The organism is Kangsaoukella pontilimi, assembly GCF_009830125.1.
Lineage (GTDB): Bacteria > Pseudomonadota > Alphaproteobacteria > Rhodobacterales > Rhodobacteraceae > Kangsaoukella > Kangsaoukella pontilimi.
The window spans coordinates 443885-497589 of record NZ_WUPT01000002.1 but is presented as its reverse complement, the minus strand read 5'-3'; the positions used below and the strand labels follow the sequence as shown (position 1 = coordinate 497589).

61 protein-coding genes and 1 tRNA gene (2 of these 62 running past the window's edge) are annotated in these 53705 nt (G+C 63.8%); 24 read left to right on the top strand and 38 right to left on the bottom strand.

Going from position 1 to position 53705, the window contains the following annotated elements; all coding sequences use genetic code 11:
- Positions 1 to 330, top strand: partial view of an acyl-CoA dehydrogenase family protein gene (locus GQ651_RS11905; protein ID WP_160764468.1) — the end only. The gene continues 1353 nt to the left of window position 1, outside the view; the window shows 330 of its 1683 coding nt (coding positions 1354–1683); its start codon lies beyond the left edge, outside the window; it ends in the stop codon at positions 328 to 330.
- 8 nt (positions 331 to 338) lie between these two features.
- Here the strand turns inward: GQ651_RS11905 and recO are convergent, their stop codons facing one another.
- From recO to era, 3 genes are all read right to left on the bottom strand, one after another.
- A complete protein-coding gene (recO, locus tag GQ651_RS11900) occupies positions 339 to 1058 on the bottom strand; it encodes a DNA repair protein RecO (RefSeq protein ID WP_160764467.1) in 720 nt (239 codons plus the stop codon).
- A gap of 69 nt (positions 1059 to 1127) precedes the next feature.
- Entirely contained in the window at positions 1128 to 1460 is a 333-nt protein-coding gene (locus GQ651_RS11895; RefSeq protein WP_160764466.1) for a DUF1491 family protein, read from the bottom strand.
- A 36-nt stretch (positions 1461 to 1496) separates the two neighbouring features.
- Entirely contained in the window at positions 1497 to 2417 is a 921-nt protein-coding gene (era, locus tag GQ651_RS11890; protein ID WP_160764465.1) for a GTPase Era, read from the bottom strand.
- 381 nt (positions 2418 to 2798) lie between these two features.
- On the opposite strand from era, the gene GQ651_RS19045 reads away from it, so the two are divergent.
- Positions 2799 to 3188, top strand: a complete 390-nt coding sequence (locus GQ651_RS19045; RefSeq protein WP_319637418.1) for a thermonuclease family protein — start codon at positions 2799 to 2801, stop codon at positions 3186 to 3188.
- On the opposite strand, the gene rnc is transcribed toward GQ651_RS19045, so the two are convergent.
- Genes rnc through acpS form a run of 3 tightly spaced genes read right to left on the bottom strand, consistent with a single transcriptional unit; the run spans position 3176 to position 5140 of the window.
- Complete coding sequence (rnc, locus tag GQ651_RS11880) at positions 3176 to 3862, bottom strand: ribonuclease III (RefSeq protein ID WP_160764463.1); 687 nt, start codon at positions 3860 to 3862, stop codon at positions 3176 to 3178. The two genes, GQ651_RS19045 and rnc, sit on opposite strands and share 13 nt — an antisense overlap.
- Positions 3862 to 4647, bottom strand: a complete 786-nt coding sequence (gene lepB / locus GQ651_RS11875; RefSeq protein ID WP_227258153.1) for a signal peptidase I — start codon at positions 4645 to 4647, stop codon at positions 3862 to 3864. Before lepB ends, rnc begins: the two co-directional genes overlap by 1 nt.
- 58 nt (positions 4648 to 4705) lie before the next feature.
- Entirely contained in the window at positions 4706 to 5140 is a 435-nt protein-coding gene (gene acpS, locus GQ651_RS11870) for a holo-ACP synthase (RefSeq protein WP_160764462.1), read from the bottom strand.
- A gap of 78 nt (positions 5141 to 5218) precedes the next feature.
- On the opposite strand from acpS, the gene GQ651_RS11865 reads away from it, so the two are divergent.
- A complete protein-coding gene (locus tag GQ651_RS11865; RefSeq protein ID WP_160764461.1) occupies positions 5219 to 5821 on the top strand; it encodes a hypothetical protein in 603 nt (200 codons plus the stop codon).
- Here GQ651_RS11865 and GQ651_RS11860 read toward each other — a convergent pair.
- The 3 genes from GQ651_RS11860 to GQ651_RS11850 all read right to left on the bottom strand — a co-directional run bounded on the left by GQ651_RS11860 (position 5799) and on the right by GQ651_RS11850 (position 7323).
- Positions 5799 to 6548: a pyridoxine 5'-phosphate synthase gene (locus GQ651_RS11860; RefSeq protein WP_160764460.1), complete on the bottom strand. Its 750-nt coding sequence runs from the start codon at positions 6546 to 6548 to the stop codon at positions 5799 to 5801. The genes GQ651_RS11865 and GQ651_RS11860 overlap by 23 nt on opposite strands.
- 121 nt (positions 6549 to 6669) lie before the next feature.
- Positions 6670 to 6897, bottom strand: a complete 228-nt coding sequence (locus GQ651_RS11855; protein ID WP_160764459.1) for a DUF1150 family protein — start codon at positions 6895 to 6897, stop codon at positions 6670 to 6672.
- Between the two features lie 15 nt (positions 6898 to 6912).
- Entirely contained in the window at positions 6913 to 7323 is a 411-nt protein-coding gene (locus GQ651_RS11850; protein ID WP_160764458.1) for an Hsp20 family protein, read from the bottom strand.
- Positions 7324 to 7455: 132 nt separating this feature from the next.
- Here GQ651_RS11850 and GQ651_RS11845 point away from each other — a divergent pair, with 132 nt between their 5' ends.
- The 4 genes from GQ651_RS11845 to GQ651_RS11830 are packed head-to-tail and all read left to right on the top strand — an operon-like array spanning position 7456 to position 9795.
- Entirely contained in the window at positions 7456 to 7716 is a 261-nt protein-coding gene (locus tag GQ651_RS11845) for a YdcH family protein (protein ID WP_227258152.1), read from the top strand.
- A 60-nt stretch (positions 7717 to 7776) separates the two neighbouring features.
- Positions 7777 to 8262 (top strand): 5-(carboxyamino)imidazole ribonucleotide mutase, encoded by a 486-nt coding sequence (gene purE / locus GQ651_RS11840; protein ID WP_160764457.1) that lies wholly within the window; start codon positions 7777 to 7779, stop codon positions 8260 to 8262.
- Positions 8255 to 9340: a 5-(carboxyamino)imidazole ribonucleotide synthase gene (locus GQ651_RS11835; RefSeq protein ID WP_160764456.1), complete on the top strand. Its 1086-nt coding sequence runs from the start codon at positions 8255 to 8257 to the stop codon at positions 9338 to 9340. Before purE ends, GQ651_RS11835 begins: the two co-directional genes overlap by 8 nt.
- Positions 9341 to 9345: 5 nt before the next feature.
- Positions 9346 to 9795 carry an NUDIX domain-containing protein gene (locus tag GQ651_RS11830; RefSeq protein WP_160764455.1) on the top strand — a complete coding sequence of 150 codons (450 nt, stop codon included), beginning with the start codon at positions 9346 to 9348 and terminating at the stop codon, positions 9793 to 9795.
- Here the strand turns inward: GQ651_RS11830 and GQ651_RS11825 are convergent.
- Both GQ651_RS11825 and hemE read right to left on the bottom strand, forming a co-directional pair.
- Positions 9765 to 10622, bottom strand: coding sequence for a DMT family transporter (locus GQ651_RS11825; RefSeq protein WP_160764454.1), 858 nt, complete (start codon positions 10620 to 10622; stop codon positions 9765 to 9767). The genes GQ651_RS11830 and GQ651_RS11825 overlap by 31 nt on opposite strands.
- A 31-nt stretch (positions 10623 to 10653) precedes the next feature.
- The gene (gene hemE / locus GQ651_RS11820; protein WP_160764453.1) at positions 10654 to 11694 is read right to left on the bottom strand and encodes a uroporphyrinogen decarboxylase; all 1041 of its coding nucleotides are present in this window, start codon (positions 11692 to 11694) and stop codon (positions 10654 to 10656) included.
- Between the two features lie 103 nt (positions 11695 to 11797).
- Between hemE and hemC the strand changes: the two genes are divergently transcribed.
- Entirely contained in the window at positions 11798 to 12739 is a 942-nt protein-coding gene (gene hemC, locus GQ651_RS11815; protein WP_160764452.1) for a hydroxymethylbilane synthase, read from the top strand.
- Positions 12740 to 12742: 3 nt separating this feature from the next.
- Here hemC and hemN read toward each other — a convergent pair whose 3' ends face one another.
- A complete protein-coding gene (gene hemN / locus GQ651_RS11810) occupies positions 12743 to 14098 on the bottom strand; it encodes an oxygen-independent coproporphyrinogen III oxidase (protein ID WP_160764451.1) in 1356 nt (451 codons plus the stop codon).
- A gap of 65 nt (positions 14099 to 14163) precedes the next feature.
- On the opposite strand from hemN, the gene fnrL reads away from it, so the two are divergent.
- Positions 14164 to 14910, top strand: a complete 747-nt coding sequence (fnrL, locus tag GQ651_RS11805; RefSeq protein ID WP_160764450.1) for a transcriptional regulator FnrL — start codon at positions 14164 to 14166, stop codon at positions 14908 to 14910.
- A 92-nt stretch (positions 14911 to 15002) separates the two neighbouring features.
- Here fnrL and GQ651_RS11800 read toward each other — a convergent pair whose 3' ends face one another.
- A complete protein-coding gene (locus GQ651_RS11800; RefSeq protein WP_160764449.1) occupies positions 15003 to 15608 on the bottom strand; it encodes a pyridoxamine 5'-phosphate oxidase family protein in 606 nt (201 codons plus the stop codon).
- A gap of 122 nt (positions 15609 to 15730) precedes the next feature.
- On the bottom strand, positions 15731 to 16081 hold the full coding sequence (locus tag GQ651_RS11795; RefSeq protein WP_160764448.1) for a hypothetical protein: 351 nt from the start codon (positions 16079 to 16081) through the stop codon (positions 15731 to 15733).
- 254 nt (positions 16082 to 16335) lie between these two features.
- On the opposite strand from GQ651_RS11795, the gene GQ651_RS11790 reads away from it, so the two are divergent.
- A complete protein-coding gene (locus GQ651_RS11790; protein WP_160764447.1) occupies positions 16336 to 17325 on the top strand; it encodes a glutathione S-transferase family protein in 990 nt (329 codons plus the stop codon).
- Positions 17326 to 17350: 25 nt separating this feature from the next.
- Here the strand turns inward: GQ651_RS11790 and GQ651_RS11785 are convergent, their stop codons facing one another.
- Positions 17351 to 17710, bottom strand: coding sequence for a response regulator (locus GQ651_RS11785; protein WP_160764446.1), 360 nt, complete (start codon positions 17708 to 17710; stop codon positions 17351 to 17353).
- Positions 17711 to 17900: 190 nt separating this feature from the next.
- Between GQ651_RS11785 and GQ651_RS11780 the strand changes: the two genes are divergently transcribed.
- On the top strand, positions 17901 to 19085 hold the full coding sequence (locus tag GQ651_RS11780) for a lytic murein transglycosylase (protein ID WP_160764445.1): 1185 nt from the start codon (positions 17901 to 17903) through the stop codon (positions 19083 to 19085).
- A 289-nt stretch (positions 19086 to 19374) separates the two neighbouring features.
- Here the strand turns inward: GQ651_RS11780 and GQ651_RS11775 are convergent, their stop codons facing one another.
- Positions 19375 to 19746 (bottom strand): hypothetical protein, encoded by a 372-nt coding sequence (locus GQ651_RS11775; RefSeq protein ID WP_160764444.1) that lies wholly within the window; start codon positions 19744 to 19746, stop codon positions 19375 to 19377.
- Between the two features lie 59 nt (positions 19747 to 19805).
- Positions 19806 to 20660 carry an N-formylglutamate amidohydrolase gene (locus tag GQ651_RS11770; RefSeq protein WP_160764443.1) on the bottom strand — a complete coding sequence of 285 codons (855 nt, stop codon included), beginning with the start codon at positions 20658 to 20660 and terminating at the stop codon, positions 19806 to 19808.
- Positions 20661 to 20819: 159 nt separating this feature from the next.
- On the opposite strand from GQ651_RS11770, the gene GQ651_RS11765 reads away from it, so the two are divergent.
- A tRNA-Val gene (locus GQ651_RS11765) sits at positions 20820 to 20894 on the top strand.
- A gap of 88 nt (positions 20895 to 20982) precedes the next feature.
- On the top strand, positions 20983 to 21108 hold the full coding sequence (ykgO, locus tag GQ651_RS11760; RefSeq protein ID WP_028287243.1) for a type B 50S ribosomal protein L36: 126 nt from the start codon (positions 20983 to 20985) through the stop codon (positions 21106 to 21108).
- A gap of 244 nt (positions 21109 to 21352) precedes the next feature.
- Here the strand turns inward: ykgO and GQ651_RS11755 are convergent, their stop codons facing one another.
- Complete coding sequence (locus GQ651_RS11755; protein ID WP_160764442.1) at positions 21353 to 22102, bottom strand: YkgJ family cysteine cluster protein; 750 nt, start codon at positions 22100 to 22102, stop codon at positions 21353 to 21355.
- A gap of 193 nt (positions 22103 to 22295) precedes the next feature.
- Here GQ651_RS11755 and GQ651_RS11750 point away from each other — a divergent pair, with 193 nt between their 5' ends.
- Both GQ651_RS11750 and GQ651_RS11745 read left to right on the top strand, forming a co-directional pair.
- Positions 22296 to 23225 (top strand): VOC family protein, encoded by a 930-nt coding sequence (locus GQ651_RS11750; protein ID WP_160764441.1) that lies wholly within the window; start codon positions 22296 to 22298, stop codon positions 23223 to 23225.
- Positions 23222 to 23815 (top strand): alpha/beta hydrolase, encoded by a 594-nt coding sequence (locus GQ651_RS11745; protein WP_160764440.1) that lies wholly within the window; start codon positions 23222 to 23224, stop codon positions 23813 to 23815. Before GQ651_RS11750 ends, GQ651_RS11745 begins: the two co-directional genes overlap by 4 nt.
- Before the next feature lie 257 nt (positions 23816 to 24072).
- Here the strand turns inward: GQ651_RS11745 and GQ651_RS11740 are convergent, their stop codons facing one another.
- Genes GQ651_RS11740 through GQ651_RS11730 form a run of 3 tightly spaced genes read right to left on the bottom strand, consistent with a single transcriptional unit; the run spans position 24073 to position 25558 of the window.
- Positions 24073 to 24720 (bottom strand): RluA family pseudouridine synthase, encoded by a 648-nt coding sequence (locus GQ651_RS11740; protein WP_160764439.1) that lies wholly within the window; start codon positions 24718 to 24720, stop codon positions 24073 to 24075.
- Positions 24721 to 24725: 5 nt separating this feature from the next.
- Positions 24726 to 25088: a GFA family protein gene (locus GQ651_RS11735; RefSeq protein ID WP_160764438.1), complete on the bottom strand. Its 363-nt coding sequence runs from the start codon at positions 25086 to 25088 to the stop codon at positions 24726 to 24728.
- On the bottom strand, positions 25079 to 25558 hold the full coding sequence (locus tag GQ651_RS11730) for a GAF domain-containing protein (RefSeq protein WP_160764437.1): 480 nt from the start codon (positions 25556 to 25558) through the stop codon (positions 25079 to 25081). The genes GQ651_RS11735 and GQ651_RS11730 overlap by 10 nt, the downstream gene beginning before the upstream one ends.
- Before the next feature lie 474 nt (positions 25559 to 26032).
- Here GQ651_RS11730 and GQ651_RS11725 point away from each other — a divergent pair, with 474 nt between their 5' ends.
- The 3 genes from GQ651_RS11725 to GQ651_RS11715 all read left to right on the top strand — a co-directional run bounded on the left by GQ651_RS11725 (position 26033) and on the right by GQ651_RS11715 (position 28726).
- On the top strand, positions 26033 to 26377 hold the full coding sequence (locus tag GQ651_RS11725; RefSeq protein ID WP_160764436.1) for an STAS domain-containing protein: 345 nt from the start codon (positions 26033 to 26035) through the stop codon (positions 26375 to 26377).
- The gene (locus tag GQ651_RS11720) at positions 26355 to 26855 is read left to right on the top strand and encodes an ATP-binding protein (RefSeq protein WP_406565462.1); all 501 of its coding nucleotides are present in this window, start codon (positions 26355 to 26357) and stop codon (positions 26853 to 26855) included. Before GQ651_RS11725 ends, GQ651_RS11720 begins: the two co-directional genes overlap by 23 nt.
- Positions 26856 to 27139: 284 nt before the next feature.
- Entirely contained in the window at positions 27140 to 28726 is a 1587-nt protein-coding gene (locus GQ651_RS11715; protein ID WP_160764435.1) for a gamma-glutamyltransferase family protein, read from the top strand.
- A 72-nt stretch (positions 28727 to 28798) separates the two neighbouring features.
- Here GQ651_RS11715 and hspQ read toward each other — a convergent pair whose 3' ends face one another.
- A complete protein-coding gene (gene hspQ, locus GQ651_RS11710) occupies positions 28799 to 29125 on the bottom strand; it encodes a heat shock protein HspQ (protein WP_160764434.1) in 327 nt (108 codons plus the stop codon).
- Between the two features lie 80 nt (positions 29126 to 29205).
- On the opposite strand from hspQ, the gene GQ651_RS11705 reads away from it, so the two are divergent.
- Positions 29206 to 30087 (top strand): AEC family transporter, encoded by an 882-nt coding sequence (locus GQ651_RS11705; RefSeq protein ID WP_160764433.1) that lies wholly within the window; start codon positions 29206 to 29208, stop codon positions 30085 to 30087.
- A 79-nt stretch (positions 30088 to 30166) separates the two neighbouring features.
- A complete protein-coding gene (locus GQ651_RS11700) occupies positions 30167 to 30751 on the top strand; it encodes a transglycosylase SLT domain-containing protein (RefSeq protein WP_160764432.1) in 585 nt (194 codons plus the stop codon).
- Between the two features lie 20 nt (positions 30752 to 30771).
- On the opposite strand, the gene GQ651_RS11695 is transcribed toward GQ651_RS11700, so the two are convergent.
- The 4 genes from GQ651_RS11695 to GQ651_RS11680 all read right to left on the bottom strand — a co-directional run bounded on the left by GQ651_RS11695 (position 30772) and on the right by GQ651_RS11680 (position 37054).
- Entirely contained in the window at positions 30772 to 31356 is a 585-nt protein-coding gene (locus tag GQ651_RS11695; protein ID WP_227258151.1) for a LolA family protein, read from the bottom strand.
- 240 nt (positions 31357 to 31596) lie between these two features.
- Positions 31597 to 34368 carry a DNA translocase FtsK gene (locus GQ651_RS11690; protein ID WP_160764430.1) on the bottom strand — a complete coding sequence of 924 codons (2772 nt, stop codon included), beginning with the start codon at positions 34366 to 34368 and terminating at the stop codon, positions 31597 to 31599.
- 12 nt (positions 34369 to 34380) lie between these two features.
- The gene (locus GQ651_RS11685; protein ID WP_160765144.1) at positions 34381 to 35559 is read right to left on the bottom strand and encodes an aminotransferase class I/II-fold pyridoxal phosphate-dependent enzyme; all 1179 of its coding nucleotides are present in this window, start codon (positions 35557 to 35559) and stop codon (positions 34381 to 34383) included.
- 172 nt (positions 35560 to 35731) lie between these two features.
- Positions 35732 to 37054 (bottom strand): amidase, encoded by a 1323-nt coding sequence (locus tag GQ651_RS11680; RefSeq protein ID WP_406565461.1) that lies wholly within the window; start codon positions 37052 to 37054, stop codon positions 35732 to 35734.
- A gap of 48 nt (positions 37055 to 37102) precedes the next feature.
- On the opposite strand from GQ651_RS11680, the gene GQ651_RS11675 reads away from it, so the two are divergent.
- Complete coding sequence (locus GQ651_RS11675) at positions 37103 to 38362, top strand: FAD-dependent monooxygenase (RefSeq protein ID WP_406565460.1); 1260 nt, start codon at positions 37103 to 37105, stop codon at positions 38360 to 38362.
- A 187-nt stretch (positions 38363 to 38549) separates the two neighbouring features.
- Here GQ651_RS11675 and GQ651_RS11670 read toward each other — a convergent pair whose 3' ends face one another.
- The 5 genes from GQ651_RS11670 to GQ651_RS11650 all read right to left on the bottom strand — a co-directional run bounded on the left by GQ651_RS11670 (position 38550) and on the right by GQ651_RS11650 (position 42113).
- Complete coding sequence (locus tag GQ651_RS11670) at positions 38550 to 38729, bottom strand: Trm112 family protein (RefSeq protein ID WP_160764428.1); 180 nt, start codon at positions 38727 to 38729, stop codon at positions 38550 to 38552.
- Positions 38726 to 39370: an LON peptidase substrate-binding domain-containing protein gene (locus GQ651_RS11665; RefSeq protein ID WP_160764427.1), complete on the bottom strand. Its 645-nt coding sequence runs from the start codon at positions 39368 to 39370 to the stop codon at positions 38726 to 38728. Before GQ651_RS11665 ends, GQ651_RS11670 begins: the two co-directional genes overlap by 4 nt.
- Positions 39371 to 39397: 27 nt before the next feature.
- Positions 39398 to 40318 (bottom strand): thioredoxin, encoded by a 921-nt coding sequence (gene trxA / locus GQ651_RS11660; protein ID WP_160764426.1) that lies wholly within the window; start codon positions 40316 to 40318, stop codon positions 39398 to 39400.
- A 75-nt stretch (positions 40319 to 40393) separates the two neighbouring features.
- A complete protein-coding gene (locus GQ651_RS11655) occupies positions 40394 to 41182 on the bottom strand; it encodes an exodeoxyribonuclease III (RefSeq protein ID WP_160764425.1) in 789 nt (262 codons plus the stop codon).
- A gap of 91 nt (positions 41183 to 41273) precedes the next feature.
- Complete coding sequence (locus GQ651_RS11650; RefSeq protein WP_160764424.1) at positions 41274 to 42113, bottom strand: DUF1206 domain-containing protein; 840 nt, start codon at positions 42111 to 42113, stop codon at positions 41274 to 41276.
- A 153-nt stretch (positions 42114 to 42266) separates the two neighbouring features.
- On the opposite strand from GQ651_RS11650, the gene GQ651_RS11645 reads away from it, so the two are divergent.
- Positions 42267 to 42734: a hypothetical protein gene (locus tag GQ651_RS11645; protein ID WP_160764423.1), complete on the top strand. Its 468-nt coding sequence runs from the start codon at positions 42267 to 42269 to the stop codon at positions 42732 to 42734.
- Between the two features lie 74 nt (positions 42735 to 42808).
- Here GQ651_RS11645 and GQ651_RS11640 read toward each other — a convergent pair whose 3' ends face one another.
- The 6 genes from GQ651_RS11640 to GQ651_RS11615 all read right to left on the bottom strand — a co-directional run bounded on the left by GQ651_RS11640 (position 42809) and on the right by GQ651_RS11615 (position 48676).
- The gene (locus GQ651_RS11640; RefSeq protein WP_160764422.1) at positions 42809 to 43234 is read right to left on the bottom strand and encodes a F0F1 ATP synthase subunit epsilon; all 426 of its coding nucleotides are present in this window, start codon (positions 43232 to 43234) and stop codon (positions 42809 to 42811) included.
- Between the two features lie 9 nt (positions 43235 to 43243).
- The gene (gene atpD / locus GQ651_RS11635; protein ID WP_160764421.1) at positions 43244 to 44668 is read right to left on the bottom strand and encodes a F0F1 ATP synthase subunit beta; all 1425 of its coding nucleotides are present in this window, start codon (positions 44666 to 44668) and stop codon (positions 43244 to 43246) included.
- Between the two features lie 18 nt (positions 44669 to 44686).
- Positions 44687 to 45568, bottom strand: a complete 882-nt coding sequence (locus GQ651_RS11630) for a F0F1 ATP synthase subunit gamma (RefSeq protein WP_160764420.1) — start codon at positions 45566 to 45568, stop codon at positions 44687 to 44689.
- A gap of 25 nt (positions 45569 to 45593) precedes the next feature.
- Positions 45594 to 47132: a F0F1 ATP synthase subunit alpha gene (gene atpA, locus GQ651_RS11625; RefSeq protein WP_160764419.1), complete on the bottom strand. Its 1539-nt coding sequence runs from the start codon at positions 47130 to 47132 to the stop codon at positions 45594 to 45596.
- Positions 47132 to 47692, bottom strand: a complete 561-nt coding sequence (locus GQ651_RS11620) for a F0F1 ATP synthase subunit delta (RefSeq protein WP_160764418.1) — start codon at positions 47690 to 47692, stop codon at positions 47132 to 47134. The genes atpA and GQ651_RS11620 overlap by 1 nt, the downstream gene beginning before the upstream one ends.
- Before the next feature lie 237 nt (positions 47693 to 47929).
- Positions 47930 to 48676: a class I SAM-dependent methyltransferase gene (locus tag GQ651_RS11615; protein ID WP_160764417.1), complete on the bottom strand. Its 747-nt coding sequence runs from the start codon at positions 48674 to 48676 to the stop codon at positions 47930 to 47932.
- 65 nt (positions 48677 to 48741) lie between these two features.
- On the opposite strand from GQ651_RS11615, the gene gloB reads away from it, so the two are divergent.
- Positions 48742 to 49503 (top strand): hydroxyacylglutathione hydrolase, encoded by a 762-nt coding sequence (gene gloB, locus GQ651_RS11610; protein WP_160764416.1) that lies wholly within the window; start codon positions 48742 to 48744, stop codon positions 49501 to 49503.
- Positions 49504 to 49683: 180 nt separating this feature from the next.
- The gene (gene clpA / locus GQ651_RS11605) at positions 49684 to 52011 is read left to right on the top strand and encodes an ATP-dependent Clp protease ATP-binding subunit ClpA (protein WP_160764415.1); all 2328 of its coding nucleotides are present in this window, start codon (positions 49684 to 49686) and stop codon (positions 52009 to 52011) included.
- 249 nt (positions 52012 to 52260) lie between these two features.
- Here clpA and GQ651_RS11600 read toward each other — a convergent pair whose 3' ends face one another.
- Positions 52261 to 53705 carry the 3' portion of a peptidoglycan -binding protein gene (locus GQ651_RS11600; protein ID WP_160764414.1) on the bottom strand. It continues 700 nt past the right edge of the window, so only the last 1445 of its 2145 coding nucleotides appear in the window; its start codon lies off the right edge, out of view; the stop codon is at positions 52261 to 52263.

Below are 53705 nucleotides of genomic sequence, written 5' to 3'. Positions count from 1 at the left end.
TTCGGCAAGCCGCTGATCGCCTTCCCCCGCGTGGCGTCCAAACTCGCAATGATGGCGGTCGAGATCATGGTGGCGCGCCAGCTCACATATTTCTCGGCCCGCGAGAAAGACGCCGACCGCCGCTGCGACCTCGAGGCCGGCATGGCCAAGCTCCTCGGCGCCCGCGTGGCGTGGGCCGCGGCGGATAACGGGCTGCAGATCCATGGCGGCAACGGCTTCGCGCTGGAATACGCGATCAGCCGCATCCTCTGCGACGCGCGCATCCTGAACATCTTCGAAGGTGCCGCCGAGATCCAGGCCCAGGTCATCGCCCGCCGCCTCTTGGCCTGAAGGAGCGGCTAGGCCCGCCCCAAAAGGTCCACCAGCCGCGCCCGCGCCTCGGGCAACGGCCGGTCGCCCATAGCGGGCTGAAGACTGGCCGAAAGAAAATGCCCCGTGACGGCGAGACCCGCGACGATCTCGTCCCCCGACCCTGTTCCCTGCCCCAGAAGCGCCGGAGACAGCGGCAGTAGCCGCTCGGCCCACTCCCCCGCTCCGGCCTCGGACACCGCCCGGCCCGACCGGGGCGAGACATAGACCAACCCCTCCGTTGACCCGGTGACGGCGCAGGCCGACAGGTCCAGCCCGAAACCCAGCGCCTCCAATAGCGCCACCTCCCACCGGACATAGGCAATCGGCCAGAACGGGCTGTCACCCATCATGTCCAGAAGCGCCGCCGTCCGTTCGTGCAGCCCCTCATGCACCTCCCGCTCGGGAAGCGCGAAGCGCAACAGACCCGTCACCGCGTTCAGCCCGGCTAGCGCCCGGCGATCCGACAACAGAACGGCCCGGCTTTTCAGAGGCTCCACCGTGAAAGCGCCCAGATGCTCCTCCAGCCGCGCCCGCCAGGTCAGGTCAAGATCGGCGCCCGGCTGCAGAAGGGGCGCAATCTTGCGGCTAACCCCGCCACGCACCACACCGGCGTGGCGGCCATGGGAGGCGGTCAGCACATCGAGAATGACCGAGGTTTCCCCATGCGGCCTGATCCCCAACACGATTCCCTCGTCCCGCCAGTCCACCCGCTGCCCTTCTTCTGTTCGAAAATACTCCCGCGCGGAGCGCACCGCGACGGCGAAGCCGGCGCAATCCTACTCCAGCCCCGGCTGGTCGAGCAAATGGCGTCCCGCGCGATCCTCGACCTCGATCACCCAGAGGTCCGGGTCCGTGCCCCGCTGCCGGGTGACCGAGGCATCGACGTCGGCCTCATTTCCCTCGACCAGCACGACCCAGCGCCGCTCTCCGGTCATCAGGTCGAAGGATCGTTGAAAAGCAACGGCGCGCCCGTCGAGCGTATTCAGCTTGACCAGAACAGCACCCGCCGTGTGATCGCCCCGCGCGACGACAAAGGCCGGGATATCCGCCAACCGGCAGCGCGTCAGATAAGCCGCCACCCAGACCTCCGACGTCAGGCGCGCGTTCACCACCGGGCCCGCATTCTTTCAAAGAATGCGCCCCGCTCACGCCCCATCGGAAAAATCCAGACCCATCTCGGAATAGCGTTCCGCCTCGTCCAGCCAGTTGGGCCGGACCTTGACGGTCAGGAACAGGTGCACCTTGCGGCCAAGAAACGCCTCGATCTCTTCCCGCGCGGCCTGCCCGACCGCCTTGATCGTCTCGCCCTTCTTGCCAAGAACGATCCCCTTGTGCCCGTCGCGGGCGACATAGACGATCTGGTCGATCCGGGCCGAGCCATCTTCGCGCTCTTCCCAGTTCTCGGTCTCGACAGTCAGTTGATAGGGCAGCTCCTGATGCAGCCTCAGGGTCAGCTTCTCCCGCGTCATCTCGGCGGCGATCATCCGCATCGGCAGGTCCGCGATCTGGTCCTCGGGATAAAGCCAAGGGCCTTCAGGCATCTCGCCCGCCAGCCACCGCTTCAGATCATCGACGCCATAGCCTTTCTCGGCCGAGATCATGAAGGTCTCGACGAAACCGAACCGTTTGTTCAGGTCCTCGGACAGCCCAAGCAGGGCTTTCCGTTCCACACGGTCGATCTTGTTGATGGCAAGTGCAGCGCGCGCGCCCTTGCCGCGCTCTTCCAGCCCCTTCAGCATAGCTTCGACGCCCGGCGTCACACCACGATGCGCCTCGACCATGACGACGACCACATCCGCATCCGCCGCGCCCGACCACGCCGCCGCGACCATCGCCCGGTCCAGCCGCCGTTTCGGCGTGAAAAGTCCAGGCGTGTCCACGAAGACGATCTGGGACGCGCCCTCGATCGCCACGCCCCTGATACGCGCCCGCGTCGTCTGCACCTTGTGCGTCACGATCGAGACCTTGGCCCCGACCATCCGGTTGAGAAGCGTCGACTTGCCCGCATTGGGCTCGCCGATCAGCGCCACGAAACCGGCGCGCGTCTGTTTTGTATCGTCCTGCATGGCCGCCGCTTAGTCGATTCGAACGAGCGGGGCCAGCACGACCGCCGCCCGGCACCCGCCCCGCCGTCATAATGCACCGAATTCGCCGAAAATGCGCTCGATTTCGCGCTCAGGTTGTCGGGCATGGAATTGATTGCCGTAAGCCTCATTGTCGTTTCAGCCTACCTTGTGCGCAATTACGCGCATTCCACAAAGGATCAGACCGCACCACTGCCACCGCCCGTTGCTGCATCGCCGCCGCAAAAGCCCGCGACGGATCTGCCCCCCACGACACGGCCGAAACCCCGGCCGATCCCGTCAAGCACCTGGACGGACCGCACGCCCACACCCGCCGGGGCGCGCCCCGCGTTGACAGCGAAAGCCCGCCGCGCCCGTCAACTGGTGGAAGATGCACGCCGCCTCGACCGTTGCATCCTCACCGGCAAGGCCTGGGTCGTCGACGGCGACACGATCGTCATCGACGGCGTCCATATCCGCATCGCAGGGATCGACGCGCCCGAACTGAACCACCCCTACGGTCAGGCCTCGAAATGGGCCATGGTCCGGCTTTGCCGGGGTCGAACGGTTACAGCCCGCATCCGCCCCGAGCTGTCCTATGACAGGGTCGTGGCCCATTGCCGCCTCGACGATGGCACAGACATTGCCGAGGCCCTGGTCGCTCAGGGCCTCGCGCTGGACTGGCCCGCATTCTCGAAGGGGCACTACAGCCGGTTTGAACCGCCTGGCATCCGCAAGAAGCTCTGGAAGACAGCGATCCGTCAGCGTGGTTGAGTTACCTGGCCCAGAAGAGCCTTGGCCGCCGCCTTTTCGACCTCGCGCTTCACGGTGCCTTCGGCCCGTGCCGCACGCCCATCGGCCAGCCGCGCCTCGATGGTGAAGACCGGCGCATGGGGCGGCCCTTTACGCGCGATCTCGACATAATCAGGCGGCGCCTCGCCCCTGCCCTGAGCCCATTCCTGCAGCGCCGATTTCGGGTCCTTGGCATCTTCCGCCACCGTCGCGGCCCGATCCCCGATGATCTTCAACAGAACCGCCTTGGCCGCACCGTATCCCGCATCCAGATAGATCGCAGCGATCACCGCCTCGAAGGCGTCGGCAAGAGTCGCCACCCGGCGTCGACCGCCCGTCTTCATCTCACCGGGCGAAAGCCGCAGCACAGCGCCCAGCCCGATCTCGTCAGCCATCTCGGCGCAGGTCTCTTTCCGGACCAGCATGTTGTAGCGCGGCGCCAGCACCCCTTCAGACGCGGTCGGGTCGGCCTCCAGCAAGGCCTCGGCCACGATCAGGTTCAGCACCCGGTCGCCCAGAAATTCCAGCCGCTGGTTATTGGGTCTGACAGCGGTGCCGACGGAAGGATGTGTCACCGCCTCGATCAGCAGTTCGGGTGACCGGAACCGATGCCCCAGCCGCGACTGAAACGCATCGAGCTCGCGGCCCGGCTTCATCACTCGATCGCCTTGAAGAAGCGATCCCCCCGCCAAGTCCAGACGAAGAGAAGCGAACGCCCCGCCGACGAGAAAATCACCCGGTCCGCCCGGCCGATCAGGTTCTCGTACGGCACGAGACCAACGCCCGACGGCGGCTGCACACGGCTGTCGGTCGAGTTGTCGCGGTTGTCGCCCATGAAGAAGAAATGCCCCTCCGGCACCCGGAAGACGCCCGTGTTGTCCACCCGGCTCGGCCCGGCATCCAATACGGCGTGCTGCGTGCCATCGGGCAGCGTCTCGATGAAACGGTCCTTGGTACAGTCGTCCCCGAAGCGGACGCGCGGCTCGAGGCAAACGGGCGTCCGGCCCGCCGGTCCCTGCCGCTCATAGGTCTCGACAAAGGTGCCATCGGGCACTTGCGGCGCGGGCGAGCCGTTGATGTAGAGAATGCCCGACCGCATCTGGATCGTATCGCCCGGCAAGCCCACGACCCGCTTGATGAAATCCTGCCCATTGGTCGGGTGGCGAAACACCACGACATCGCCGCGCTCGGGCTCATCCCCAAACAGACGCCCGTCGATAGGACACATGGAAAACGGACAGGACACCGAGGAGTAGCCATAGGCCATCTTGTTGACGAACAGGAAATCCCCGATCAGCAGCGTGTCCTTCATTGACCCCGACGGGATCCAGAACGGCTGGAAAAACAGGGTGCGAAATACGCCCGCGATCAACAACGCATAGACGATCGTCTTCACGGTTTCGACGACGCCGTCCATCAGCGTTCCGGTCTTCTCACTCATACGGGCTGTCCGTCCATGAAAAAGGGTTCGCGCTTTCTGGCCCCCGGCCCCGCCCCTGTCAAGCAAGCCGCCGCGTCGTGGGGCGCGCGGCGTCGTCCTCGGGCAGGGCTTCGATCACGACAAAGGCCTGCGCCCAGGGGTGGTCGTCGGTCAGCGTGACATGGATCGTGGCCACATGCCCCTCCGGCGTCATTTCGGCCAGTCGCTCGGCGGCCCATCCGGTCACATGCATCACCGGCTGGCCGGACCTGAGGTTGGTCACTGCCATGTCCTTCCAGGCGATCCCCATGCGCAGACCGGTGCCCAAAGCCTTGGAACAGGCCTCCTTCGCCGCCCAGCGCTTGGCATAGGTGCCGGCCACATCGCGCCGCCGCTCGGCCTTCCGCTGCTCGGTCTCGGTAAAGACCCGGTTCCGGAACCGGTCGCCATAGCGATCAAGCACCCGCTCGATCCGCTCGATATTGCAAAGATCGGTCCCGATACCAAGGATCATGTCGCGCCTTCCCTTTTCCGGGGCCATATGGGGCTGCCAGCAAGGTTTTGGCAACCATGTCGCGCTATGCCCGGCCCCATGCATCGCGCCCTTACCCTGATCGCCCTCCTTGCAGTCACAGCCTGTGGCGGCCTCGCCTGGAACACCACCGTGGCCAATGATCCCAACGTCCGCTGGGCCATGGTGACAAGCGTCCAACCCGGCTTCACGACGGAAACCGACCACGTCGCCCGCTGGGGCAACCCCACCCAGAAGATCCGGCAAGGCGCGGAAACCCGCTTCGTCTACCGCGACATGACCAATCCCGAGGGTTACGGCCCCCCGCAATTTGGCCGCTCGGACGCCTATGTGGTTGTGGTCTTCCACTACGGAACGGCTGTCGGCGCCTACTCCAGCGATACGGAAGGCTGCCGCGCCACCTTCTCGCCCCGCCCGCCCGGTTACGGCTTCGACAACCCGACAACGGTCCACCCGGTCAACTGCATCCTCGCCGGCCCGGCGACAGGCAGCCGGTCCGACCCGACCGGCACCGACACCCAACGCCAGGGCCCGCTCTCGCCCGCATCTTCGCCTGTTCGAAAATATCCCCGCCGGAGGCAGCGCGCCGCGGGGACCGCGGCGCAGATATCGCGTGCGCGCGTCAGCGCGCTCAGCTCGGTCAGGCCCGTGCGGCGTCCATGATGCGCCGCATCTCGGCGATTGCGGGGCCAAGCCCCCGGAAGATCGCCTCGCCGATCAGGAAATGCCCGATATTCAACTCCCGTATCTCGGGAAAAGCGGCAATCGGAGCCACCGTATCATAGGTCAGCCCGTGACCGGCATGAACCTCCAGCCCAAGCGAATGGGCGAAGGCCGACATCTCGCGCAGGCGCTCCAGTTCGGCGTCACGCTCCTTAATCCGTCCCTCGGCATGAAGATCGCAATACGCCCCTGTATGCAGCTCGATGACCGCCGCACCGATCCGGTGCGCCGCCTCGATCTGACGCCGGTCGGCAGCGATGAAGATCGAAACGCGACAGCCCGCATCCCTGAGCGGCGCGATGAAATGCGCCAGGCGGTTCTCGTCCTGCGCCACCTCCAGACCGCCCTCGGTCGTCCGCTCCTCGCGCTTCTCCGGCACGATACACACCGCATGGGGCACATGACGAAGCGCGATGTTCTGCATCTCTTCGGTCGCGGCCATCTCGAAATTCAGCGGCACGGTCAGTTCCTCGGCCAAGGCCTCGATATCCGCATCCGAGATATGCCGCCGATCCTCGCGCAGGTGCGCCGTGATCCCATCGGCACCTGCCTCTTCGGCCAGTTTCGCCGCGCGCACCGGATCGGGATAGGCCGATCCGCGCGCGTTCCGCACCGTCGCCACGTGGTCGATGTTGACCCCAAGCCTCAACTTACCTGCGCCAGCCATGGCCGCCCCCGTCTCGTCGCCTTACCTGCCGAGAAGGTGCACCAGACGCGCCGAAAGTCGACAAGAAAAACGCCCGCCGAGGGACCGGCAGGCGTTCTAATTAGCGGTAAAGGCAGCGCGCTCAGTGCACGTTGACCGGCGCGAAATCATTCTGACGCGCCAGGACGAAGGCCAGCTCACGTCCTTTAACCAGGGCAAGACGCTCGCCATCCGAGGCGTGAACAGCATAGATCTGGGCATCGCCATCGGCCTGCTCCTGCACTTCGGCGGGAAGCGTCGCGATATCCACAGGACGGACATACACCGTCCGGTCGGTATCCATATCCTTGAAATCAAATGGTGAATTCATAGCACCAGTCCTCCGTCAACCCTTGTCGATCCTGATTTCCTGCACCACGCGGTTGGGTTCTGCCCTGACCAGTTCGATATGCAGCAAACCATTGGCGAGCGACGCTCCACTGACCTCAACGCCGTCGGCCAGCAAAAAGGTCCGCTGAAACTGACGCGCGGCGATTCCGCGATGCAGGAACACGCGCCCGCTCGTGTCGTCGGCCTGACGGCCCCGCACGACCAGTTCCTTGTCCTCGACCGTGATCGACAGATCGTCATCGGCAAAGCCGGCCACGGCCAGCGTGATGCGGAAGGCGTGATCGCTTACCTGTTCGATATTATAGGGGGGATAGCCGTTTTCGGTCTTGGCCGTCCGTTCGACCATGCGTTCCAGCTGATCGAAGCCCAGAAGGAACGGGTGGGTTCCCAAGGTCAACTTGCTCATGCGCGTCCTCTTCACCAAAGCGACACTTCTGCCCAGCCCCCGAAGGCGACCGGTCTTGAGCATGATATGGGGGTGCTGCCCTGTTGCCGCAAGGGCGGACAAAGGACTACCACCTTTTAACGCACGCAGGCTATGGTCGGCCTCAGCGATCCGAACGATGATGGCGTCATGGCCCAGGACATCCCAAAAACGATGAACCACGAAGAGGTTCTCAGCCTGAAACTTCAGGTCCTCAAGCGTGAGCATCGCGACCTTGACGAGGCGATCCAGGCGCTATCGGAAAAGCCCGGTGGCGATCCCCTGACCATCCGCCGCCTGAAGAAACAGAAGCTGGTTCTCAAGGACAAGATCGCCCGGATCGAAGACGAACTGACCCCCGATATCATCGCCTGAGCGATTGCGGCCCCCCAGCCCTGCGGCTAGTGTCCGGCTGAACCGGAAGAGGGGCTCGGAATGACCACAGATGTCGGCATTATCATGGGCAGCCAGTCGGACTGGCCGACGATGCGGGGGGCCGCCGAGATACTCGACGAACTCGGTGTCTCTTACGAGGCGCGGATCGTATCCGCCCACCGGACGCCCGACCGCCTCTGGTCCTATGGGAAAGAGGCCGCCGACCGTGGCCTGAAGGCGATTATCGCCGGCGCTGGCGGCGCGGCGCATCTGCCCGGCATGATGGCGTCCAAGACCCGCATTCCCGTCATTGGCGTGCCTGTAGAAACCCGTGCGCTCAAAGGTGTCGACAGCCTCTATTCCATCGTCCAGATGCCTCGCGGCTTTCCCGTCGCCACCATGGCCATCGGCGCGGCGGGTGCCGCCAATGCGGGTCTGATGGCTGCGCAAATCCTCGCCCTTTCGGACGCAGACCTTGCGGCGCGGCTCGACGACTGGCGCGCCGCGCTTTCGGCCTCGATCCCGGAGGTCCCCAGCGATGACTGACGCGCTCAAGCCCGGCCAGACCATCGGCATCCTCGGCGGCGGACAGCTTGGCCGGATGCTGGCCATGGCCGCCGCGCGCCTCGGTCTGCAAACCCATGTCTACGAGCCGGGCGCAAATCCGCCCGCCGCACAGGTGGCCAACCGCACGACCACTGCGCCTTACGAAGACCTAGACTCGCTTACTGCCTTCGCCCAATCGGTCGACGTGGTCACCTACGAGTTCGAGAACGTCCCCGCCGATGCGCTCGACGCGATCGAGGCGGTCGTCCCGATCCGGCCAAACCGACAGGCACTGGCGGTCAGTCAGGATCGGCTGACAGAGAAGACCTTCCTGACCGAGATCGGGCTCGACTGCGCGCCCTTCGCACCCGTCCATGATGACGCTACGCTGGCACAGGCCATCGCGCTGACCGGCCTGCCGGCGATCCTGAAGACCCGCCGCCTCGGCTACGACGGCAAAGGACAGGCGCGGATCAGGGAAACGCACGACACCACGCGCGCGTTGGCCGAGATGCAGGGCGCCGAAGCCATTCTGGAAGGTATGGTCGCCTTCGACCGCGAAATCAGCGTGATCGCCGCGCGCGGCGCCGACGATACCATCGCGTGTTTCGAGCCAGGCGAGAACGTCCACAAGGATGGCATCCTGCACACCACAACGGTCCCCGCCGATATCGACGAGGCACTGCGCGAACGCGCTTTCGGCGTCGCTGGCACAATCCTGACGGCGCTCGACTACGTGGGCGTAATGGGGGTCGAGCTCTTCGTCGTGGGCGACCGGCTGCTGGTCAACGAGATCGCCCCCCGCGTTCACAATTCCGGCCACTGGACCGAGGCGGGCGCGGTCATCGACCAGTTCGAACAGCATATCCGCGCCGTTGCGGGCTGGCCTTTGGTCGATCCGGTGCGGCACTCGGACGTGGTGATGACCAACCTCATCGGGGATGATGTCGACGACGTCGCGGCCATCGCCGCCGAGACCGGCGCAAGGCTTCACCTCTACGGCAAGGCCGAGGCGCGCGCCGGTCGCAAGATGGGCCATGTCACGCGGGTTCTGCGCCCGGCCTCCGACCGGGTCTGAGGCGCATGGGGCGCAAGGTCAGGCTGGCCGTCCGGGGCCTGATCCTGCACCGCGATCGGCTGCTTCTGGTGAACGCGTGGCCCGGCGGGAAAAGCGATCTGCTCTGCGCGCCGGGTGGCGGGGTCGAACCGCATCAGTCCCTGCCAGACAACCTCCGCCGCGAAATCCATGAGGAAACCGGCCTGACCGTCAGCGTCGGCCCACCGGTCCTCGTGAACGAGTTTCACGACCCCGACGGAGACTTTCACCAGGTCGACATCTATTTCCGCTGCTCGCTGATGGACCCCGACATGCCCGCCGACTGGACCGACCCTGAAGGCGTAGTGACCGAGCGCCATTGGGTCACGCGGGAAGACCTTTCGCGGCTTCGCGTGAAACCCGACAGCCTCGCCGACGTCGCGTGGGACCATGACGGGGTAGCGGCCTACGACCCGCTGGAGCCGATCCTGCGCTGAGACGAGGCCAGCACGCCAAGCGCGACGCCCCCCAGAATGATCGCCGACGACAGGACAAGCCGGGCTGTCAGGCCCTCGCCCAGAAACAGCACGCCCCCCGCCACCGCAATCACCGGCACCGTCAGTTGCGCCAGCGCAGCGACCGAGCGGTCCAGTCCCGGCAGCACCGTGTACCAGAGCGCATAGCCGAGACCGGAGGTGACCGCGCCCGAGACCACGGCGAGCACGATGCCCTGCCCCCCGATCCCGCCTCCGGCCATGGCCCATACCAGAAAGACCACCGGCACGGCGCACATGAAATTCGCCGCCGTCTCGCCCATGGCATCCTTGGCCCCGCGCCCAGCCAGCGAATAAATACCCCAGCCGAACGCCGCCGCTGCCATCATCGCCACCGGAACAAACGCGGGAGCCGTGACGTCCCCCGGCCAGACCAGCCACGCCAGACCGCCAAGCGCCATCGCCGCGCCCAGCCAGCGCAGCACGGGAACATGGTCGCGAGACAGGACGGCGGCGGCGAACATAGTCAGTTGCACGCCTCCGAACAGGATCAGCGCGCCAAGCCCGGCATCGAGCGAAACGTAGGCAAACGAGAACCCGATCAGGTAAAGCGCCAGCGCAGCCGTCTCCAAGACGCGCCCCTTGGCCCGAATGGGTGGCACACCGCCCCGCAGGATGACCAGCGCCGCCAGCATCACCGCCCCGGCCAGCACCCGCACCGCCGCAAAGGCGGCCGGGCTGGTGGCGTCATCCAGAAGCGCGGCGCGGTTCAGCAGGGAATTGGCGGCGAAAGCCACCATGGTCAGCGCGGTCAGCAGGACAAGGCGCATAGGCGGCCCGCTCCCATCCGCGCGCCGGGCCTCAGCCCTTCGCGCCCTCGCGCACCGTGTCGATCATCAGCTGCACATTCTCGGGGTCCGCATCCGGCGTGATCCCGTGGCCGAGGTTGAAGATATGCGGCCCCTTCGAAAAAGCGCGCACAATGGCCCGCGTCTCGTCGATCAGCGCCTGCCCGCCCGTCACCATATGGGACGAGGCCAGATTGCCCTGCACGCAGCCATCGACCTGCACATGCTCGGCGGCCCATTCGGCATCGACGGAGTTGTCGAGCGCGACGCAATCGGCACCCGTCGCCTTGGCAAACCCGACATAGCGCTCGCCCGCCTCGCGCGGGAAGGCGATGATCGGCGTGTCGGGGTGGCGTGCCTTCAGCGCCGCAATGATCCGCTTGGCGGGCGCCAGCGCATAATCGTCGAAATCCTGCCCTTTTAGCGATCCGGCCCAACTGTCGAAAAGCTTGACCACCTCGGCACCGGCCTCGATTTGCGCCGACAGGTACTCGATGGTCGCCTCGGTCACGCGGTCCATCACGGCCTCGAACACGGGCCGGTTCTCGGCCTTCAAAGCATGGGCCGGACCCTGGTCCTTGGTGCCCTGCCCCGCGATCATATAGGTCGCCACGGTCCAGGGCGCGCCCGCGAAGCCGATCAGTGTGGTCTCTTCGGGAAGCTCGCGCGACAGGATGCGCACCGTCTCGTAGACCGGCGCCAGATGCTCGTGGATCGAGTCGGCGGGCTTCAGCGCCGCCGCCTCTTCGGCCGTGGTGACGGTCGACAGGCGCGGCCCCTCGCCGGTCACGAACCACAGGTCCATGCCCAGCGCATCCGGGATCAGCAGGATATCGGCAAACAGGATCGCCGCGTCGAAGCCATAGCGGCGGATCGGCTGAAGTGTCACCTCGGCGGCAAGCTCGGGGTTGTAACACAAGCTCAGGAAATCCCCCGCCTCGGCGCGTGTCGCGCGATATTCCGGAAGGTATCTGCCTGCCTGCCGCATCATCCAGATCGGCGGCACGGGCAAAGTCTCTCCGGCCAGCGCGCGCAGGATCAGCTTGTCTTTCATTGTGGTATTCCCCGGAATTCTGTGACCATCTTGGTCACAGCCGCAGGCACCCTTGTCAATAGAACGGATTGTCAACTTTTCCTGACACCACTACACCAAGCATATGACGACGTTCCCAGATTCCGCCCACCCGTTCCGTATCGGCACCCGTGGCTCGCCCCTTGCACTCGCACAGGCCCATGAGACCCGCGCCCGGCTGGCCGCCGCGTTCGACCTGCCCGAGGACGCGTTCGAGATCGTCGTCATCAAGACCACGGGCGACCGGGTGCTGGACCGTCCGCTGAAGGAGATCGGCGGCAAGGGGCTGTTCACCCGCGAGATCGAGGACGCGATGCTGGCGGGCGAGATCGATATCGCGGTGCACTCGATGAAGGACATGCCCGTCGAACAGCCCGGCGGGTTGACGCTCGACTGCTACTTGCCGCGCGAGGACGTCCGCGACGCCTTTGTAGCGCCGTCCGGCGGCACGCTGGCCGCGCTGCCTGCCGGAACCCGCGTCGGCACCTCCAGCCTCAGACGAAAGGCGCAGCTTCTGAACAAGCGGCCCGATCTTGAAGTCGTCGAGTTCCGGGGCAACGTGCAGACCCGCCTTAAAAAGCTGGAAGACGGAGTTGCACACTGCACCTTCCTCGCCATGGCCGGGCTGAACCGGCTGGGCATGGCCCATGTCGCCGCATCGGCCATTGAAACAGATGAAATGCTGCCCGCCGTCGCACAAGGCGCCATCGGGATCGAACGGCGCGAGGACGACGCGCGCGCGGCCGAAATGCTCGCCGCCATCCACGACACGCCAACCGGCCACCGCCTTGCCGCCGAACGCGCCTTCCTTGCGGCGCTGGACGGTTCCTGCGAAACGCCGATTGCCGGGCTGGCCGAGCTCTCCGGCGAAACGCTTCGGCTTCGCGGCGAGATCCTCCGCACCGATGGCTCCGAGGCGATCGCGGGCGAACGCAGCGGCCCTATCGCGGACGGTGCCGCCATGGGTCGCGATCTTGCCGCCGAATTGCTGGGCAAGGCGGGCGACGGATTCTTCGACTGGAAGTGATCGTCAGATCGCGAGCGAATGCCCATCGCTCTTGACGTCCCAGGCATCCAGAGCGCGCGCAAGAATACGGGTCAGCGGCCGCGCCTCAGGCTGTACCTCTATACCGCGTGCCGTCTTCCTCAGAGCATCCGGATAGCTCTTCAGCAGAGGCGTCAGACACGCCTCGACCGCCGCCGGATCGGCGCCTGCACGGTCAGCGGCACGGGCGGTGTCGATGCCGAATTCGCACATCAGCATCTCGATCAGAACGCCCCGAAGCGCATCGTCCCTCGACAGAACGACGCCCCGCGCAGTGGCGACCATACCCGCCTCGACCGCGCCCACCCATTTCGACGTGGCGGGCGCATTCTGCGCGAAACCGCCCGGAAAGCGCGAGATCGACGATGCCCCGAGCCCCAGCAGGACCTCGGCCTGATCGTCGGTGTAGCCTTGGAAGTTCCGGCGAAGCCGCCCCTCTTTCAAAGCCACGGCCAATCCGTCTTCGGGGCGCGCGAAATGATCGATGCCGATATCCATGTAGCCATCCCAACGGAACAGCCGCGCCGCCGTTTCGAACAGCGCCAAGCGCTCTTCGGGCCGCGGCAGCAAATCGGTCGGAATAAGCGCCTGTCGCCGCGCCATCCAGGGCACATGCGCATAGCCATAAAGAGCGATCCGGTCGGGGTTCAGCGACAGCACGCGCTGCACCGAGTCCGAGATGCGCGCATCGGACTGGTTCGGCAACCCGTAGAGGATATCGACGTTCAGACTGTCTATTCCGCGCGCGCGCAAACCGTCCACGGCCTGTTTCGTCGTGTCGAAGCTCTGATCGCGCCCGATGATCTTCTGAATATCCGGATCGAAGTCCTGGACGCCGATACTCGCTCGCGTCAGGCCAACTTCAGCCAGCGCGTCGAGCCGCGCCTCATCGATCTCGTTCGGGTCGATCTCGACCGAGAACTCGGCCCCGTCCGCAAGAGGAAAGCTTGTCTCGATAGCGCGGGCAAGGTCGCGAATCGTCTCCGCCTCGAGAAGGGTCGGTGTGCCTCCGCCCCAATGCAGGCGACTGAGCGCCACTCCCTCGGGCAAACGCGCGCGCATCATCTCGATTTCGCGCTTCAGCGTCTCAACATAGGCCCGGACCGGGCTGGCTGTGGATGTACCCTGCGTTCTACAGGCGCAGAACCAGCAAAGCCGTCGGCAGAAGGGAATGTGGAGGTATAGCGAGATACGTTCACTAGCGGGGACTGCGCCGAGAAATTCAGCCATTTCTTCCGGGCCGACATCAGCCGTGAAGTGGTTCGCCGTCGGATAGCTTGTGTATCGCGGCACCCTTGCGTCGAAAAGACCATGGCGTCGCATTTGCGTAGAAGTCATCATGACAGTTAGACTAGACACGCGAACAGGTCCGTACTTTGACACGGATCAAGGGAACCGGAGGGATCATGACCGAACTGCCGCCAGATCTGGCGCGTATGAAGGACTGTAGTCAGTGCCCGATCCGCCACCGCGCGGTCTGTGCACGCTGCGAACCGGACGAGCTGAGCCGTCTGGAGGAAATCAAGTACTACAGAACCTTCGAAGCCGGTCAGCCGATCCTCTGGGCGGGCGACCGCATGGAGTTCGTGGCGTCGGTGGTCTCTGGCGTCGCGGCGCTGACCCAGACGATGGAGGACGGCCGCCGCCAGATGGTGGGCCTTCTGCTTCCGTCCGATTTTGCCGGCCGTCCCGGGCGAGAGATCGCCAAATTCGACGTCACTGCCGTGACGAAGACGACGCTCTGCTGTTTCCGCCGGAAGCCTTTCGAGCATCTGCTTGAGACCACGCCCCATGTTTCGCAGCGATTGCTGGAAATGGCTCTGGACGAGCTCGACGCTGCGCGGGAATGGATGCTGCTTCTCGGGCGCAAGACTGCACGGGAGAAAATCGCCAGCCTTCTCGCGATTATCGCCCGGCGCGCCTCGATCAATGGCGACACCCGTGGCGGCAATGTCGAGATCGACCTGCCGCTCACCCGAGAAGCGATGTCGGATTATCTGGGCCTGACGCTAGAGACCGTGAGCCGACAGATCTCGGCGCTGAAGAAAGAGGGCGTGATCGAACTTCAGGGGAAGCGGCGGGTGATGATCCCGGACATGCGGACCTTGATGGCCGAAGCAGGCGACGACGAAGACGGCGGCGCGCTTCTCTGAGGCCTCAGGTTCCGGACGTCTCTACCCCCAGGCCATCCCCAAGAGATTCGCTGTCTCACGCTACGCCGGACCGACCGGCGCCGCGCGTACTGTCAGCTCCAGAGAATGCTCTTTGCATACTCGGGATACTCGCGATCATAGGCGTCGGCGTCGAAGCCCTGCTTGAACTCGCGGATGAAATCGCCCGCCGTTGGCACGCCCCCGCTCTCATCACCACGGGACCACAGGGCCGATCGGATAACCGCCTTGGCGCATTGGAAATACATCTCTTCAATGCTCACGACCGCCACGGTCTTCGGGCGCTGACCGTCCCTGTCGAACCGCGCCGTCATCCCGTCATCCGCTGTCAGTACCGCGCGCCCGTTCACCCGCACCACATTGCTCGATCCCGGCACCATGAACATCAGGCTGACGCGCCCGTCGCGGACGATGTTCCTAAGTGAATCGAGTCTGTTGTTGCCGCGCCAGTCAGGCAATAGAAGCGTCCGGCGATCCGCCACCGCGACAACCGGGCCGTCATCGCCGCGCGGACTGGCATCGGTCCCTTCCGGTCCGACAGTGGTCAGAACGACAAAGCGGGACGCCTCGATCCACCGGCGATAGGCCGGCGTCAGCTCGGTTGCGACCTTGTCGAGCGAATTGGGCGATGCCGCGTCATAAAGCCGTTCCAGCGTCTCGATATCGTCTATGGGGGTCATGCGCGCCTCCTTCGTCGCGCATGTTAGCGCCAACAGTCGCGCCTGTCAGCGGTTTTTGCTTTGTGTCCGGAAAATCCCGTGAGAGGCGCGCAATCTGCGAGCCGGGGGCAGAGTCCCCGGTTTCAGGCCCGCCCGATCAGCGCGACAGGCGCCATCGCATCCCGCTCATAGTCCAGCGCCGGCCCTGTTGCGGCCTCTGTCGCGCGCTTGAACTCATAGAGCATCTGCCCGTCCTCTTCCGAGGAGGCGACGATCAGACATTGAGACTTCATGCGCGCGCCATCATAGATGTCGACAAGACCGCGCAGACTTGGTGCGTCGTCGGCATCGAGCGCAAAGCCATCGCCCCAGTACCGCAAGATCGTGAAGTCGCGATCGCCGACGCGCACGCGCATCCGGCTTTTCTTTCTCAGTCCGGCCTTTTGTGCAGCGATAAGACCTTCCCGAACGTCCTTAGGCAGGTATTCAGACATGACAAAATCTCCCCCGCTGCTCAGGAGATGGCGCAAATGCCGATTCGGTCAAGAAGTGTCTGAATTCGCCGGTGTTTCGGACACGAACCGAACCACTGTTGGACCATGCCGGGCAGATTGGTTCCTCAGAAGAGACGCGCAGACTTAACGCCGTATTAGGCTGAGCGTGCGATGGCGCACATGCGCCGTGCCGTGGCAGGGCTGGTCCCGGACGGCAATCGCCCAATATTGAGGGACAAGCAAAGGAGAATTTCATGGGTCAGCTTGTCGAAGGCGTCTGGAAGGACGAGTGGTACGATACGAAGAAAACCGGCGGCAAATTCGTGCGGTCGAACGCCAGTTTCCGGAACTGGATCACCGCCGAAGGGAGTGCCGGGCCCTCGGGTGACGGCGGCTTTCCCGCCGAAGCGGGTCGTTATCATCTCTACGTGTCCTATGCCTGCCCCTGGGCACACCGGACACTCATCTTCCGCAAGCTCAAAGGACTTGAGGACCTGATCTCTATTTCGGTCGTCCATCCCGACATGCTTTCTGACGGCTGGACGTTCGACGATGACTTCGACGGCGCGACCGGTGACACGCTCTTTGGCCTGCCCTTCGCCCGTGACATCTACCTCAAGGCCGATCCCAATATTTCTGGCCGCGTCACCGTGCCGATCCTCTGGGACAAGAAGCGCGAGACGATCGTATCGAACGAGTCTTCGGAAATCATCCGCATGTTCAACTCGGCCTTCGACGGTCTGACCGGGAACACCGACGACTATTGGCCCACGCATATGCGCGACGCCATCGAGGAGGTGAACAAACGGGTCTACTCTACGGTCAACAACGGCGTCTACAAATCCGGCTTCGCCACCAGCCAAGAGGCCTATGACGAGGCGGTCACCGCGCTGTTCGAAAGCCTCGACTGGCTCGAAGACCGGCTCGCATCCAACCGCTACCTGATGGGCGACCGCATCACCGAGGCCGACTGGCGCCTTGTCACGACGCTGTTCCGCTTCGACCCGGTCTACCACCTGCACTTCAAGTGCAACCGGAGGCGGCTGATCGACTATCCGAACCTCTGGGGCTTCGCACGCGAACTGTACCAATGGCAGGGCGTGGCCGAGACGGTCAACTTCGACCACATCGTGCGGCACTACCACTACAGCCACGAGACGATTAATCCCAACCGCATCATACCGATCAATCCGGTGCTGGATTGGGACGAGCCTCATGGCCGTGGACGGCTGAAAGCGGCCTGACCCCCGTCAACGCTCCGGGCCTGCGTCAGCAAGCCCGGCCATGATACGCAACGATCGCCGCCAGATCCCCTGGCGGCGTTTTCTCTTCCACGAATGCGGCAGCGTTCGGGAAGTGGTTGAAGACCGATCCGTCCGAAAAGAAGGTCGCCCGCGTCACGAAGACGATCGCGGCGCTTGGCCGCCGGTAACTGGCATAATCCGCCACGGCCATAGCCGCCCCATCCGTCAGCATGATATCCAGTACGATCACATCGACGGAATGCTCGGTCATATAGGCGACCGCCGCCTCCTGACTGTGGACCAGCGTCACGGCATGGCCCTGACGTTCCAGGTACTTTGCCCAGATCACGGATAGTGTCGGATTGCTCGCGACGATCAATACCACCTTAACCACCTTCTGCGGGATCGCCCGCAGCAGAGTTTCTCCCCAGCTTTTTCATTTTGTGGCCGGAAGAATTAACAGAAGGTTAATGCTTTGCGGTCTTCCGTTAATCACCGGCGTTTTCCCGCCGATCCTTCTTGCCGGGAACCCCTTGCCTGATAGGGTCGCCCGGAAATTCAGCAACGGACTCCACATGCGCGCTGTTAACCTTTTTCTCGCCTGCCTTCTCACTTCCGCCACAGTCGCTCTGCCCGCTCACGCCCAAAATTGCGGCGGCAGCTTCGGCGGCTTCATCGACGAGCTAAAGACCGAGGCGGTGGCCAAAGGTCATGACCGCGCCACGGTCGACCGGTTCTTCCGCAGTGTCTCGCAGGACCCCGCCGTCATCCGCGCCGACCGCAGGCAAGGCATCTTCCAGATGCCGTTCACCGATTTCGCCCGACGCCTCATCAGCCAGAGCCGCGTCCGGAACGGTCAGGCCAATGCCCAGAAATGGGACGCGGTCTTCGACCGGATCGAGCGTGACTACGGCGTCTCGCGCGGCGTCCTTCTGGCCTTCTGGGCCTTCGAGACGGATTTCGGCGCCGTTCAGGGCGACTTCAACACCGTGAACGCCCTTGTCACCCTCGCGCATGACTGCCGCCGGCCCGAATTGTTCCGGCCACAGGTGTTCGCGGCCCTCGAACTTTTCGAGCATGGCGATCTCGACCCGGCCACGACAACCGGCGCTTGGGCCGGCGAGATCGGCATGGTTCAGATGCTGCCCGGCGACATCATAGAGTTCGGTGTCGACGGTGATGGCGACGGGCATGTCTACCTCAAGACGTCCCCGCCCGATGCGCTGATGTCCGGCGCGAACCTTCTCAAGGGTCTTGGATGGCGCGCGGGCGAACCGTGGCTGCAAGAGGTCTCGGTCCCCGCCGGTTTCGACTGGAGCCTGTCGGGCCTCGACACCACAAAGCCCGCTTCGGACTGGGAGCGTATGGGTATCCGGGCGCGATCGGGCGCGCTTGCCGCGCCGTCTCTCGATGCGTCGCTTCTGGCACCGCAAGGTCGGGGCGGGCCGACTTTCCTCGCCTATCCCAACTTCAGCGTCTTCTTCGAATGGAACCAGAGCTTCGTCTATGTCATGACCGCAGGCTATTTCGCCACGCGTCTCGAAGGCGCTCCAGTCTTCGATGCGGGCAACCCGGAACCGGGACTGGATCAGAACCAGATGAAACGCCTTCAGCAGAAACTGGCGGCGCGTGGTCATGACGTCGGCGGCGTCGACGGCATTCTAGGCTTCAACACCCGCCGCGCGGTTCAGGCCGAACAGGAACGGTTGGGGCTTCCGGCGGATGCCTGGCCTACGCGCGCGCTTCTTGACCGGCTGTAATCAGCCGGTCACCGGCACACGGTCACAAGAGAACCGCCTGTTCCGACACAGGACAGAGACACAAACGGCTTCTCGCTGAAATTGCCGAGCATGGCCAACGCCACGAAAATCGCACCTGCGATCGCGTACTCGCTCATCGCACACCCCCAAAAGGTCACTTGTTACATTCGGGTGCATGCGCACCCCCACCGGTACCAAGTCTATCCGTGCATCGAGGGTTTGAAAAAGCCTGCAAATGGCAACGAACCGGTTCCGATGAAGAAACCGGGAATCCGCGCATTCCGGTGCGCTACTCGGTGATCTCCGATACCGTCCGCACCGGAAATCGCGTTCCGTCCGCAATGATCAGCACCAGTCGACCGGCATTCTCGACCATTCGGTCGCAGCGTGCCGAGCCATTGTCGAAGGCAACGCAGACGCGGCTTTCGCCTTCGGTGCGCCAGGTGCCGGCCCAGACCGGCCCGTCATCGGTGTAGGTGTAGCCATAGCGCCGGTCAGCCGCGTAACGGGATTTCGAGCCATCGAAATACTCGATCACTTGCCCCGACAAACGCGCAGCCAATGCCTCGGACTGGAAGGTTCTATCCCCCGGCCGCGCACCATCCTGTGCCTGAGCAATGACTGGCATGAGGGCGAGAGCAAGAATGGCGAAGCGGCGCATGGGAGAAGAGTGGCCGAAAACCCGGCAGCCGACCAATCACGATGTCGTACGAGGTGACGCTATTCGGCGGCCAGTGGAATATCGCGGCGGCCGATCTCGGCGATGTCGCCCACAACGTCCCGCATGACATTCAGAAATCCGTCATATTCTGCATTGGGGCGGACCTGCCGCTCATCCATGTAGAGCGCGCGATCGATCTCGACCTGAACTACGTGCTGCCTACGCGCGGGGCGACCGTAATTCTGAGTCACATAGGCTCCGGCAAACGGCGCGTTCCGCGCCACGCGGAAGCCTGCGCTGGAGAAGGCCGCTTCGATCCGGTCCACGACCTCGGCACCGGCGGCGGCGCCAAAGCGGTCGCCCAGAACGATCTCGGGCCGCGCGCCCCGGTGGTGGGACAGATTGTCGATGGCCTCGTGCGGCATCGAGTGACAGTCGACGAGAATCGCTTCCCCAAAGAGCGCGTGACTTTCGCCGAGCAGCCGCGACAGAGCGCCGTGCCACGGGCGCCAGACATCGTGGATTCGGGCCTCTGCCTCGTTAGCCGAGATCTTTCCGCGATAGATCGCGCGTCCATTCGCCACGACGCGCGGCACGACCCCCAACCCCGACGCCACCCTCGGGTTGTGAGCGCCCCGGCGGACGCCTTCGATCAGCGCGGGGTCAAGCTCGTCCGCGGAGCGGTTCACGTCGAGCCACGCCCGCGGGTATGTCGCTGTCAGCAAAGGCGCGCCGAAATCGGTCGCAGGAGCAAAAATCCTGTCTACAAAGGCATCTTCCGACGATCTCAGCGTGCGCTCGTCCAGAACCGACCCGCGCACGAACTCCCACGGATAGGACCGGCCGGAATGCGGCGACGCGAAGACGACGCTCGTCGATCGGATATCCGGCAGGGTCAGGGTGAAGGGCTGCAAGGGCGCGCTTTCTCTTCTTCCGTTACATTGGTTATAGGGCGATTCCGGCGCGCGCCAAAAGCCCTTGAAAGGGAGGATTGATCCGATTATAGAGCCTCCGACCGGCGCGGGGCTTCCCCCGCGTCTTGTTCTTTAGGACAGGCCGGAAACGGCGGACACGGGCGGTTAGCTCAGCGGTAGAGCACTACGTTGACATCGTAGGGGTCACTGGTTCGATCCCAGTACCGCCCACCATTCACCGTCGCTTCGGGCTTGGGCCCGCTGCGGCAGAACCGGAACCCGAGGCGCCGACATCGCGCCGCGACTGAGAGAGGATAGGGCCATGAAGGTTCGCAACTCGCTTCGTTCGCTCAAGAGCCGGCACCGCGACTGCCGCGTCGTGCGTCGCAAGGGCCGCGTCTACGTGATCAACAAGACGCAGCGCCGGTTCAAAGCCCGCCAGGGCTGAGCCCGTCCAGCAGACTGGACCAGGATTGTGGCCGTCCCCCGGGGCGGCCTTTTCCGTTTTCGCTCTGAGGCGTTCGGGCGCCGGCAGGGTTTGCGCCGCTGACGCGTCGCGGTGGGCAGGGGGGCTGTCTGCCCCCCTCTTCGCGCTGTCGCGCGAATTCACCCCCCGAGGATTTCCCGGACCCAAAGAACTGGTTTTGGTGCAGAGTGGGATATCGAGGGCGATCCTTGACGAGACGTCCGCCTCAGGGAACCCGCTTCATCGCCTCCGCCTGACGGGCCAGTTCATCGACCAGTCCGCGTGGGCCGTGACGCGCCATTGTGAGAGCTTCATCAAGGCTCGCCCCGTCGACCGCCATTTGCGCCAGTTTCGCCATAGAGTAGGTCGGGACCATGGCGATCCCAGCCATGGCGGCGCGTGACAGGGCGAGCAGCGCCAGATGGATCATCTGTGCCCCGAGAACGCCTGCACCATCCGCCGGCTGTCCTTCCGCGATGCGTTCGCAGGCGGCGACATCGACCGACATGTAACTGCGGCAGATCATCGGACGCGCGTCATAGGCGCGGCACATCCGTGTTTCCGGGTCGAGCGCAGGGCAGGCGTTTTCGTGCCATTGGCGACCGTCGGGCTGTCCGATGAGCGGAAGCAGGGCCTTATGGAGGCGGCGCGCCTCATCGGCGCCGATGGTCCCGCCATCCTCGCCCTTGAGGATACAGCAGAAGGCGCACCCCGCGCGACAGGCCGCGTTCGCGGCAATTCCGGAATTGGACGAAAGCTGAGTGTGCGCAACCTCCTCCGCAATCTGCCGTGCGGCAGCACCGTCGCGGATGCGTCGGAGCGCCTCTGAAACCGGCATGCCGTGGGATTCGGCCGCATCGATCCATGCATCCATCATCAGCCGCGCCTGACCGAGCGCATGGGACGGTGCGCCTTTGACACGCGCTGCCTTGAGACGCTTTCTCAACTGCGTGAAATCCGTGACCTTTGCTGCCATCGGTCCGTCCTGCCCTGCCCGGTCGACCTGTTACATGCGGGATCATCCAGAGGTATCTCTGGGCGGGCAACCCGAAAGTCATGTGCGCATTCGCGCAAAAACTGCGCGAATTGCTCGGTTTTCTATTTATTCTCAAACACTAGATTACAAGCAATCCAAGGACACATGTCAAACCACTCGAAAGGCTTGCTCAATGCTCTCTCAGATAAAGGGCCTTCATCACGTCACCTCGCTTGCCTCCTCGGCAAAATCGAACAATGCGTTCTTTACCGACATGCTCGGCCTGCGTCGCGTCAAGAAGACCGTCAATTTCGACGCCCCGGACGTCTATCACCTGTATTATGGCGACGAAACGGGCTCTCCCGGCAGCGTCATGACGTATTTCCCGTTCCCGAACGCCGCGCGCGGACGGCCTGGCACCGGCGAGGTCGGACGGACGTCGTTTTCCGTCCCTAAGGACAGCCTGAAAGGGTGGGCCGATCGGCTGACGGCGTATGGTGTCCGCGATCTCAAAACCGACACCCGCTTCGGAGAAGACCGGCTGTTGTTCAACGGCCCCGATGGTGACGCGTTCGCACTGATCGGAACGGAGGGTGACGAGCGCGCACCCTGGACCGGCAACGGCGTGAGTGAGGACATGGCGATCCGGGGGTTCCATTCTGCGGATATGCGCCTTCAGGATGCTGGCGCTTCGGCAGAACTCCTTAAGTTCATGGGGTATGAAGAAACCGACAGGAAGGGAAATGTGATCCGTTTCAGGGTTCCCGACGGCAACGAGGCGAACACGATCGATATCGAAACGCTCCACGGCGTGAACTGGGCCGGCCAGGGCGCGGGGTCGGTGCATCACATTGCCTTCGCGGTCGAGAACCGCGCGCGGCAACTGGAGGTGCGTGAAGCGCTTCTGGACACAGGATACCAGGTGACACCGGTCATCGACCGGGACTATTTCTGGGCGATATATTTCCGTACGCCGGGCGGTGTCTTGTTCGAGGTCGCGACAAACGAGCCGGGATTCGCCACGGATGAGGATACCGCGCATCTGGGCGAGGCCCTGAAACTTCCCTCGCAGCACGCGCATCTCCGCGACCGTCTGGAGCGCTATCTGGAGCCGATCGAATGAGCTATCACGCTGCAAGAGCTGACGGAGAGGCGGGCGCGCCTCTCTTCCTGACGTTTCACGGGACAGGCGGCGACGAACATCAGTTCCACCATCTGGCCCGCGAATTGATGCCCGGAGCCTATGTCGTCTCGCCTCGGGGGGACGTCAATGAAAACGGCATGAACCGCTATTTCCGCCGGACCGGCGAAGGCGTCTATGACATGGACGATCTGGCCCGCCGGACGGCTGCCATGGCCGACTTCATCGAAGCGGAGAAGAAACGGACGGGTGCGGACCGTGTGGTCGCCATGGGATATTCGAATGGCGCGAACATTCTGGTCGCCGTGATGCTCGACCGGCCGGATCTGGTGGACGACGTCATTCTGATGCACCCGCTCATCCCGTGGGACCCTGCCGAGCAGCCTGCACTCTCGGGGCGCAAGGTGCTGATCACCGCGGGTCGGCGCGACCCGATCTGCCCGGCGGCGATGACGGAAGCGCTGGCGCGCTATCTGGAGGGGCAGGGCACCCTGCTGACGGTCGACTGGCACGATGGGGGACACGAGATTCGACAGGGGGAACTTGCTGCGATTCAGGCGTTTCTCGGCTGAACCGGGGTTTTGCGCCGCTGACGCGTCGCGGTAAAAAGGGGGGCTGTCTGCCCCCCCTCTTCGCGCTGACGCGCGAATTCACCCCCCGAGGATTTTCCGGACCCAAAGAAGACCAATCGCCTAACGTTAACCGGCATTAAGGTTAACCAAGCACGCCTGTCGCGGAAGTCGCTTTGGCCCGCAGCTTCTTTTGTTCGAAATACTCCGGGGGAGGTGCGCGCAGCGGGCCGGGGGCGGAGCCCCTCGCGACGCTGCTGTCAGAAAGGTGTCTTCGCCGAAAAGGTCATGCCGGCCCCACCGTCGGGGTGCCTGAGGCGCAGGCTTTCCGAATGCAGCATAAGGCGCGGGTGGTCCCGCGCGGGTCCGTCGGCGTAGAACGGATCGCCCAGAATGGGATGTCCGATCTCGGCCATATGCACGCGGAGCTGGTGCGAGCGCCCTGTCTGCGGATGAAGCCGGACGCGGCTTTCGCCATCCCGCGCTCTGAGAAGGCGCCACTCCGTCCGTGCGGGCTTGCCCGACTCGAAATCCACCTTCTGCCGGGGCCGGTTGGGCCAGTCGACGATAAGCGGCAGATCCACGGTTCCCTTCTTATCCCGCATCTCGCCCGCGACCCGCGCGACATATGTCTTGCGCATCTGCCGCTTCTCGAATTGCAGCCCGAGATGCCGCTGCGCATGGGGCGAGAGGGCAAAGACCATGACGCCCGAGGTGTCCCGATCCAGTCGGTGCACCAGAAGCGCCTCCGGGAAGGTCGCCTGAACCCGTGACAGCAGGCAATCGGCCAGATCCGGTCCCTTGCCCGGCACCGACAGAAGGCCGCTCGGTTTATTCACCAGGAGCAGTTCGTGATCCATGTGGATGACGTCCAACGGATCATCCGGCGGAGAATAGTTGTCAGTCATGGGCGTCAGCGTGCGGGTGGCAGATCGTAATAGTCGCCCTTGTCCTCGGTGAAGATCTGCCGGGTGAGGGTCAGGCCCGTCGGCCCGTCGACTGTGCCGAGCGCGAACGAGATATGGTCGTCATCGTCGTGCTTCCAGAACATAGAGGCGCCACAGGTCGGGCAGAAGCCCCGGCGCGCCTTGTCCGAAGACTGGTACCATGACACGTCGCCCGAAATTTCGAGCTGGTCATCGGGCACGTGGCTGGATGCCCAGATGTGACCCGATGTCTTTCGGCACTGGCTGCAATGGCAGGCGGCCGGGTTCGCGGCCTTACCATGAGCGGTGAAGCGGATGGCGCCGCAAAGGCAGGAGCCAGTCAAAGGCATGAAACATCTCCGAAAACCTGATCGAGAAGGGGCTGCAGGAGGTCGATGTCGTCCTGGGTGAAAGCGTCGGGACGATCGCTGTCGATGTCGAAGACGCCAAGTATCCTTCCGGCCTGGTTCCGCACGGGAAGCACCAGTTCCGAGCGCGTCGAAGACGAGCAGGCGATGTGACCCGGAAACGCCTCGACATCGGGAACGAGTTGCGCCCTGCCCGTTCGGGCTGCCGCTCCGCAGACACCGCGTTCGAAGGGAATGTCGAGGCATCCATGCCCGCCCTGGTAAGGCCCGATCTTCAGATGGCCGGGCCTGACGACCCGGTAAAACCCGGTCCAGTCGAAGCGTGCGTCCGCGTTGTGCACCTCGGCCACGACCGTCGCCATGAGCGCCACGGCATCGGTTTCACCCTCGGTCAGGGCAAGAATCCGACCGGCCAGTTCGCCCTCGGCAAATACCGTGTCCGCCGCACTCATATGTGTTCGCTCGCGATGAACATGTCTTCGCCTCCTCCGATACTTATCGCGCGCCGGATGCCAGATCGGGTGACCCGGCGCAGAGCCGTCGCAGTTCGTGATTACCTTATTACGGGATACCCCGGTTTCCGCCATGAACGCCATGGGTACCGCGGCGACGACCCTATTCACTTTACGCTGCTTCGGGTCGCCGATGGTCCGGCCGGCATGACCGAAGACCTTCCTCACGGCGGGCACGTGGGCCGGGATGAGACACCCAGACGCCCACGCACAGGCCACATATTTTGAACTGCGCGCACAGATCGGACGCCCTGCGGTCTGCTCTCAGGACCAACGCGGCAGCACCGTCGGAACCGGAAGACGGAATGGATATCGTCACCCGCCCGCTATCCCGGTCCGGGTCTGATCCTGCTTACAGAATGGTAACGGCTTCCGTCTAGGTTGACGTCGGAAAGAACACGCAGGAGCCGGCTTATGAAGATGAGCGCCTCAGAAAAACAGGACTGTCTTGTGATCAAGGTGGACGAACCGCGAATCGACGCCGCCGTTGCGGTCCGGTTCAAGGATGGGATGCGGGACCTGACGGAACATCCGGCCCGGCGGGTCATTCTTGACCTCAGCTCGGTGGATTTTCTCGATTCCAGCGGCCTGGGCGCCGTGGTCAGCGTGATGAAACACCTCGGGCGCGGCCGGCAACTCGATCTTGCCGGCATGACGCCCGCGGTCGACAAAGTGTTCCGCATGACACGCATGGATTCGGTGTTCGACATCTATCCGGACACCAACGCCGCAATTGATGGGGCCGCTCATGCCTCATGACTTGGGGTCCAGCGGGGCGACCTCATCTCCGCCAGTAACTGCGGCTGGAGGAGTGCTGTCACGCACCGCCTTCCGCGCCACATTTGAGAACGTGCGCCTCGCGATTGAACGCGCGATGACCACGCTCGAGCCGCTTCACCTTCAACCGGAAGAGGCAAGTTCGATCGAGCTGGTACTTGCGGAGGCGCTGAACAACGTCGTCGAACATGCTTATGCGCCCGGCGATGAAGGGCACATCAAGCTCGTCCTGCGGCACGGACGGGCAGGTCTGCTGATCGAGATCCGGGACAATGGCCGACCCATGCCGAACGGTCGCGCTCCCCTCGGCGACAATCCGAAGGATTACGCGCGCGCGGATGACCTGCCCGAAGGCGGTTTTGGCTGGTTCCTGATTCGAGAGCTGGCTCGCGACCTCGTTTATGACCGCGAGAACGGTGAGAATTTTCTCATCTTCCGCATGGCGATTGGACGTCGCTGACCACCGGCTCGCGACCGCCCACAACCAAGCAGATCTTTCAACAATCGAGCAATTTTAAGCACTAAGCGGCTCTCTAGGAAACAATTACTCAAAGTCGCCGCAATTCCACCGCATTGGCGACAAGGCCGGGAGTCATTCCTGCCTCGTAGCTTCGTTTGAGCTTCCCTCGGCATCGCGTTTTTTCAGCCCCCACCCAGTGCGCGGTGTCGAGGTCTCAAACCTTTCCCAACCTTGCCTTTCCAGCGTCTCAGTCCTAGGTCGCGCACTGGGACGAGGAGACGTGAATGCGTGATTTTCATTTGCCGGGGCGCTCGCCGGTCTATGCGACCAATGGCATGGTCGCCACATCGCACCCGCTGGCCGCGGTCGAAGCTGTTCAGGCGCTTCGCGACGGCGGCAATGCGGTCGACGCAGCCATAGCCGGCGCGGTCCTTCTTGGGCTTTGCGAACCTCAAATGACAGGGATCGGAGGCGATATGTTCGCCCTCGTCAAACCTGCCGGTTCGAACGAGGTCATCGCACTCAACGCCTCGGGCCGGGCGCCCGCAGCCACCGACCCCGACGCGCTGCGCGCAGAAGGCCTGAACAAGATTGCGCCGGGGCATCCCGCATCGGTCACCATTCCCGGGGCCATCGACGGGTTCTGCAAATTGTCCGAGCGGTTCGGCCGCCTGGGTCTCGAACGCTGCTTCGCCCCGTCGATCCGTTATTTCGAAACCGGCGTGCCCATCGCGCCCCGCGTCGCGGCCGACATCGCCCAGACGCCGGAGACCTTCAACAACGCCGCCATCCGACACTATACGAAAGATGGCCGCGCCTATGGGACGGGGGACATCTTTGCCCTGCCCGCACAGGCAGAACTGCTGAAACGTATCGCGATTGAGGGGCGGGACGCTTTCTACACCGGCGAAGCTGCCGATGACATGCTGGCCGCCCTTCGCGCGGCGGGTGGCGTCCACACCGCGGAAGACTTCGCCGCGACCGAGGCCACATGGGGAACGCCGATCAGCGCCGCCTATCGCGGACGCGACATCCTCGAGCACCCGCCCAACGGACAAGGAGCGATCGCGCTTCTGATCGCGCGCATTCTGGCCGAGTTCGATCTGGGCTCACTCGACCCCAACGGCGTACAACGCCTCCATCTCGAGGCCGAAGCCACCAAGCTTGCCTACGACGCGCGGAACCGGTTCCTCGCCGACCCCGAGCACATGACCGCACTCGACAGGCTGACGGCGCCGGAAACCGCCAGAAAGCTCGCGGACCTGATCGATCCGGCACGCGCCATCGCCAAGGTCGCCCCCCTGACCGAGGCGGTCCACCGCGACACAATTCTGATCACCGCAATCGACCGCGACGGAATGGCGATCAGCCTGATCTACTCGATCTTCGCAACCTTCGGCGCGGGCCTCGCCAGCGACCGGTTCGGCATTCTCCTTCACAACCGTGGATCGGGCTTCAACGTGACGCCGGGCCACCCGAATGAGGCAGGTCCGAACAAACGGCCGATGCACACGATCATCCCTGGCATGTCGGGCAGAAGCGGCAGAATAGACATGGCGTTCGGCGTGATGGGCGGACAGTACCAGGCCTGCGGTCACGCGCATCTGATCTCGAACATGGTCGATTTCGGCATGGACCCGCAGGAGGCCATCGACGCCCCCCGCGCATTTGCCGATCCGATTTCCGGCAAGCTGCAGATCGAGCGTGGGGTCAGCGACGGTGTGCGCGCCGGGCTGGCCGAAATGGGCCATCCTGTCAGCGACCCGCCCTCTGCCATAGGCGGCGCGCAGGCGATCCTGATAGACCATACGCGCGGCGTTCTGATCGGCGGCTCGGACCCGCGTAAGGACGGATGCGCCCTCGGCTACTGACAACGGAAAACGCCCCCGCGACGACGAGGGCGTTTTTCCTTGACCAGACGCCGGGCACCGAGGCCCGGCGGCTCAATTCATCTGGACCTGCAACGGATAGTGGCCGTCGCTGAAGTCTCCGAAGAAATCACCCAGATCCGGATGCTCGACCGGCTCGCCGGAATAATCCGCGATCAGGTTCTGCTCGGACACATAGGCCACATAGTAGCTCTGCTCGTTCTCCGCCAGAAGGTGATAGAACGGCTGGTCCTTGGCCGGGCGGCTTTCTTCCGGTATCGCCTCGTACCATTCGTCGGTATTGGAAAACCGAGGATCGACATCGAAGACCACACCGCGGAACGGATGCTTCCTATGCCGGACAACCTGGCCGAGCGAATACTTTGCGCGCGTCTTGAACATAACGGTACCCCCTATCTTTCCTGTACGCCTCTGCGCGTCATCTGTCGACAAATTCGAGTAAAATTTCAGGGAAACAGACTGTGAACCTCGTCCTGACAGTGGCTGAAATCGTCGCTCCGGTCTTTCTTCTGGCCGGTGTCGGCTTTGTCTGGGTCAAATTGGGGATCGAGTTCCGCATCCGATTCGTTACCCATCTGGCCATGACGCTGGCCGTGCCCTGCCTGATCTTCACGGCCCTGATGAAGACCGATATCGAGCCTGCCGCGCTGACAGCGGTGTCTCTCGCATCCATCGCCGCCTATGCCGTGGTCACGGTTATCCTGTGGATGACCCTTGCCGCGTTGCGCCTGGACAGACGCACATTCCTCGCCCCGCTCATCTTCGGCAATACCGGCAACCTCGGCCTGCCGCTGGCGCTTTTCGCCTTCGGTGAGACGGGGCTGGCCTTCGCGGTGGTGATCTTCGCCATCATGCTCCTGATATCGTTCACCTTCGGGGTATGGCTGGTCTCGGGCGGCGGGTCGGTCGTGAAGGCACTCACAGACCCGGTCGCCATCGCGACGGTTCTGGGCGCGCTCTTTCTCTGGCAGGGCTGGAGCACCCCGCGTTTTCTCACCAACACGCTTGAACTGATTGGCCAGCTCACCATCCCGCTGATGCTGATCACCCTTGGCGTGGCGCTTGCCCGGCTAAAGCCCGCCAATCTTGGCCAGGCCTTCTGGCTGTCGCTTCTCAAGGCGGCAGTCTGCATGGGTGTCGCGGCAGGCTTCGGTCTGTGGTTTGATCTCGCGCCTATCCCCTTTGCGGTCCTTGTCCTTCAGGTCGGCACGCCGGTGGCCGTCACGAACTACATGCTGGCCGAGAAATACGGCGCGGACGCGGACGCCGTCGCAGGGCTTGTTGTTGTCTCCACCCTGATGAGCGTGGCGCTCCTGCCGCTCCTTCTTGCAGTTGTGATCTGACGCGCCTCATTTCCCCGTTCCTTCACGGCCCGTCCTGCGCTATTCTTGCCAGCAAAACAAACATACGGGCGATTGAGGCATGAGCAGATCCCTTCGCGCGCTGATTTTGCTGTTGTTCGTCTCGGCCTGCGGCAGCGCCAACTATTCAGCGCCACGCAATCTCGACAACGCGTGCTCCATCGTGAGCGAGCGTCCGGCCTATCTGAAGGCTATGAAACGCGCGGAACGCCGATGGGGCGTCCCGGTGGCTGTGCAGATGGCCACGATCTATCAGGAATCCAAATTTATCGGGAATGCCCGCACACCGGTGCAGTATTCCCTCGGCGTCATCCCGATGGGCCGGCAATCGTCGGCCTATGGTTATAGTCAGGCGCTCGACGGAACGTGGGAGGAATACCAGCGCCTCGAAGGCGGCTGGGGCGCGCGGCGCGACGACATCCACGACGCCACCGATTTCATGGGATGGTATTTCCTCGAAACCCAACGCGAGCTCGGGATTTCCGTAGCCGATGCCCGCAACCAGTACCTTGCCTATCACGAAGGTCGCACCGGCTATCGCCGGGGTAGCTACAACCAGAAAGGCTGGCTCCTGAAGGTCTCGAACGAGGTCGCGAACCGCGCGGTTCTCTACGACGCACAGCTCCGCGCCTGCGGCAAGGCCTGACCCGCAACCGGCGGCGCGCCTCAGCGCGCGCGCCGGTCCTCTTCGAAGGAAATATTGAAAAGGGTCGAGGACAACTCGCCACCCTTCCGCATCTCGCCAAGGATCACGGTGGTCACGGCGCCCTGTCCGTCGGTCACCACCCATTGGCGCAGTTCGACAGGATCGGCGGTGAACTTGAGGGCGATCGTGCCGTATTCCGGATGCTCCGGGTCCTGCGCCACCACGGTGGTCGCCGTCCCGTCATAGCTCTTGCCGACGACCATGTTTCGCCGGGCGAGGTCCACGTTACGCTCCAGGATCACGTTCAGCGGCGTCTGGCTCAACGGATAGCGCTCGGCCTTCCCGAGGTTAGACTTCCCGTCGAAAATCCCGATCTGCCCGGCCCCCGCCATCACCAAGAGCTCTTCGGGCGGATTGTATTCGAACCGCATCCGTCCCGGCCTCTTGATGTAAAGCGTACCGGTCGAGAGCGTGCCGTCGTCGTTCACCTGCGTGAATCCGGCCTCTGCGGTCCGAAGCCCGTTCAGATAGGCCGAAATCCGGTCGAGCGACAGCTCCGCCGCCGCCACCGGCCCCGCCACAAGGGCCGCTGCCCCGCTCGTCATAATGAAAGTCCGTCTGTCCATCACGCATACCTTTACCGTTCCGGGCCGATATAGGCATCTCATGCCATCACCGCCAGCGATAGGCGATAACACGCCCCCGCAGGCGGATAACCGCCTTCATTATCGGCCCGAAAATATCCCGGGGTGAATTCGGCCCAAGGGGCCGAAGAGGGGCAGCGCCCCTGACGGCGGACGCGTCACGCGTCCGCCCACCGCGACCGGCGAAGCCGGGCGCAAAACCTATTGCGGCTCGGGCACCAGGATTTCGCGCTTGCCCACGTGGTTCGCGGGGCTGACGAGGCCGTTCTCTTCCATCTGCTCGACCAGCCGCGCGGCCTTGTTATAGCCGATGGCCAGCTTCCGCTGGATGTATGAGGTCGAGCACTTCCGATCCTTGATCACAATGGCGACGGCCTGATCGTAAAGCGCATCCTCGCCATCGGTGTTGCCGCCTAGGCCCAGCACCATGTCGATATCCGACGACGCCTCCTCATCGGGTCCCTCCTGGACGCCCGAGACATACTCCGGCGCCCCGAAGCTCTTCAGGTGGTTCACGATCTCCTCGACCTCCTCGTCCGAGACGAAAGGCCCGTGGACGCGGGTGATCTTGGCGCCGCCCGCCATATACAGCATGTCGCCCATGCCCAGAAGCTGCTCGGCGCCCATCTCGCCGAGGATCGTGCGGCTGTCGACCTTCGAGGTCACCTGAAAGCTGATCCGCGTCGGGAAGTTGGCCTTGATCGTGCCGGTGATGACATCGACCGAGGGGCGCTGCGTGGCCATGATCAGGTGGATACCGGATGCCCGCGCCATCTGCGCCAGACGCTGGATACAGGCTTCGATCTCTTTCCCCGCCACCATCATCAGGTCGGCCATCTCGTCGACGATGACCACGATATAAGGAAGCGTCTCGGGCGCGAATTCCTCGGTCTCGAAGATCGGCTCGCCGGTTTCCTCGTCGAAGCCGGTCTGAACCGTGCGGCTGAACATCTCGCCCTTCTTCAGCGCGTCGCGCACCCGGCCGTTGAAGCCCTCGATGTTGCGCACGCCCATCTTCGACATGCGGCGATAGCGTTCCTCCATCTCGCCGACGACCCATTTGAGTGCCACGACCGCCTTTTTCGGATCGGTCACCACGGGCGACAGCAGATGCGGGATGCCGTCATAGACGGAAAGTTCCAGCATCTTCGGGTCGATCATGATCAACCGGCATTCTTCGGGCGTCAGCTTGTAGAGCAGCGACAGGATCATCGTGTTGATCGCCACCGACTTGCCCGACCCCGTGGTCCCCGCGATCAGAAGGTGGGGCATCTTGGCAAGGTTCGCGATCACCGGATCGCCGCCAATATTCTTGCCCAGCGCCAGCGGCAGGCGATGGTTGCCATCGCCATAATCCCGCGCGGCGAGGATTTCACGCAGCACGACTTTTTCGCGGTTCTCGTTGGGCAGTTCGATCCCGATGACGGAACGGCCCGGAACCGTCGACACGCGCGCCGACAGGGCCGACATCGAACGGGCGATATCATCGGACAAGCCGATCACCCTGCTCGCCTTCAGACCGGGTGCGGGTTCCAGCTCGTACATGGTCACGACCGGGCCGGGCCGGACACTGACGATCTCGCCCTTGACGCCATAGTCGTCCAGAACGCTTTCCAGCATCCGCGCGTTTTCTTCCAGCGCCGCATCCGACAGGTGATGTCGCTCGATGCTGCCGGGGTCGCTCAGCAGGCTAAGCGGCGGCAGTTCGAAATCGCTGCCCTCATCGAAAAGCGACGGCTGTGCTTCGGCCCGCGCACGGCGCGAGGGCGCGGGTTTCTTCGTGCCATGCTGCACCACGGCCTTCGGCTCGGGCGTCTCTATGCGGCTCGAACGGAAGCCGGTCGGCTGATGCGGCTCAGCCACCAGTTCAGGCTCGGGCATCGTCAGGCCACGGTCGAAGGCGGAGTAGTCCGACAGCGCCCCATCCGCGCCCAGCATCGTCACGCGCGGCTCTGCAGTCGCGGCGACCGTGGCGGTCACACCCGCCTGCAACGGCGGTTCGGCGCGCAGCCCCTCGGGCCGGCGCACCCGGCTTTGCACGGCATCGGCGATCCGCGCGCTGATCCGGTCGCGCGGCTGATCATCCTCGATCAGGGCAAGATCATCAGCATCGTCATCGTGGTTCTTCTGCACCATCGCGCTGATCCGCCCCAGAAGTCCGCCCTGAGGCTGATCCGCCTTGCGCTCGCGATAGGCGCGGGTGGCGCGCAGAACGGCGGGGCTTACTTCGCCGCCGTCGACTTCGGGCATGGGCTCTTGTCGGGCCTGAACACGGGCATCCCTCCGGCGCGAGGCGACGGCACGCGCCTGCGCCCAGCCTTCGCGCGCGCCCCAGCCAAAGGCGCGCAGCGCCGTGTCATAGGCCAGGATCACGCCCCCCAAAAGATACCGGCCTGCCGCGCTCAATTCGGCACGGGTGAAGCCCAGAACGAACAGGCTCATGGCAACGCCACCGGCAAACAGCGCCAGCGCCAGCGCCTTCAGACCGAAGGCCGCCGAGACCGGCAGCACACCCAGAAGCGCACCGAGAATCGTGTCCCCGAACAGCCCGCCCAGTCCGAAGGAATGCGCCCAGTCCGCAGCCGGCACATGGGTCGACGCATAGACAGACACCAAAGCCACGCCGATGGGCGCAAAAATCAGTCGGCCAAGCGCGCCCTCTTCGCCCACATGGAACAGAAACCGAAGGCCCCAGACCCCGAACACCGCCACAAGCCCCCAGGCACCATAGCCCGCGATCACGTAAAGCGGCGACGCGATGGCCGCGCCCAGCGGTCCCATCAGGTTCCGCGCGGGCTGATCTGTGGCGTTCAGCCAGTTCGGGTCATCCGGCGAATACGAGCCGAGGATCATGGCAAACACCACGGCCAGCCCAAGCAGGGTAAGCCCCAGAAGCTCCTTGCCCCGGCGCTCGATGATCGCCTGGGTGTCGCTGTCAAACAGGGGGTCGCGGTGTCTTGCCTGATACGCCATAAGTGCTCGTCCTCACCTGAATAGGCAGTCGCGGATCCGTTCCAGACCGCGCTGCATCTCGTCCTCATCGGCCACGAGGGCCACTCTTATAAATCCCTTGCCGGGGTTCCCTGTATCGGTGTCACGGGACAGATAGGCGCCCGGCAACACACGCACGCCCGTCTCCTGCCAGAGCCGGAGCGCGGAGGCCTCGCCATCCTCGACTGGCAACCACAGGAAAAAGCCCGCCTTCGGCGCGGCGCAGCCGTCGATGCCCTCGAAGACCCGATCCGCGATGTCGTACTTGACGACATACCGCGCGCGGCTGGCCCGAACGTGTTCCTCGTCCGCCCACACCTTTTCCGCCGCACGCTGGATCGGCAACGGCAGCGGCGCACCGGCATAGTTCCGTAGCTGCCGGATATGCCGGATGCTCTCTGGACCGCCGGCGACGAACCCCGCCCGCAGGCCGGGCAGGTTCGACCGCTTGGACAGCGAATGAAAGATCACGACGCGCTCGGGGTCGGCACCCATCTGGGTGGCAACCTCGAGCGCGCCGACCGGGGGCGTGTCCCTGTAAACCTCGGAGTAGCATTCATCCGCAAAAACGCGGAAATCATGACGCTCGGCCAGAGCGATCAGGTCCTGCCAATAGGCGCGATCGGCCACGGCACCCTGCGGGTTCGACGGTGAGCACAAATAGGCGATCGTCACCCGGTCCAGCGTGTCGGTGGGCAGCGCGGTATAGTCAGGCAGAAACCCGGTCGCGGCAGTGGCCGGCACAAAGACCGGGGTGGCCCCAACGGCCTGCGCGGCCACGGCATAGACCTGATAGAACGGGTTCGGCGTCAGGACGACCGGCGGCTTGCCCCCCTTCGTCTCGGGCGAAAGCGCCAGCGCGGCGTTGAACAGCCCCTCGCGTGTGCCGTTCAGCGCCATGATCTGCCGCGCAGGGTCAAGCGTGACGTCATAGCGCCGCTTCACCCAGTCCGCGATTGCCTGAAGAAGCTCGGGCGTGCCTTCATTCGGGGGATATTTGCCAAAACCCGCAGCTTCCGCCGCGATGATCTCGGTCACGAAATCGGGCCAGGCGTGGCGCGGCTCGCCGATGGTCATATGCAGAACCTCACCGCCCGGCGCATGAGCGTCGAGAAGCGCGCGCAGGCGCGGAAATGCATATTCGGGCAGGTTCGAAAACCGCTCGGGAAACACCATGACTGCCTCAAGATCGGGGTCGTTTCGCCCCGTTTTCATCAGCTTAGACCAGTGCCCGCGGCTGGGTCCACGGGAAAAACCGTCCAAGGACCGGGCGGGGCCGGAAAATGTGGCTTTTAGGCCAGCGCGCGTTCTGCTGCGTCTTGCTCCAAAGCGCGGTCCGCCGGGTCTATTTCAAGGCGCGCTCCGCGGCGACGCCCAGCCTGAGCAACCTCTCTTCCGACAGTCCCTGGAATAGGATGCCGACGGACCGCACGCCGGTGGGCAGCGTCAGCCCTGCCAGTCCCATCAGGTTGCCGATCCGCGTATTCTGAAGCGCCAGAAGATTCTCGGCCGCGAAATGCGCCTCATCCGCCAGAACCTCGGCCAGCTTTGGCGGGGTGATCGGCACGGTGGGGATGATCACCGCATCATAGGCGGCGGTCGCATCGCGATAGGCGGCCCGCAGCCGCTCCAGCTTTTGCCATCCGGCGATATAAACATGCGCCGCCACCGCCTTGCCGCCCCGAAACCGCTCGCGGACAGGGGGGAACATCTTGTCCGGCTCCGCCTCGATCGCTTCGCCCCATGTCGCATAAGCCTCTGGCGCGAAAAGGATTCCGGCCATCGACATCGCCTCTTCGACCTCTGGCACGCGAATGCGGTTAATCACTGCGCCAGCGTCTTCCAGCCGCGCCACGGCCTCGTCAAACCCCTTATCAACAGGCGCGCGGATGTTGTCGAAGGCCGACGTCTCCAAGACTGCCAGCCGCGCACCATCGAGGGTTGCCCCGTCGAGCGACGGCGCCTGCCCGCCCTCCATCGCCGCCAGCAATAGCGCGGCGTCCTCGACCGTCCGGCAGAGCGGGCCCACCGTATCGAAGCGCGGGCATAGCGGCACGACACCATCAAGCGACAGCCGCCCCGCCACGGTTTTCAGCCCCACGAGGTCGTTCCAGGCGGACGGCGTGCGCACAGACCCGCCGGTGTCCGACCCGATCCCTGCCGCCGCCAGCCCGAATGCCACCGAGGTGGCCGCGCCCGAAGACGACCCGCCCGACACGCGCTCTTCATCGTTCACATTGGGCGGCGAGGCGGTGATCGGATTGGCGCCCAGACCCGAAAAGGCCAGTTCGGTCATGTGTGTCTTGCCGAGACAGACAAGGCCTGCGTGCGTCGCCTGGGCCAGCACCCGCGCATCCTGCTCGGGCACCCGTCCGGCCAGCAGGGCCGAGCCCGACGCCGTCTCGGTGCCTGCGCTGTCGAAGAGATCTTTCCAACTGATCGGTACCCCGTCCAGCAGCCCGCGCCGGACGCCAAGCCGCGCACGCTCTGCCGCGGCGGCAGCCTCGGCCCGCGCACGCTCCTCCGTGACACGGGCATAGATACGGGGGCTATGAGGGTGGCGGTCGATCGCGTCGAGAAAGGCCTCTGTCAGGTCACGAGGGTCGATCGACCCGTCACCGATCCCACGGCCAAGCGCCGCCGCGCTCATCATCAACCAGTCGCTCACGGACACCCCCTTTGCGTTGCACGCCAGACGGTAGCGGCAAGGCGGCACATGGACAATCCCGACCGAAGGCGCATATCTCGGCCCATGGGTCTTGATACCGATATCCTCATCGCGGGCGGAGGCCTGAACGGTACAACGTTGGCGCTGGCGCTGGCCTCCGGCGGTTTCGACGTGACGCTGGTCGATCCCGCCCCCGCTGCCGCGCGCGCCGACGACGCTTTCGACGGGCGGGGCTATGCACTGTCAATCCTGTCGCAGCGAGTCCTGGCGGGGCTAGGCCTTTGGGAGGGTCTGAAAGATCGCGCAGGACCGATCCTGGATATCAAGGTCACCGACGGGCGCGCGGGCGAAGGCCCGTCGCCCTTCGTCCTGCATTTCGACCACGCCGAGATCGAAGAAGGCCCGATGGGCTACATGGTCGAAGACCGCCATCTGCGCCCGGCCATTATCGACGCGTTGTCAGATGCAGGCGTCCGGCAGCTCGATGGTCGGCGCATTGTGGCGCAGGAGCCAAGTGAAAGCGGGATCGCCGCAACACTGGACGACGGTGCGCGGCTTGCTGCAGGCGTCCTTGTCGGGTGCGATGGCCGGATGAGCGGCACGGCGGCCCGCGCCGGAATACGCCATATGCGGTGGGACTACGGGCAGACGGCGCTTGTCTGCGCCGTGGCTCATGAGCGGAGCCATAAGGGAACCGCACATCAGTTCTTCATGCCCGCCGGTCCGCTGGCAATCCTTCCGCTTGCGGGTGACCGGTCTTCCATCGTCTGGACCGAAACGACCGACCGCGCGTCAGAGATCCAGGCGCTCGACGATGCCGGATATCTGGACGAGCTTCGCCCCCGGTTCGGCGATTTTCTGGGCGAGATCAGCTTGGCGGGCAGGCGCTTCACCTATCCGCTGGGCCTCTCCTTCGCACATCACTTCGTGGCGCCCCGCGTCGCGCTTCTGGGCGATGCCGCCCACGCCGTGCATCCGATTGCCGGACAAGGCCTGAACGCGGGACTGAAGGACGTGGCCGCGCTCGCCGAAGTCCTGACCGAGGCACGCCGCCGGGGCGAGGATGTGGGCCGACTGGATGTGCTCGAACGCTATGAGCGCTGGCGCCGCTTCGACGCGGCGACGCTCGCGCTTGCCACGGATACGTTCAACCGTTTGTTCTCGAACGACAACCCTGTCCTACGGATGGTCCGTGATCTGGGCCTCGGCGCGACCAATGCGCTGCCGAGACTGCGCCGTAGCTTCATTCGCGAAGCCGCAGGGCTGACCGGCGACCTGCCGCGCCTCGCCCAGGGCCGCCCGCTTTGACATCACCGCAGCGCGTGCGAGGGGCCAGCCCCTCGCGCTCCCCGGAGTATTTCAGAACAGAAGAAGCGAAAATTTGACTAAAATTGTCATTGGCCTTCGCCTGTTCGAAATATCCCGAGGGGGTCCGGGGGAGCAGAGCTCCCCCGGCGGATCGACCGGCGAAGCCGGGCGAAAACGAAACCTCAGGTCAGTCGAGCTTTCGGGCCTCATCGACCAGCATGATCGGGATACCGTTCCGGATCGGATACGCCAGATGCGCGGCTTTCGAGATCAGTTCCTGCGCCTTGGCGTCATAGCTGAGCGGCGCACGGGTCTCGGGGCAAACCAGAGCCTCGAGCATTCGGCGGTCGAATTCCGGTTCACTCATTGCATCGTCTCGTCCTGCCCGCCGGAGCGAAGTGCGAATTCCAGCAGGGTCACCAGCGTCTCGCGCCGTGTGCTCAGGGATGGCGCTTCGAGAAGCGCCTGTTTGTCCTCAGGCTCGAACGGGCAGAGCATGGAGAGCGAGTTCAGCAGAAGCTCGTCCTCGGCATCCTTCAGCGAGTCCCAGTCGGTTTGCAGCCCTTCGGATTCGAAGTAACGCCCCAGAAGGCGGAAGAAACTGTCCCGGTTGAACCCGGGATCGTGCTCAACCGCGCCGGTGTCTCGCGAAAAACTGTCCCAGTTCACCGCACAGCGGCGGTAGGGCGTGAACCCGTCAACCTCTTGCACGACGCGGAAACGCGAGACACCGCTCAATGTGATCATGTAGCGGCCATCCTCGGTCTCGGAAAAGGCCGTGACTCGGCCCGCACACCCTATGGCATGGAGTGACGGTGCCCCCTCCCGCGATCCGTCCCGCGGTTGGATCATCCCGATCAGGCGCTGCGGGGATTTCAGAGCATCATCGAGCATCGCCAGATAACGCGGCTCGAAAATGTGCAGCGGCAACCGGGCGCGCGGCAGAAGCAGCGCACCCGGCAATGGAAAGACGGGGATCGTTTCGGGCAGGTCGGCGGCTGAGATCATCTGCGTCACCTAGTCCGACCCCACCCGTCAGGCAAATATGATCGACGACAGCTTCCGGCGCCCATTCAGAACAACCGGGTCATTCGGCTTCAGCGCGTCGAAAATTGTGAAAAGCTGCGTCTTGGCGGCCTCTTCGTTCCACTCGCGGTCACGCCGGAACAGATCGAGCAATTCGTCCACCGCTGCCGCCGCATCGCCATTGGCATAAAGCGCCTGCGCCAGATCGAAACGCGCCTGGTGATCGGACGGGTCGGCCTCGACCTTCGCGCGAAGCTCGGCCACGGGACCGGCGGCTTCGGCCTGTTTCAGAAGCGCGATCTGTGCACGCACCGCTTCGATCTCGGGTGCGTTCGCCTTGTCCTCAGGCACGGTGTTCAGCACCTGAACCGCCTGATCCACCTGGTCCATGGCGATATGCGCGCGGGCGAGACCCGCATAGGCGGCCGCATTCGACGCATCTTCCTGAAGAACCGCCGAGAAGATCTGTGCGGCATCGGCCACGGCGCCCTGCTCCAGCATTTCCTCGGCCGCAGCCAGCGCCTCACCAAGGCCGTCGCCCTCCCCACCTTCGCCGCCAAGGGCAATCAGGCGGTCGATGAAGGACTTGAGTTCCGATCCAGGCACCGCACCCTGAAAGCCATCCACCGGCTGGCCCTGCCAGAAGGCGTAGACGGTGGGAATGGACTGGATGCGAAGCTGACCGGCGATGGCCTGGTTCTCATCCACGTTGACCTTGACCAGCTTCACCTTGCCGCCGGCATCCGTCACGGCCTTTTCAAGCGCCGGTGTCAGCTGGCGGCAGGGGCCGCACCACGGCGCCCAGAAATCGACGATGACCGGCACTTCGCGGCTGGCCTCGACCACATCGGCCATGAAAGTGGCCTCGGAGACGTCCTTGATCAGATCGTTTGCCGGCGCACTGGCGCCGTTCGGATTAAGCTCAAACATGGGTCACCCCGGATATAGCGTTGTTTTGGCTTATATGCGTATTGACGCCGAAAGACCAAGGGGCAGCCCCCTGCGCTATAGGTCGAATGTCGCGAAAACCGGGGCGTGGTCGGAGGGTCTTTCCCATCCCCGCGCGGCGCGCAGGACGCGGCTGCCATGGGCGGCGTTCGAGATATCGGGCGTGGCCCAGATATGATCCAGCCGGCGCCCCTTGTCGGCTGCGTCCCAGTCCGCGGCGCGATAGGACCACCAGCTATAGAGTTGGCCCTCGGGAATATCCTGCCGCGTGACGTCGACCCAGCCGCCCGCATCCTGCGTCTCGCCCAGATGCTCGACTTCGACAGGGGTGTGGCTCACCACTTTCAGAAGCTGTTTGTGGCTCCAGACGTCATCCTCGCGGGGGGCGATGTTCAGGTCGCCCACAAGGATGGATTTGCCGGGCCGCTCGGCGTGGAAGGCGTCGCGCATCTGGGTCAGATAATCGAGCTTCTGGCCAAATTTCTCGTTCGCCTCGCGGTCGGGAACATCGCCGCCGGCAGGCACGTAGAAATTGTGGATGGTCACACCGTTTTCCAGACGCGCCGCCACATGGCGAGCATGTCCAAGCTGGGCGTAGTCCTCGGAGCCGGCATCTTCCAAGGGCAGCTTCGACAGGATCGCGACGCCGTTATAGCCCTTCTGTCCTCGTGCGACGATGTGCTGGTAACCCAACTCCCGGAATCCCTCGAGCGGGATTTTCTCGACAGGGCTTTTGCATTCCTGAAGGCAGAGGACGTCGGGAGCTTCTTCCCGAAGCAACTTCAGGACAAGCCCCTCCCGCAGCCGGACCGAGTTTATGTTCCATGTGGCAAGCGTGAAAGGCATGAAGAGGCTCCGGCAGATACACTACCGGAGCCTTATGGCTGACCCGGGGGTGAGGGAAAACCCCCGCTTCGGCCTGGACGCATTCAGCCTGTCAGGTGGCGCGAGCCTTCATTTCTGCGGCAAGAGTGGTCAGGTCCTTCTCCGTCGCCTTCGGCACGATGCGATAACGCGCATTCACAAAGCAGAAGACGGCGAAACCCAGAAGACCGATACAGATCAGAACGACCAGGAACTGTCCGAAGGGCTGACCGCCGAGAAACTCCCAGACGCCGCCAAGGCCTGAAGCTTCATTCGGATTGGCTGTGATGCCGGCGTACAGAATAAAGACCCCGATGATGCCGACGATGACGCCCTGCGCCATAACACCGGCCTTCAGGACCCAGTTCCAGTTAAGGGTGAACTCGTTGCCAATCAGATGCTCGCGATAGGCTTCGGTCCACGCTTTGTGGCCATAATAGATGCCAGCGCCAATGGTGCAGAGACCGGCAAAGCCCACGATCCAGCGGCCCCCCGGCCATTCCATGACGGCCGCCGCGGCCTTGGCCACGCCGGATTGATCACCGCCGGACGTGCCGGAGAACAAGAGCAGGAAGGCCGCAATGCCGAGCGCGCCGTGAATGAGGCCCGTTGTGACCTGCCCGGCACGGGCGATCAAACCTTCTCCATCGGTGCCATAGTCTTCAAGATCGTAGATCGCGCAGGTCACGCGCCAGATGGCATAGGCCACGAGACCTGCGAAGATGAGGAAGAGCGCGACCGAACCCCAACCGGTCCCCTCGAGATACTGGAAAACGGTTTGTGTCCCCTCTGCCGAGCCGCCCTGCCAGATCGTATAGAGCGACACCCCGGCCACGATCAGATAGGTCAGCCCACGTCCTGCGTAGCCCGCACGCATCATCTTTATAGCCCATGAAAAATCGGGGTCGGACATTGCTTATCTCCACTGTTTACCCAGAGGAAACAGCACAGGGCGGGATTCCGTTCCTTACTTGGCACGCCCGGAGACAAGAATCGCCTCTCTAAAATGGCGGACTTGGTTTGGTCACAATTCGCGGATAACTCTTTTCACATGAGTGAAAGTCAGATGCCGGACAACTCTCGGATGCCGTCCCTGCCTATCGGCAAATGGGGCTTCTGGGCTGTGACCGCAGGCGTCGTTGCGCTCTTGTTCGTGTTCTTCCAGATTTTCGGACCGACGCTTGAGCCCAAACCTTCGGCGGCGCAGCAGATCGGCGAAATGGCAGGCGAGATGAAGCGCGCTGCGTGGCGTTCGTTCCTTGGCCTGAAACAGCCCGAGCCGGAGCAGGAAGCCGCCCGCTCTGTAATCTCTCAATACCTGCCCCTAATGGGACCGATCTTCGGCGTCGTCGCGATCGTGCTGTCACTCATTTCGGCGCTTATGCGTGAAAACTGGCATTATCCGGTCTACGGCGCGGCGCTTGGTATCGGCGCCATCGTTTTCCAGATTGCATGGTGGGTGCTGCTTGTCGTGCTTGGCATCATGCTCTTGGTCTCGATCATCGAAAACCTGGGCGACTTCTTCAGTTTCTAGGCTGTCAGGCTCTCGGCCCCAGAAAAGGAAAAGGGGCCCGAAGGCCCCTTTGGAAAAATCGCTTGTAGATACGATTACGGCGCTGGTGCGCGGCTGCTTGCCGGAATGCCGATCTCGTCGCCCATGGCGACAAGGTCGGAGACCAGTTTCGCGGCGCTGTCGATGGCATCGCCCTCGGCCTCATCGCGGGCCTTTTCGGCCTTCGCCACACGCTCGCTCAGGAATTCCGAGGTAACCTCGCCCAGAGGCAGGGCCTCTTCGGCAAGAACGGTCGTTCCTTCCGCCGAGATCTGGGCAAAGCCGCCTGTAACAGCGAACTTCTCTTCGCCGCCATCCATCTCGACCGTCAGAACGCCAGGACGGAGCGTGGTAACCGTGGGCGCATGGTCCGGCATTGCCGTCATGTCGCCATCGGCGCCCGGAATGCGGACCGCCTTGGCCTGACCCGAGAGGAGACGTCTCTCGGGCGAAACCAGGTCGAATTGCATCGTGTCAGCCATAAGGCCCCCTTACGCCGCTTCGGCGGCCATGCGTTCGGCTTTCGCCTTCACCTCTTCGATACCGCCAACCATGTAGAAGGCAGCTTCGGGCAGGTGGTCGTACTCGCCGGCGACGACCGCCTTGAACGACGAGATCGTGTCTTCAAGCGGCACCTGAACGCCGTCGGAACCGGTGAAGACCTTGGCAACGTCGAACGGCTGCGAGAGGAAGCGCTGGATTTTCCGGGCGCGGGCCACGGTCAGCTTGTCCTCTTCCGACAGTTCGTCCATGCCGAGGATCGCGATGATGTCCTGCAGCGACTTGTAGCGCTGAAGGATACCCTGCACGTCACGGGCAACCTGATAATGCTCTTCACCCACGATGGCCGGGTCGAGGATCCGCGAAGACGAGTCGAGCGGGTCCACGGCCGGATAGATGCCAAGCTCGGAAATGGCACGCGACAGAACGGTCGTGGCGTCGAGGTGGGCAAAGGTCGTGGCGGGCGCGGGGTCGGTAAGGTCGTCCGCGGGAACGTAGACGGCCTGAATCGAGGTGATCGAGCCTGCCTTGGTCGAGGTGATCCGCTCCTGCATGGCGCCCATGTCGGTCGCCAGCGTCGGCTGATAGCCCACCGCCGAAGGAATACGGCCCAGAAGCGCCGACACCTCGGAGCCCGCCTGCGTGAAGCGGAAGATGTTGTCGACGAAGAACAGAACGTCGGTACCGGACTGGTCGCGGAACTGCTCGGCCAGCGTCAGGCCGGTCAGCGCAACACGGGCACGGGCCCCCGGAGGCTCGTTCATCTGACCGTAAACCAGGGCCACCTGCGACTCCGACAGGTTGTCGGGCTTGATAACGCCGGATTCGATCATCTCGTGATAAAGGTCGTTGCCCTCGCGGGTCCGTTCACCAACACCGGCGAACACCGAGTAACCCGAGTGCACCTTGGCGATGTTGTTGATCAGTTCCATGATCAGAACCGTCTTGCCCACGCCGGCACCGCCGAAGAGGCCGATCTTACCGCCCTTCGAGTAGGGGGCCAGCAGGTCGACGACTTTGATGCCGGTGACAAGGATTTCCGATTCCGTCGACTGTTCGTCGAACTTCGGTGCGGGCTGGTGAATGGCGCGCTTTTCCTCGGCCACGACGGGCTCGCCCTCGTCCACCGGCTCGCCGATGACGTTCAGGATACGCCCGAGCGTTGCGTTGCCCACCGGCACCTGGATCGGGCCGTCGGTGTCGGTCACGACCTGACCACGGACCAGACCCTCGGTCGCGTCCATGGCGATGGTGCGAACCGTGTTCTCACCAAGGTGCTGAGCGACTTCGAGAACAAGGCGGTTGCCGTTGTTGTCGGTCTCCAGCGCGTTCAGAATTTCGGGCAGATGGTCGTCGAACTGCACGTCCACGACGGCGCCGATGACCTGGGTCACTTTGCCTTTTGCGTTTGCCATTTCTGGTTCTCCGGTCTTTTAGAGCGCCTCGGCGCCCGAAATGATTTCGATAAGCTCGTTGGTGATGACTGCCTGACGGGTCCGGTTGAACTCGATAGTCAGTCTCTCGATCATGTCGCCCGCGTTCCGCGTCGCGTTGTCCATGGCGCTCATCCGGGCACCCTGTTCCGACGCGGCGTTTTCCAGAAGCGCCGAGAAGATCTGCGTGGCCACGCCGCGCGGCAGGAGATCGGCAAGGATCTCTTCTTCGCCCGGCTCGTAGTCGTAGACAGTCGAGGCGTCGTCGGCCTCACCCTCGGGCGCGTCGAACGTTGCAGGGATGATCTGCTTTTCGGTCGGCTTCTGGCTGATGACGCTTTCGAAGACCGAGTAGTAGATCTTGGCCACGTCGAATTCGCCCGCATCGAAGCGCGACAGGACGTCCTCGGCGATGCGCTGCGCATCGGCATAGCCAAGGCGCTTGACGTCGCTCAGATCGACATGGCCGATCAGGTGATCACCAAGGTCGCGGCGCAGTTGCTCGCGGCCCTTTTTGCCGACGGTCAGAATCTTCACGGTCTTGCCAGCCGCGATCAGCTTGTTCGCCTGATAGCGCGCAAGCTTTACGATCGACGAGTTGAAGCCGCCGCAGAGACCGCGCTCGGCCGTCATCACCACCAGCAGGTGGGTCTGATCGCTGCCCGTGCCGCTTAGCAGCTTGGGCGCGCTGTCGCTGTCACCGACCGACTGGGCCAGTTCGGACATCACCGCGTTGAAACGCTCGGCATAGGGTCGCGCCGCCTCGGCCTGCTCTTCGGCACGGCGAAGCTTGGCGGCGGCGACCATCTGCATCGCCTGGGTGATCTTCCGGGTCGACTTGACCGAGTTGATCCTGTTTTTCAGGTCCTTGAGGTTGGGCATGTATCCCGTTCCTTCCGGTCAGATCTTACGAGAAGTCCTTGGCGAAGTCCTCGATGGCGGCTTTCAGCTTGTCGGCCGCGTCACCTTTGATCTTCGGATCCTCGTTGGTGATCCAGTCCATCACGTCGGAATGCTTCGAGTGCATATGCGCCAGAAGACCCTTTTCGAACCGGCTAACGTCGGCAAGCTTGAGGTTGTCGAGGAAGCCGTTGGTGCCCGCGAAGATGACAACGACGATTTCGGCGTTGGTCAACGGCGAATACTGCGGCTGCTTCATCAGCTCGGTCAGGCGCGCACCACGGTTCAGCAGGCGCTGCGTCGAGGCGTCGAGGTCCGAACCGAACTGCGCGAAGGCGGCCATTTCGCGGTACTGGGCAAGCGACAGCTTGACCGGACCGGCGACCGACGACATCGCGCTGGTCTGCGCCGACGAACCGACCCGCGACACCGACAGACCGGTGTTCACGGCAGGACGGATGCCCTGATAGAACAGTTCCGTTTCAAGGAAGATCTGACCGTCGGTGATCGAGATCACGTTGGTCGGAATAAACGCCGACACGTCGCCGCCCTGGGTTTCGATGATCGGCAGAGCCGTCAGCGAACCAGCGCCGTTGTCTTCGTTCAGCTTGGCCGAACGCTCGAGCAGGCGGGAGTGGAGGTAGAACACGTCGCCCGGATAGGCTTCGCGGCCCGGCGGACGGCGAAGGAGCAGCGACATCTGACGGTATGCGACGGCCTGCTTCGAGAGGTCATCGTAGATGATCAGGGCGTGGCGGCCGTTGTCGCGGTAGAATTCCGCCATGGCGGTCGCGGTATAGGGCGCAAGGTACTGCATCGGAGCCGGGTCCGAGGCGGTTGCGGCCACGACGATCGAATACTCGATGGCGCCCGATTCTTCGAGACGCTTCACCAGCTGGGCCACGGTCGAACGCTTCTGACCGACAGCAACGTAGACGCAGTAGAGCTTTTTCGATTCGTCGTCGCCGGCGGCGTCGTTGTAGCTCTTCTGGTTCAGGATCGTGTCGAGCGCCACGGCGGTCTTGCCGGTCTGACGGTCACCGATGATCAGTTCCCGCTGGCCACGGCCGATCGGAATCATGGCGTCGATGGCCTTGAGGCCGGTCGCCATCGGCTCGTGCACCGATTTGCGCGGGATGATGCCCGGCGCCTTGACGTCGGCCACGCGGCTTTCCGTCGTCGCGATCGGGCCCTTGCCGTCGATCGGGTTGCCGAGCGCGTCCACGACGCGGCCCAGAAGAGCGTCGCCCACGCCGACCGACACGATGTCGTTGGTCCGCTTGACGGTGTCGCCTTCTTTGATGTCCCGGTCGTCACCAAAAATAACGATGCCGACGTTGTCGCTTTCCAGGTTCAGCGCCATCCCCATGATGCCGCCGGGGAATTCGACCATCTCGCCGGCCTGAACGTTGTCGAGGCCGTAGACACGGGCGATACCGTCGCCGACGGACAGCACGCGGCCGACTTCAGCGACTTCGGCTTCCTGTCCGAAATTCTTGATCTGGTCTTTTAGGATTGCCGAAATCTCGGCTGCCTGGATTGCCATTATCCGACCTCTTTCATGGTGTTCTGGAGGGCCGCGAGCTTGGACTTGATCGACGTGTCGATCATCTTCGAGCCCACTTTGACGATAAGACCGCCGATGAGGCTTTCATCGACGGAGATTTGCATGGTGACGTCCTTGCCGACGGCGTCCTTGAGCGTGGCTTCAAGGTTGGCGGCTTGTTCGTCGGAGAGCGGCCGCGCGGTTCTCACCTCGGCCGTGACGATGCCTTTTTCCTCTGCGATGACGTCCTTGAGGACCATCAGCAGATGCGGAAGCACGAAGAGGCGGCGCTTGGACGCCATCAGCTTCAGCGTGTTCGCGACGGTGGCGGTCAGGCCCATCTTGTCGGCCAGTGCCGCAACGGCCGCCGACTGCTGGTCGCGCGAATAGATGGGGGAATGGATCAGGTCGCGGAAATCCGCGCTATCCGCGATTGCGCCGTCGAGCGCGGCGATGTCACGCTCAAGCGCGTCGATTTCGCCGTTTTCCTTGGCCAGTTCGAACACCGCCATCGCATAGCGCGACGCGACGCCGGTGGACTGAGATGCTGATTCCGACACGTGACCCCTTCCGCCGTTGTTTTCTTGCTCTTCCCCGAGGCGACAAGGCACCCCAGGCCACAAGGAAGCTGATCGGGTGCAGCACCCGGCGCTTCAAATCAGCGGTCGTGTAGCAGACGGTTTCCGACCCCGCAACAGGGTATGGACCACTGTGGACAAGGCCCGACTCTTACAAAAACAATGACTTAGCGATAGGTGCGACGGATTGCGCGTTATTCGCGCACCGAAACCGGGGGGTCAGACGGGCTTGGCCTCGGGCTGACCGAGCCCGTCCAGCGCCTTGAGCGGGCGGCGAACCGCCTCGCGGAGGCCGCGTCGTGGCGGCGCCGGAACCTGCTTCGTGACTTCCACCATCAGAACGCCGCCTGCGTAGCGATTGGACAGTTTCCGCCCGAGGCGTTCCCACATGGGCCCGGTCTTCAGCCAGAACGGCGTATCGGTCGGTGGATGAAACAGCGCGGCCACATGGCGCGACGGCACGAGGCCAATCATCCGAAGCTGCGCTTCAAGCTGGCCAAGTGTGTAGGGGCGGCCAAAACCGAAGGGCGTCTTGTCCCGCCGCGACCACAGCCCAGCCCGGTTCGGCACGATGAAAAGCCCGCGCCCCTCGGGGGCCATGACCCTGTAGCATTCATCAAGAAGCGCGACCGGATGCTCGCTTGTCTCCAGCCCGTGCATGACGATCAGCTTGTCGATGCTGTCGGTCTCGACCGGCCAGAGCGTCTCCTCGCAGAGAACCGAGACATTCGGCAGTCCGGCGGGCCACGGCATCACGCCCTGCTGCCCCGGCATCAGCCCGATGACGCGCCGGGCTTCACCAAGGTAAGGCCGGAGAAGGGGCACGGCAAAGCCGAACCCCAGCACGTTCTGTCGCGAGGCATCTGGCCAGAGTGTGCGCACCTGATCCCGCACCGACCGCTGCGCAGCCCGGCCAAGTGCCGTCCGGTAATAGAACTTTCTGAGGTCGATTACGTCGAGATGCATTTGCCCCGGGCGGTCAACGGATCCAGATTGATGGGGGGACCATAGCCGCAAAGGAAGACATTGCCATGCCCTTCGATCTTGTCACGATCCCCTGCCGCTCGGACAACTACGCCTTTCTTCTGCGGCGGAACGGTCGCACGGCGCTGATCGATGCGCCCGAAGCCGCTCCCATCCTGTCCGAGCTCGACCGGCGCGGCTGGTCACTCGACGAAGTCTGGATCACCCACCACCACACCGACCATGTCGAGGGGCTGCCTCCCCTGCGCGAGCGTTTCGCTCCTGTCGTGCGCGGCAACGCTGCCGATGCGGCACGTCTGCCCCAATTGGATGAGGCCCACCAGGACGGCGACAGCTTCGACTTCGCGGATGCCGCGGTTCACGTGATGGACGTCTCGGGGCATACGATCGGACATATCGCCTTTCATATTCCCGACGCGAAAATCGCATTCACTGCGGACAGCCTGATGGCCTGCGGCTGTGGCCGGGTGTTCGAAGGCACGATGGAACAGATGTGGGACAGCCTGTCGAAACTGGCCGCCCTGCCCGACGATACGCTGATCTGCTCGGGGCACGAATACACCGCCGCAAACGCACGCTTCGCCCAGACGATCGAACCCGACAACGCCGCGCTTGAACAACGGGTGCGCGACATCGCCACCTACCGCGGTGCAAACCTGCCGACGGTGCCCTCGCTTCTGTCGCTCGAGAAGGCCACGAACCCGTTCCTGCGCGCGGGATTGCATGAGGTCAAATCCGCCCTAGATATGACCGGCAAGAGCGATGCCGCCGTCTTCGCCGAGATCCGGCGGCGCAAGGATGCCTTCTGAGTTCGCCCGATTTTCCGCCGTCACGGGGGGTAACATGCCTCTATCGGAGAAAATGTGAGCGCTTGTGAGGAAAAAACTCTTGAAGGTTCGGAAAACTAACCGAACTCTAACATGTAAGAGGCCACGGTCTGGACGGGGCCGCCAAACCCCTCCCGGCCCTTGACGTAAGGAGCACGGAGCGTGCCATCATTTTCGAAAACGCTCGAAGACGCCATCCATGCGGCGCTGGCAATCGCCAATTCCCGCCGCCATGAGCTCGCCACGCTGGAGCATCTGCTACTGGCGCTGATCGACGAGCCGGATGCGGCCAAGGTCATGCAGGCCTGTTCGGTCGATCTTGAGGATCTGCGGAAGACGCTGAACGATTTCGTCGACGACGATCTGTCGACCCTCGTGACCGAGATCGAAGGGTCCGAGGCCGTGCCGACCGCCGCCTTCCAGCGCGTGATCCAGCGTGCCGCGATTCACGTCCAGTCCTCGGGCCGGACCGAAGTCACGGGCGCCAACGTCCTTGTCGCAATCTTCGCCGAGCGCGAATCGAACGCGGCCTATTTCCTGCAGGCGCAGGACATGACCCGCTACGACGCCGTCAACTTCATTGCCCATGGCGTGGCAAAGGACCCGTCCTTCGGTGAAAGCCGCTCGGTTTCGGGCGCCACCGATTTCGAAGAAGAAGCTCAGGCCGCGGCCGGTGCCCCTGACGAAGACGCCAAGGAATCGGCGTTGGCCAAGTACTGCGTCGACCTGAACGCCAAGGCGACCAAGGGCGACGTCGATCCGCTGATCGGTCGCGAGCACGAGGTCGAGCGCTGCATTCAGGTGCTCTGCCGCCGTCGCAAGAACAACCCGCTTCTGGTGGGCGATCCGGGCGTAGGCAAGACCGCCATCGCGGAAGGCCTTGCCAAGAAGATCGTCGAAAAGCAGACGCCCGAAGTGCTTCAGGGTGCAACCATCTATTCGCTCGACATGGGCGCACTTCTGGCCGGCACCCGCTATCGCGGCGATTTCGAAGAGCGCCTGAAGGCAGTCGTGACCGAACTGGAAGAGCACCCCGACGCGATCCTCTTTATCGACGAGATTCATACGGTGATCGGCGCCGGTGCGACCTCGGGCGGCGCGATGGACGCGTCGAACCTGCTGAAGCCCGCGCTTCAGGGTGGCAAGCTACGCTGCATGGGCTCGACCACCTACAAGGAATTCCGCCAGCACTTCGAAAAGGACCGCGCGCTCAGCCGCCGGTTCCAGAAGATCGACGTCAATGAGCCGACAGTCGAGGATTCGGTGCAGATCCTGCTGGGCCTCAAACCCTATTTCGAGGATCACCATCACGTCAAATACACCGACGATGCTGTCCGTACGGCGGTCGAACTCTCGGCCCGCTACATCAACGACCGGAAGCTGCCCGACAAGGCGATCGACGTCATCGACGAGGCGGGCGCGGCCCAGCATCTCGTCGCACAGGACCAGCGCGCCGAAACCATCGGCGTGACCGAGATCGAGAACGTAGTCGCCAAGATCGCCCGCATCCCGCCCAAGAACGTCTCCAAGGACGACGCGGCGGTGCTGAAGGACTTGGAGGCGACGCTGAAACGCGTGGTCTTCGGTCAGGACAAGGCGATCGAAGCGCTTTCTTCGGCCATCAAGCTGAGCCGCGCGGGCCTGCGCGAACCGGAAAAACCAATCGGCAACTACCTCTTCGCGGGCCCCACCGGCGTCGGCAAGACCGAGGTGGCGAAACAGTTGGCCGATACGCTCGGCGTGGAACTCCTCCGCTTCGACATGTCGGAGTACATGGAGAAACATGCGGTCAGCCGCCTGATCGGCGCACCTCCCGGCTATGTCGGCTTCGATCAGGGCGGTCTTCTGACCGACGGCGTCGATCAGCACCCGCATTGCGTGCTCCTGCTCGACGAGATCGAAAAGGCGCACCCGGACGTATTCAACATCCTCCTGCAGGTGATGGATCACGGCAAGCTGACCGACCATAACGGCCGGCAGGTGGATTTCCGGAACGTGATCCTGATCATGACGTCGAACGCGGGCGCCGCGGAGATGTCCAAGGCCGCCATCGGCTTCGGCCGCGACCGTCGCGAGGGCGAGGATACGGCCGCCATCGAGCGGACCTTCACGCCCGAATTCCGGAACCGCCTGGACGCCACGATCTCCTTCGCGCCGCTTCCGAAAGAGGTCATCCTGCAGGTGGTCGAAAAGTTCGTGTTGCAGCTCGAAGCGCAGCTCATGGACCGCGGCGTCCATATCGAACTGACACGGCCCGCAGCGGAATGGCTGGCGAACAAGGGTTACGACGACAAGATGGGTGCCCGCCCGCTCGGTCGTGTGATCCAGGAAGAGATCAAGAAGCCGCTCGCGGAAGAGCTCCTCTTTGGCAAGCTGGCCAGCGGCGGGATCGTCAAGGTTGGCGTGAAGGAAGGAAAGCTCGAGCTTCGGATCGAGAAGAAGACCAAGCGGATCGGCTCGAAAAAGCCCCCGCTGCTCACCGCCGACTGACCAGACGATACGGTTTGATCCAAATGTGCCCCGCCTTTCGGCGGGGCATTTTTCTATGTGGATCAGGGGCTCCGCCCCTCGGCGCGTACCGCGCCTCACCCCGGAATTTCCGGGACCCAAAGAATGGAGGGCGGATTGCCTTGCATTTCTTTGGGTCCGGAAAATCCCCGCCGGAGGCACCGCGACGCGCAGAGGCGCGGCGCAAATGTCGTGTGCGGTCCGATAGGACCGCTCCGTTTGGGGACGGGGTCAGCGCTCGGTGAGTTTCAGTTCGATCCGGCGGTTCTGGGCGCGGGCTTCAGGGGTGTCGGCCGGGTCGACGGGACGGTATTCCCCGAAGCCGGTTGCCGCCAGTCGCTCAGGCGGGAAGTTCAATGCCTCGGTCAGAAACTTCACCACCGAGAGCGCGCGTCCCTGACTGAGCTCCCAGTTATCCGCGAATTCGCCGGTCCCCGACAACGGGACGTTGTCGGTATGCCCGTCCACCCGCACGATCCAGTCGATGCTGTCCGGAATCTGGCCGGATATGTCCGACAGAATTCCCGCGACCTCGGCGATCTGCGCCTGACCCTCGGGCGAAAGCGTGGCGGACGCGCTTTCAAAGAGAACCTCGGACGAGAAGACGAACCGGTCTCCGACGATCTGGATCCCTTCTCTGTCACCAAGAAGACGGCGGAGAGTACCGAAGAATTCCGAACGGTAGTCGGCAAGGTTCGCGACTTCGCTCTGAAGCCGCTCGGCCTCGATCCGCAGGCGCTCGGCCTCGGCGGCCTCGAGCTCGGCGCGGCGTTTTTCCTCTGCCGCCGCACGGGCAAGCGCCGTGTTGAGCTGGCTGCCAAGCGCCTCGATCCGGACCTGCGCCGCACTGTCGCGCGCCACCGCGTCATCCAGGAGTGCCTGAAGCGAGCCCAGTTCGGCGCGGAGCGCCGCCACCTGTTCGTTGAGTGCCGCCACCTGCCGCTGACTTTCCGCCGAGAGTGCTTCTTCTTCGGCGAGACGTTCGCGTGCGGTGGCCAGAAGAGCAGCCTGGCGTTCGCGTTCGGTCAGCGCATCCTCGGTCGCCGTCTCGGCGGCGATGCGCGCGGCAAGGGCGGCGGCCAATTGCTCGCGGATAGTGAGGGCATCGCCCGCCGCGGCGGAGAGGGTCTCGACCTCGGCGCGCAGTCGGTCGCGCTCCTCGATCAGGGCTGCGACGCGCTCATCGCGCGCTTCCGCTGTCTCGCCCAGTTCGGCGAGGCGTTGCTCGGCGGCTGAGAGGGATGCCCGCAATTCGGCCACCTCGGCCTCGGCCGCGTCCCGCTCCAAGAGCGCCAGCGCCAGCCTGGTTTCCAACTCTTCCGCCGCGCCCTGGCTTTCGCTGAGGGCGCCTTCGCTCGATTCGAGTGCGATCAGCGCCTCGGACAGCCGCGCGTTCAGCTCATCCTCGACGGACTGGGCCGCGGCAAGCAGCGTCAGGGTTTCCTCGGCCTGCCGGCGTTGTTCTTCGAGGGCGAGCGACATGGCGGTCAGTTCGGCCTCGGAATTCTCCAGTCGTTCGCGGAGCGCCTCCGCCGCCGCGGCTTCTGCCAGACGGGCCTGCTCCTCTTCGGAAAGCGTCGCCTCGGCATCAGCCAGACGGGCGCGGAGCGCTTCAGCGGCGGCCAGTTCACGGAGCCGGGCGGCCTCGGCGGCGTCCAGTTCCTCGGTCAGGGCTT

Bases quoted from the DNA above. Each gene is read 5' to 3' on its own strand.
- era (WP_160764465.1), bottom strand. From the start codon at position 2,417: ATGCAGGACGATACAAAACAGACGCGCGCCGGTTTCGTGGCGCTGATC.
- rnc (WP_160764463.1), bottom strand. From the start codon at position 3,862: ATGAAGCCGGGCCGCGAGCTCGATGCGTTTCAGTCGCGGCTGGGGCAT.
- lepB (WP_227258153.1), bottom strand. From the start codon at position 4,647: ATGAGTGAGAAGACCGGAACGCTGATGGACGGCGTCGTCGAAACCGTG.
- acpS (WP_160764462.1), bottom strand. From the start codon at position 5,140: ATGATCCTTGGTATCGGGACCGATCTTTGCAATATCGAGCGGATCGAG.
- GQ651_RS11865 (WP_160764461.1), top strand. From the start codon at position 5,219: ATGCATCGCGCCCTTACCCTGATCGCCCTCCTTGCAGTCACAGCCTGT.
- GQ651_RS11860 (WP_160764460.1), bottom strand. From the start codon at position 6,548: ATGGCTGGCGCAGGTAAGTTGAGGCTTGGGGTCAACATCGACCACGTG.
- GQ651_RS11855 (WP_160764459.1), bottom strand. From the start codon at position 6,897: ATGAATTCACCATTTGATTTCAAGGATATGGATACCGACCGGACGGTG.
- GQ651_RS11850 (WP_160764458.1), bottom strand. From the start codon at position 7,323: ATGAGCAAGTTGACCTTGGGAACCCACCCGTTCCTTCTGGGCTTCGAT.
- GQ651_RS11845 (WP_227258152.1), top strand. From the start codon at position 7,456: ATGGTCGGCCTCAGCGATCCGAACGATGATGGCGTCATGGCCCAGGAC.
- purE (WP_160764457.1), top strand. From the start codon at position 7,777: ATGACCACAGATGTCGGCATTATCATGGGCAGCCAGTCGGACTGGCCG.
- GQ651_RS11835 (WP_160764456.1), top strand. From the start codon at position 8,255: ATGACTGACGCGCTCAAGCCCGGCCAGACCATCGGCATCCTCGGCGGC.
- GQ651_RS11830 (WP_160764455.1), top strand. From the start codon at position 9,346: ATGGGGCGCAAGGTCAGGCTGGCCGTCCGGGGCCTGATCCTGCACCGC.
- GQ651_RS11825 (WP_160764454.1), bottom strand. From the start codon at position 10,622: ATGCGCCTTGTCCTGCTGACCGCGCTGACCATGGTGGCTTTCGCCGCC.
- hemE (WP_160764453.1), bottom strand. From the start codon at position 11,694: ATGAAAGACAAGCTGATCCTGCGCGCGCTGGCCGGAGAGACTTTGCCC.
- hemC (WP_160764452.1), top strand. From the start codon at position 11,798: ATGACGACGTTCCCAGATTCCGCCCACCCGTTCCGTATCGGCACCCGT.
- hemN (WP_160764451.1), bottom strand. From the start codon at position 14,098: ATGATGACTTCTACGCAAATGCGACGCCATGGTCTTTTCGACGCAAGG.
- fnrL (WP_160764450.1), top strand. From the start codon at position 14,164: ATGACCGAACTGCCGCCAGATCTGGCGCGTATGAAGGACTGTAGTCAG.
- GQ651_RS11800 (WP_160764449.1), bottom strand. From the start codon at position 15,608: ATGACCCCCATAGACGATATCGAGACGCTGGAACGGCTTTATGACGCG.
- GQ651_RS11795 (WP_160764448.1), bottom strand. From the start codon at position 16,081: ATGTCTGAATACCTGCCTAAGGACGTTCGGGAAGGTCTTATCGCTGCA.
- GQ651_RS11790 (WP_160764447.1), top strand. From the start codon at position 16,336: ATGGGTCAGCTTGTCGAAGGCGTCTGGAAGGACGAGTGGTACGATACG.
- GQ651_RS11780 (WP_160764445.1), top strand. From the start codon at position 17,901: ATGCGCGCTGTTAACCTTTTTCTCGCCTGCCTTCTCACTTCCGCCACA.
- GQ651_RS11775 (WP_160764444.1), bottom strand. From the start codon at position 19,746: ATGCGCCGCTTCGCCATTCTTGCTCTCGCCCTCATGCCAGTCATTGCT.
- ykgO (WP_028287243.1), top strand. From the start codon at position 20,983: ATGAAGGTTCGCAACTCGCTTCGTTCGCTCAAGAGCCGGCACCGCGAC.
- GQ651_RS11755 (WP_160764442.1), bottom strand. From the start codon at position 22,102: ATGGCAGCAAAGGTCACGGATTTCACGCAGTTGAGAAAGCGTCTCAAG.
- GQ651_RS11750 (WP_160764441.1), top strand. From the start codon at position 22,296: ATGCTCTCTCAGATAAAGGGCCTTCATCACGTCACCTCGCTTGCCTCC.
- GQ651_RS11745 (WP_160764440.1), top strand. From the start codon at position 23,222: ATGAGCTATCACGCTGCAAGAGCTGACGGAGAGGCGGGCGCGCCTCTC.
- GQ651_RS11740 (WP_160764439.1), bottom strand. From the start codon at position 24,720: ATGACTGACAACTATTCTCCGCCGGATGATCCGTTGGACGTCATCCAC.
- GQ651_RS11735 (WP_160764438.1), bottom strand. From the start codon at position 25,088: ATGCCTTTGACTGGCTCCTGCCTTTGCGGCGCCATCCGCTTCACCGCT.
- GQ651_RS11730 (WP_160764437.1), bottom strand. From the start codon at position 25,558: ATGAGTGCGGCGGACACGGTATTTGCCGAGGGCGAACTGGCCGGTCGG.
- GQ651_RS11725 (WP_160764436.1), top strand. From the start codon at position 26,033: ATGAAGATGAGCGCCTCAGAAAAACAGGACTGTCTTGTGATCAAGGTG.
- GQ651_RS11720 (WP_406565462.1), top strand. From the start codon at position 26,355: ATGGGGCCGCTCATGCCTCATGACTTGGGGTCCAGCGGGGCGACCTCA.
- GQ651_RS11715 (WP_160764435.1), top strand. From the start codon at position 27,140: ATGCGTGATTTTCATTTGCCGGGGCGCTCGCCGGTCTATGCGACCAAT.
- hspQ (WP_160764434.1), bottom strand. From the start codon at position 29,125: ATGTTCAAGACGCGCGCAAAGTATTCGCTCGGCCAGGTTGTCCGGCAT.
- GQ651_RS11700 (WP_160764432.1), top strand. From the start codon at position 30,167: ATGAGCAGATCCCTTCGCGCGCTGATTTTGCTGTTGTTCGTCTCGGCC.
- GQ651_RS11695 (WP_227258151.1), bottom strand. From the start codon at position 31,356: ATGACGAGCGGGGCAGCGGCCCTTGTGGCGGGGCCGGTGGCGGCGGCG.
- GQ651_RS11690 (WP_160764430.1), bottom strand. From the start codon at position 34,368: ATGGCGTATCAGGCAAGACACCGCGACCCCCTGTTTGACAGCGACACC.
- GQ651_RS11675 (WP_406565460.1), top strand. From the start codon at position 37,103: ATGGACAATCCCGACCGAAGGCGCATATCTCGGCCCATGGGTCTTGAT.
- GQ651_RS11670 (WP_160764428.1), bottom strand. From the start codon at position 38,729: ATGAGTGAACCGGAATTCGACCGCCGAATGCTCGAGGCTCTGGTTTGC.
- GQ651_RS11665 (WP_160764427.1), bottom strand. From the start codon at position 39,370: ATGATCTCAGCCGCCGACCTGCCCGAAACGATCCCCGTCTTTCCATTG.
- trxA (WP_160764426.1), bottom strand. From the start codon at position 40,318: ATGTTTGAGCTTAATCCGAACGGCGCCAGTGCGCCGGCAAACGATCTG.
- GQ651_RS11655 (WP_160764425.1), bottom strand. From the start codon at position 41,182: ATGCCTTTCACGCTTGCCACATGGAACATAAACTCGGTCCGGCTGCGG.
- GQ651_RS11650 (WP_160764424.1), bottom strand. From the start codon at position 42,113: ATGTCCGACCCCGATTTTTCATGGGCTATAAAGATGATGCGTGCGGGC.
- GQ651_RS11645 (WP_160764423.1), top strand. From the start codon at position 42,267: ATGCCGGACAACTCTCGGATGCCGTCCCTGCCTATCGGCAAATGGGGC.
- GQ651_RS11640 (WP_160764422.1), bottom strand. From the start codon at position 43,234: ATGGCTGACACGATGCAATTCGACCTGGTTTCGCCCGAGAGACGTCTC.
- atpD (WP_160764421.1), bottom strand. From the start codon at position 44,668: ATGGCAAACGCAAAAGGCAAAGTGACCCAGGTCATCGGCGCCGTCGTG.
- GQ651_RS11630 (WP_160764420.1), bottom strand. From the start codon at position 45,568: ATGCCCAACCTCAAGGACCTGAAAAACAGGATCAACTCGGTCAAGTCG.
- atpA (WP_160764419.1), bottom strand. From the start codon at position 47,132: ATGGCAATCCAGGCAGCCGAGATTTCGGCAATCCTAAAAGACCAGATC.
- GQ651_RS11615 (WP_160764417.1), bottom strand. From the start codon at position 48,676: ATGCATCTCGACGTAATCGACCTCAGAAAGTTCTATTACCGGACGGCA.
- gloB (WP_160764416.1), top strand. From the start codon at position 48,742: ATGCCCTTCGATCTTGTCACGATCCCCTGCCGCTCGGACAACTACGCC.